The following is a 49,279-nucleotide window of genomic DNA, read 5'->3' as shown; positions in this document are numbered from 1 at the left end:
AATAGGTCGAGGGCTTGACCTATAATTAATTAAGTAAATATATACATTAGAGGAAACTCAAACTTATGTGCAATTTTGAAAGAACAATTCTTTCAATTAATCTGGTGATGATGGCGTAGAAGTAACACTCCTTTCCATTCCGAACAGGACAGTTAAGATCTACAGCGCTGAAGGTACTGCATGGGCAACTGTGTGGGAGACTAGGACATTGCCAGGTAAGTAAAGGATCTTTAGCTCAGTTGGTTAGAGCAACCGGCTCATAACCGGTAGGTCTGGGGTTCGAGTCCCTGAAGGTCCACCATTTTGGGGGTATAGCTCAGTTGGGAGAGCACCTGCCTTGCACGCAGGGGGTCAAGAGTTCGAATCTCTTTATCTCCACCATTAAAAAAGTTATGAATTAATTCATAACTTTTTTTGTTATAATTAAAAGTATATTTGTTATAATTAATACAGGAGAAAATAATAAGATGATATACAGAATGAAGCAATTTTATTGGGGATTCATATCATTATTAAAAAAGGATGATGATTGTCTATTAAATAAATATCTCAATGCGAATGAAAAAGGATTATTTATGAAATTGAACAAATCAGAAAGACAACATTCAGTTAGAGTATGTAAAGAATCTATTAATTATATTGACAAACATAATATGATTAATATTAAAAAAGATAGAATGGCTAAATGTGCATTACTACATGATATAGGCAAAATTAAATCTTCATTAAATGTAGTAGAAAAGGGTTTATTAGTTATTATCAATAAAGTTACTCTAGGAAGGTTTTTAAAGTATACTAAGTATAGTAAGATAATAGATTATTATAATCACCCTAAACTAGGTGTAGAGTCATTAAAACAAATAGGTATTTATGATAATGAAGTTTTATATTGTATAGAAAGACATCATAATGAAATAGATAATAAAGAGATAAAACATAACTTATATTTAAGTATACTAATAATATGTGATAATAATAATTAGGTAAAATTTTTGTGTTATGGAGGTTAATATTATGAATTCCATTGAAAGAAGAGCAGAGATACTTATGTATTTAACACAGAGAAAAGATCCATTAAAAGGTAGTGAAATAGCTAGAAAATATGGAGTAACAAGACAAATAATTGTAAAAGACATAGCTATACTTAGAGCAAAAGGTGAGAATATAATGGCTACTCCTGATGGCTATATAATTAATAAAGAAATGAATAAAATAAAAGCAATCATAGCAGTGAAGCATAAAGAAGAACAATTAATTGAAGAAATGGGTATAGTAATTAAATATGGGGGAACTATTGAAGATGTGATAGTTGAACATCCATTGTATGGAGAAATAAGAGGAATGCTAATGATTAAAAATTATAATGAGCTAAATAAATTTTCAGAAAAATATAAAAATCAAAAAGGTAGATTATTATCAGTACTAACTAATGGTGTCCATCTTCATACCATATCGGCAGATAATGATGAAAATATTAATTTAATTATAAATGAATTAAAAGAAAACGGATTTATAGTATTAGATTAGGAGGAATTATAGTTATGGATTATGATATATTAATTTTAGGTGGAGGTATAATCGGATGTGCTGTAGCTTATGAATTATCAAAATATAATATTAACATAGCATTAATTGAAAAAGATTATGATGTGGCAGATGATATTTCTTTTATAAATACAGCTATTATTTATGATGGATCTGAGACTTCAGATGTTATCATGGCTGGATTGGAAAATATAGGAATGAAATTAATAGAAAGAGCATGTAAAAAGTTTAGTGTTCCATATAATAAGACGGGTGCATTAAGGATGGCATCCAATAATAATAATAAAGGTAAATTAGATACTATGTATGAAAGAGCTAAGGAACGTGGAATAGAAGGCGTTTATATAATAGAAGATAATGATAAATTAATTTATGATATAGAACCTAATTTAAATATAAAAGTAGATAAGGCATTATATTCAGAAAATATTGCAGTAATTTCACCATATGATTTAGCTATATCTTATGCAGAAGTTGCGGCAGATAATGGTGTTAATTTTAAATTAGAGGAAATAGTAATGGATATTAAAAATATTTCAGGTGGATTCAAAGTAACTACTAATAAAAATAAATTTACATGTAAGGTTGTAGTTAACACAATACCTGATGAAATATATATAGATAATAATAAAGAAGATTTAGAAAAAAATAATGATTATAAAAACATGAATTACATATTGTTTGAAAATAAATTAGAAAAACACATAAATACTATACTTATAGATGAGATAGATAATGGAATATTTGTTATAAATAATCCAACAATATCAGAAGGAAATTTGATAGGTATAAAAAGTAATCATTTATTAACATTAGATGAAGGTATAGATATTTCTAAAAATATTTTTCCAGAAGGTAAAAAAGAATTTGTGAGTAATATATTTACAGAAGTATATAATAAAGATGTAATGGTTATTGATGACAGTAAATTAAATTCTGGATATATAAAGGTTACAGGAACTCATTATGGAAAGATTACTATTGCTCCAGCAATAGCTATGATGATAAAAGATACTTTAAAAAATAGCTTAAATATAACTAGAAAAAAGGATTATGTAGATAAGAGAAGAGAAGTATATAGATTTAAAGAAATGTCAAACGAAGAAAGAAATGAAATAATCTCGTTAGATAAGAAGTATGGAAATATAGTTTGTGTATGCAATAATATTTCTGAAGGAGAAGTAGTTGATTGTATTAGAAGACCATTAGGAGCGAGGACTGTAGAAGGAGTAAAGAGACGTACAGGTGTAGGATTAGGAAATTGTAATGGATCTCATTGTAACATAAAGATAATTAAAATATTAGCAAGAGAAATGAATAAAAATATTTTAGATATAGTAGAGGATTCAAAAGACTCAAACATATTATCTAGTAGAATCAAAGAGTTTAAAGAAATATAATATTATAAAGGAGAATTATAACTATGAGTAGCAAAGATATTTTTACTAGTTTAGTTAGAGTAAAAGGAGATGAAAATCATAAAGTAATTTCTGTAAAGAGCAATAATCCTATAGAAAAAGAATTATGGGCAGAATTTTCTAAAGTTCTTAGTAGGATTTATGTAAGTACACCTATTAATATAGGAGATATTATTTGCAAAAACATAATGAATACTGGAATTGATATTATATGTACAAAAAAAGTTAATGATAACTTTTAAAACAAATCTTTAACATATTGACAAATATAAGTATTTTGTAATATATTTAATACAAGTTAATATATAAACCTAAGATAAGGTTAGTAATAATATAGTGATTTTTAGAGAGTCAGTGTTAGGTGTAAACTGATATTCATGCATTATGAATCCACCTTTGAGGGACTGTGATGAGCAGTACGGTAATATCGTTAAAGTTTAGAGTGAATAACAATTATGTTATTAATTAGGGTGGTAACGCGGAGTCTTTCGTCCCTTTTATAGGTAGAAGGATTCTTTTTTTGTATAAAAAAATAGAATAATTTTAAGGAGGAAAAATTAATGTTAGATTTAAAAAGAATTAGAAATAATCCAGAAGAGATTAAAAATCTCTTATCAAATAGAGGGGAAGATTTTGATGTTTCAGTTATTGATGAAATAATAAAATTAGACGAGGAAAGAAGAAAAATATTAGTAGAAGTTGAAATGCTAAAAGGAAAGAGAAATCAAGTTTCAGCAGAAATTCCAAAGCTTAAAAAAGCAGGTCAAGATGTTACTGAAATAATGAAGGATATGAGAGAATTAGGAGATAAAATTAAGACATTTGATACAAGAGTAACAGAAATAGATGAAAGAATAAAATACATAATGTTAAGAATCCCTAATATTCCAAATCCACAAGTTCCAGATGGAGAAACTGATGAAGATAATATTGAAATTAAAAAATGGGGTGAACCTACTAAATTTACATTTGCACCTAAAGCTCACTGGGATTTAGGAACAGATCTTAATATATTAGATTTTGAAAGAGGTGGAAAGGTAGCTGGATCTAGATTTACTGTATATAAAGGATTAGGTGCTAGATTAGAAAGATCTATAATTAACTATTTCTTAGATAAGCACACAGTAGAGAATGGTTATACTGAAATATTACCACCATATATGGTTAATAGAGAAAGTATGGTTGGAACAGGACAATTACCTAAATTTGAAGAGGATGCATTTAAGGTAGAAAACAATGGATATTTTTTAATTCCAACTGCAGAAGTACCAGTTACCAATATGTATAGAGATGAAGTTTTAAGTGGTGCAGATCTACCAATAAAACATGCTGCATATTCAGCTTGTTTTAGAGCAGAAGCTGGATCAGCAGGAAGAGATACAAGAGGACTTGTCAGACAACACCAATTTAATAAAGTTGAATTAGTTAAGTTCTGTAAACCAGAAGATTCTTATAATGAATTAGATAAACTAGTAATAGATGCTGAATCAGTACTACAAGGATTAGGTTTACCTTATAGAATAGTTAGAATATGCAAGGGTGATTTAGGCTTTACAGCTGCTTTAAAATATGATATAGAGGTTTGGATGCCTAGTTATGATAGATATGTAGAGATTTCAAGTTGTTCTAATTTTGAAGATTTCCAAGCTAGAAGAGCAAATATTAAATATAGAGAAACACCAAAAGATAAACCTCAATTTGTTCATACTTTAAACGGATCAGGAGTAGCTATTGGAAGAACAGTTGCAGCTATATTAGAGAATTATCAAAAAGAAGATGGAACTGTAGAAATTCCAGAAGCAATAAAAAGGTTCATGGGTGTAGATAATATCAAGTAATTATTAGGTTTGGATGGAGTTTTCTTATGAGAAATACTTTCTCCATGAATATTAGAAGAACTTATCTAGGTGTGTAGCAGTGCTTAGTACTCACTTCAATAGAAGATGGGGATGTTAGTAATGGTACCAATCGGATAAAATAAAATTTTACAAAATACAACTGTATCAAAATACAAGTTAATGTTTGTTTTGATACAGTTTATTTGTGATATATATTAGAAATAGTAACTATTATACTATTTAAAAATACATTTTAAAATAAAAGTTGACAAACTTTATACAAATTGATATAATAACTACTGTAAGTTGTGGAAAGATGGTCGAGTTGGTTTAAGGCACCGGTCTTGAAAACCGGCGTGCGTGTGAGCGTACCCAGGGTTCGAATCCCTGTCTTTCCGCCATTTTTTTTATCTAAAAATATATATGAAGGCACATGGAGAATTACTCAAGTGGCTGAAGAGGCGCCCCTGCTAAGGGCGTAGGTCGGGCAACTGGCGCCCGGGTTCAAATCCCGGATTCTCCGCCAAAAACATCTAACATATTGTTAGATGTTTTTTATGTTTTAATATATAAGTTTTATAAAAGATTGTTCATCTAAATTAAAAAATATGTTATATCTTAAATAGCAACACATAAAAATATGAACTAAGTTAATTAGAATATATATAATCGTTTAAGTTAAGATTATATTTTTTTATTATAATTTTTAAGAGTATTAGAAGTTAGGCATATTCAAAAAATGATATTAGAGCATTATGTAGATTTATAAAAATTTTATTTAATATATTTTTAGTTGATTGAGTAGCCTTATATTAATTAAATTAGAAAAATATAAATTAAAAATGCAATTAATATAAAATTATGTTGACACTTTTAACATTGATTGATATAATAAATTCTGTAAGTTATGGAAAGATGGTCGAGTTGGTTTAAGGCACCGGTCTTGAAAACCGGCGTGCGTGTGAGCGTACCCAGGGTTCGAATCCCTGTCTTTCCGCCATAAATTTTTTATATGTAGGGCACATGGAGAATTACTCAAGTGGCTGAAGAGGCGCCCCTGCTAAGGGCGTAGGTCGGGCAACTGGCGCCCGGGTTCAAATCCCGGATTCTCCGCCAAAAACATCTAACAATATGTTAGGTGTTTTTTTTGTATAAATTAAGTGATTATTATAAGATATGGATGAAAAATATTATATAAGATAATAGTATATTAAGGCAATAGTATACTAAATAAATAGTATAATAATAATATGATTAATTTTTAGAGAGGGTATTTATGCTTAAAGGTAATAGAATTTACTTGAGGTTAATAGAAATTAAAGATATTAGAAGATTATATGATTTGTGCAATGATGAAGAAGTAAAAAAATATAATAACCAACTAACACATTCAGAAAAAAATAAAGCTTTACTTAAAAATATAAATAATATAGGCTTAGGTTTAAAAAAAGCATTAAGCATAATTAATGAAAAGAATGTTTTAGTTGGATTTATAACTTACAAACAAATCATGCACAGCAAAGATATTTATTCAATAGGAATCACTATTGGCAAGATGTATTGGAATAGGGGTTATGGTGAGGATTCAATAAACACATTAATTAAGTACTTATTTAATGATTTAAATGCATTAAGGATAGAGCTAGAAGTTGTATGCAGTAACTTAAGAGCTATAAGATGTTATAAGAAATGTGGTTTCGTAGAAGAGGGAAGAAAGAGGAATGGATATTATATAGATGGTGAAGAAATGGATATAATAATTATGGGTATCCTAAAAAAAGAGATGGTTTTATAATTTTTAGTTGATTTTTTATTATTAAACAACAAAAAAGTAGGAGTAATTATGAGTATAAGATTTATTTATGGAAGATCAGGAAGTGGAAAAAGTCAATTTTGTATAGAAGAAATAAAGAAAACAATAGAAAATAAAGAAGAATATAATATTATTTTATTAGTTCCTGAACAGTATACATTTAGTACTGAAAATAAAATTTTGCAACAGATAGGAGAATGCGCTCTTTTAAGAACAGAAGTTTTAAGCTTTAAGACAATGTGTCATAGAGTTTTTGAAGAGCGTGGAGGAAGAGTTAAACAAATAATAAAAGATACTGGTAAGCATATGTTAATACATAAAGTATTAAATGAAAAAATCGATGAATTAAATTATTTTAAAAAGATGTCAAGAGAACAAGGATTTAATAATGTAATATCTAAATCAATTACTGAATTTAAAAAGTATAATGTAGATATTAGTAATTTAAGAGAGTTAGAAGATAAAATAGATAATAATGAATTAATAGATAAGATAAGAGAACTATCTTTAATCTATGAAGCGTTTAATTTCAAAATGCATAGTTCATATATTGATACGGATGATGAATTAACTTTGTTAAGCAAAAAGTTATTAGAGAACAACATATATGAAAAAAGTGAAATATGGATAGATGAATTTACAACTTTTACACCTCAACAATTAGAAATTATAAGAATATTAGCAAAGGGCTCTAAAGTTAATATAACTCTTTGCATGGATAAGGTAACATCAAGTGAAAATAATGATATTACAAATGTATTTAGTTGTATAGAAGGTACTGAAAGTAAGATATTAAAACTAATGGAAGAAAATAATATAGGGTATATTAAGCCCATTAATTTAAATAATAAAAATTTATATAGATTTAAAGACAGCAAAGAATTAGGACATATAGAAAAGTATTGTATTACTTATCCGTTTAAAGAGTATATGGGAGAGAATAAGGATATAAGACTATACAAGGCAAATAATACTTATGATGAGATTGAGAGCGTCTCAAAGGATATAATTAAGCTTGTAAGAGACGAAGGATATAGATATAAAGATATATCTGTTGTGTGTAGAAATATAGATGATTATAACAAAATAATATCTGTTATATTTAATGATTACAATATCCCTTATTTCATGGATAAGAAAATTAAATTATTAAACAATCCACTAATAATTTTAATAACTTCTTCATTTGAAGTATTATTTAAAAACTGGTCTTATGAAAGTGTTTTTAAATATTTAAAGAGTGGATTAACTGGGATAGATAATAAATATATTGATAGATTAGAGAATTTTGTTTTAGAACATGGAATAAAGGGATATAAGTGGAGTATAGAAGAAATTAATAAACTTAAGATGTTAAGCCAGGAAAATGGAGTTTCTGATGAAGAATTGTTTATATTTGATGTAATGGAACAAATCAGGAATTCACTTCTATTATTTCATAATAAAATAGAAGGTAAACATACGGTTAGAGATATATGTAAAGCTATCTATGAGTTTTTAGTAGATATAAAAGCTTTTGAAAAAATAGATGCTTTAATAGAAGAATTTGAAGATTTAGGATTAGAAGATAAGGTTAAGGAATATAGCCAAGTTCAAACTATTGTCGTTGATATATTGGATCAAGCGGTAGATGTTATAGGGTTAGAAGAAATAGAATCATTTGAGTTTTTTAAAATATTAAATTCAGGATTTGAAAATGAAGAGATAGGTGTTATACCTGTGGCTTTAGATCAAGTTAATGTTGGAGATATAGCAAGAATAAAAGGAAGAGATGTAAAAGCATTATATATAGTAGGAATTAATGATGGTATATTGCCATCTAGTAATAAAGAAGAGGGAATTTTATCAGATAGAGATAGAATTGAGTTAAGAGAATTAGGAGTGTCATTAGCTTCTGATACTAGAAGTAAAGCATTTGAAGAACAATTTATAGTATATACTGCACTCACAATAGCTAGCGAATATTTAATGTTATCTTATCCTATGGCTGATTTTGAAGGAAAATCTTTAAGGCCATCAATAGTTATATCTAGAATGAAAAAGATATTTCCTAATTTGGTTGAAGAAAGTTCCATTTATGATTTAAATAAAAATACTGATTATTTAAATAAAATTATTGCACCAATTCCAACATTTAATGAATTAATATTTGCTTTAAGGAGAGATTTTGAAAATAAAGATATAGATGAGGAATATTGGGGAGAGGTTTATAATTGGTTTAAAGAAAATGAAAATTTTAGTTGGAAAATGGAAAATACACTTAATGGTTTAAATTATTCTAATACAGGAGAAAAAGTAGCAAGAAACAAGTTAAAATCTCTTTATACCAATAAAGATGGAAAATTAGCTTTCAGTGTTTCGAGGTTAGAGAAGTATGCAGAATGTCCATTTTCATATTTCATACAATATGGCCTTAAGGCCAAAAATCGTAAGGTATATGAATTTACACCCCCAGATTTAGGGTCATTTGTACATGAAGTTCTAGATTCTTTTACAGAAAAGGTTAAGGTAGATAAAATAGCATGGTCAGAGTTAGATAATCATAAATGTAGAAATATTGTATCAGATTTAATTGATAAAAAATTAAAAGAAGATAGTAATTCTATATTAAATAGTAGCAATAAATATAAATATTTTTCTCAAAGATTTAAAAGAGTTATTTCTAAATCAGTTTCTGTTATATCAGAGCAAATGAGAAGAGGACAATTTGAAGTATTTAATAATGAATTTTCTTTTGGAAATTATAAAGATGGAGAAGCAATAGTATTAAATCTTCCATCAAATAAAAAAGTATATTTAAATGGAAGAATAGATAGAATAGATACCCTAGATTTAGACGGTAACACTTATTTAAGAGTTGTAGATTACAAGACAGGAAATAAACATTTTGACTTAGTAGAACTTTATTATGGACTTCAAATACAACTTTTAGTTTATTTAGATGCACTACTTAGAAATTCGAAATATATATTGAAAAAACAAGCATTACCTGGTGCAATATTGTATTTTAGAGTAGATGATCCAATAATTAAAAGTAAAAAAGAAATGAGCGAAGAAGAAGTAGAAAAAGAAGTTTTAAATAACTTAAAAATGAACGGTTTGATATTAAAAGATGCAAAAGTAGTTAAGGCTATGGATAATGGGATGGAGACCGATGGATATTCATTAGTAATACCAGCTGCTTTAAAAAAAGATGGAGAGTTTAAATCAAATAGTGATGTAGTAACCGAAGAGGAATTTAATATTCTTAGGGAGTATGTAAATAAAAAGATGATTGATTTATGTGAGGATATGTTATGTGGAGATATTAAGATAGAGCCTACTAAACATTTAAATAATACACATTGTGATTATTGTGACTTTTCATCAATATGTCAATTTGATAGTAGCATTAAAGATAATAAATATAAAATTATAATGAAAAAATCTAAAGATGAGATTTGGGATAATATTAAAAAGGACTTAAATGAAAATAAAAAGTAAATTAGGTTTTTAAAGTTTTTAGTTAATATAATATGTTTTTTAATATTTGAATCTTAGAATTAATGATATTAGAGATTATAGAAATTTAATTGTTTAGATAGGAGTAAATTTATGGGTGAAACAAAATGGACGGATGAGCAGTTAAAGGCTATTACAACTAGAGAATGCAATTTATTAGTTGCTGCAGCTGCAGGATCTGGTAAGACTGCTGTTTTAGTAGAGAGAATCATACGAATAATTACTAATGAAGATAACGCTATAGATATTGATAAACTTTTAGTTGTTACATTTACAAATGCAGCAGCATCTGAAATGAGAGAGAGAATAGCTACTGCAATATCAAAACAATTAGATAGAAATCCAACATCTAAGAATCTTCAAAAGCAATTAACATTATTAAATAGAGCTAATATTACAACTATGCATTCTTTCTGTCTAGATGTAATTAAAAATAATTTTCATAAAATAGATTTAGATCCTTCTTTTAGAATATGTGATCAGACTGAAGGAACACTCCTTAAGATGGAGATTATAAATGAACTGTTTGATGATAAGTATGATGAGAATGAGAGTGAATTTATAAGATTTGTTGAAGCTTTTAGTAACTATAAAAGTGATGAAGGGTTAAAAGAGCTGGTTTTAAAACTATATAGTTTTACAATGTCAGGACCTTGGCCTCAGAAGTGGCTAAAAAATGCTGCAGAAGCTTTTAATATAAGCACCCTAGAAGAGTTAGATGAAACTAATTGGGCAAAAGTGTTAAAACAAAGCATTAAGGTTGAATTAGAAGGATATATAAAAATGATGGATAAAGCTGTTGAAATCATTAAAAATATTGAAGGATTAGAACCTTATTTAGATAGTTTTATTAGTGAATTAGAATTAATTATTTATGCTTATGATAATACAGATTTAAGTTTAGAGCATTTATATAATGCATTAAAAGGAATAAATTTCAATAGACTTAAGACAATAAAGAAAAACACTATAAGTGATGAAAATGCTCAAGATTTAGTTAAACAAATTAGAGATCAAGTTAAAAAGAAGATAGTTAGTTTAGTTGAGGGCACATTTTTAACATCACCTAATAATATGTTAGAGAATATTAAAAGTTCTTATCCATATGCAAGAGTGTTAACTGAACTTGTAGTGGAGTTTATAAATAGATTTAGTTGCAAGAAAAAAGAGAAAAATATACTAGATTTTAATGACTTAGAACATTTATGTTTAAATATATTAATCAATTATGATGATGAAGGTAACATAATTCCATCTAAAGTAGCAGAAAATTTTAAAGATTATTTTGATGAGGTACTTGTAGATGAGTATCAAGACTCTAATAATGTACAGGAAACTATAATTGAATTAATATCTAGAAAGAATTCAGATAACCCTAATGTATTTATGGTTGGGGATGTAAAGCAAAGTATATATAGATTTAGGCAGGCTAAACCAGAACTATTTATTGAGAAATATAATAGCTATTTTTTAGATAAAGGTAATAATAGAAAGATTCAACTTTATAAAAATTTTAGAAGTAGAGAAGAAATTATAAATGGAGTTAATTATATATTTAAAGAGGTAATGTCTAAGACTGTTGGAGAATTGGAATACACTGATGAGGAAGCTTTGAATTTAGGAGCTAATTATGCTTTAGAAAATGGTAAAGAAGATATAGTTGGTGGAGCTATAGAAGTTAATATTTTAGATAAAAGTTCCACTGAATCTACTCAAGAATTAAATGAAGAACCACTAATTGAAGATGAAGATATTGGAGATATTAATGTAGAAGCAAGAATTATTGCTAAAAGAATTAATGAGTTAATGTCTAAAAAAGATGATAAACAATTTAAGGTTTTAGATAATCAAACAGGTCAATATAGAAGTTTAAAGTATAAGGATATAGTAATTCTCTTAAGGGCAACTAAAAATTGGTCAGAAGTATTATTAGATGAATTAGGTTTAGCTGGTATTCCAGTGTATGCAGATACTGGATCAGGGTATTTTGAATCTATTGAAATTAGAACAATAATGTCTTTATTGAAAGTTATTGATAATCCAATGCAGGATGTTCCTATGATATCATTATTAATTTCACCAATTATAGGACTTACAGCTGAGGAATTAAGTGATATTAGGCTTATAAACAAGGATAAATATTTTTATGAAAATATAAATGAAATTGTTAAAGAAAAGCTAACATCAAAAGAGTTAAGAGACAAATGTATATATATAATTGAAAGCATTGATAAATGGAGAAAAAAATCAATGTATATGGCTATTGATGAATTTATTTGGTATTTGTATATGGATACTGCTTATTATGGATATGTTGGAGCTATGCCGAATGGAGTTCTAAGACAAGCAAATTTAAAAATACTATTTCAAAGAGCAAGACAATTTGGGGAGACTAGCTTTAAAGGATTATTTAATTTCATAAATTTTATAAACAAGCTAACTAAATCTTCAGGAGATATGGGAAGTGCTAAGATATTAGGTGAAAATGAAGATGTAGTAAGAATTATGAGTATTCATAAGAGTAAAGGATTAGAATTTCCAGTAGTATTTTTATGTGGTACGGGAAAGAATTTTAACTTGATGGATTTAAACAATAAAATTTTATATCATGATGAATTAGGATTAGGACCTGATTTTATAGATTTAGAGAAGAGGACTAGTATAACTACATTGCCTAAAGAAGCCATTAAAAAGAGTATGAGATTAGAAACACTATCAGAAGAGATGAGAATACTATATGTTGCATTTACTAGGGCTAAAGAAAAATTAATTATAACAGGTGCAGTAAGAAATGTTGAAAAGTCTATAGAGAGATGGATTAATTCAGCAGCATTAGATAAAAAGTTAATTTTACCTAGTGAAGTTTTAAAAGGAAAATCGTATATAGATTGGATTGGAATGGCTCTATGTCAACATAAAGATGCAACAATATTGAGAAAAGTTTTAGGCTATTCAGATGAAATATGTAAAGATGACTTATCTAAGTGGGAAATAAATATATGGAATAAAAATGATTTAACAAATGATGAAGGATTAGAAATTTTAAGCGAAGATAATGAAAATAAAGTATCAATATTAGATAAATGTATAGATATAAATATAAGAAATGAAATTAATAGAAGATTAGGATATCAATATAAATTTAAAGAATCAACTAAAATTAAAAGTAATATATCTGTATCTGATTTAAAGAAAAAAAATGATGAAGATGATTATGAATCACTTGAATTGTATAAGGAAGTTAGTAAAGTTATTACACCTAAATTTCTTCAAGAAGAAAAGGGATTATCACCAGCAGAGAGAGGGACAGCAGTTCATTTTGTAATGAAAAAGATAGATTTTAATAAGGTAAACTCATTAAAAGAAATTAAGGAACAACTAAATAAATTATTAGAAGAAGAATTTTTATTAGAAGAAGAATTTAAGGTTATTAATCCATACAAAATATTGAATTTTTTTAGAAGTAATTTAGGCAAAAGGGTTATTGAAGCATATAAAAGAAATGATAAAATTTATAGGGAAATACCATTTTATACTGAAATAAGTAGCTTAGAGATAGATAATTCATTACCGGAAAATTACAATAATGAAAAAGTCAGATTACAGGGTATAATAGATTGTTTCTTTGAAGAAAATGATGAATTAATACTTTTAGATTTTAAAACAGATTATGTAGAAGAAAACAGTGAACATGAATTAGACAATAAGTATAGAAAGCAATTGAAATATTATAGTGATGCAATATTTAAAATGACAGGAAAAAAAGTTAAACAAAGTTATTTATATTCTTTTTATTTAGATAAAGAAATAGAAATAATATTATAATTTATAATCAGCTTCTAACTATAAATATTATTATAAAGAATACTTATTTAAAATAATATTTATGAAGAACTATACCATATATAAGATAAAAAATTAATGTGATAAAAAAAGTACAGTAATAGATTTGCTTAGCGCTAAATCAATTACTGTACTTTTTTATTATAATATAAATATATATGTTTTAATTAACAATGTACAATTTAAGATACATCATTCTGTATTTTTTAACAATTCAGTAGTTTAAATATATAAACTTAATTAGAACATATATATTATTTAATTATAATTTTAGTATCTCTGGGAATGTTATCATAAATCCACTTAGCATCATTTAAGGAAAGTCGTATACAACCATGAGATGAACGTTTATTTAATGTAGTATCTAATATAGTAGTTTTATCCTTATCAAAAGGCATAGAATGAAATAAAATATCACCATCAATTTGAGTCCAATACTTCCCACCTTGATTATATTTTTCAGAAAAAAACCAAGCTCCTTTTTCCTTAATTGTAAATGAACCGCAAGGAGTATCTTCTCCATTAATGCCAGTAGAACATGAGAAGGTTTTATCTAAACTCCAATTATTAGAATTACCTTTATATATATAAGTCTTTTGATTTTTAATACTTATATTAATTAAGTAAGATGTATTACTTTTTAAATTTAATGTATTAATATTATAATTTGATAAATTATTTAGGCTAGTTTCAGACATTGCTTGAGAAGTATCAGAGTTTTTATCAAGATATTCTTGTTGTTTAACTTTAATTTCAGATATTTTTTTATTAATATCTTTATCTTCTCCAATTATGTCAGCACTGTCATATAAGCTGTTTAAGGCTTGTTTATAGTAATCACTATTAGCTAAATTATCACAATTAACGAATAAATCTTCTTTAATTTTATTTTTAGATTCACGTATACATATTAATGAGTCTATATAGTTTGGATCTAAAGGAGAAACATTATTAAAATAACTCATAGCTTCTAAATATTGATTTTTATTAAGGCAATCAATTCCATTAGTATAGTTATTAATTGAATCCTCAAGAAAAGGAATATTGTTTATAAGAGTAGACATTTCATTTGGGGTAAGACTATATCTATCTATTTCTTTAATCTTTGATAAAATTTCTTCTTGAGTTAGAGTTTTATCATCAATATTTTGCTTTAAATTATTTATATTATCGATAAAATAGTTTGATAGATCCTTTTTAAACATTATGTCTTTAAATGGATTAAAGTTTTCTTTGGTTAATAATAATTTATTTGCTTGTGAAAAGTTATTATTTTCAAAGTTTGTTTTAAATTCAGTAAAAAATTTATTATATTTATAAGCCTCAAAAAGTACACTTGATGTAAGTACTACTAATATTAATGAAATATATATAATTATTTTATGTGATTTTTTATTAAATTGAAAATGTTTATTAGTTTGCAAAATATACCTCCTATTTATTGCAGAACAAATATAATAAAAACTAAAAAGTCTTTTTACATTTGAATAATATAGAGCAATATTAGTTATAGTGTTATATTATAATATTAACAATAATTACTAATAATAAACCTTTATGTTTCATGTAATTAAATTATATGGTAAGATATTTATTAGAATTTACTTAATTTAAAGTTATATTGGAGGAAATAATGAAACAAAAAACTAATTTTTTTAAAAAGTTCATTAATTCTATTTATAATCTAAAAGAATTCTCTGAATATGCCAAAGAGGGATTTGGTAGAGCAATTTTATATGTATTTTTGATGGCTTTAATCGTTGGAGGTATAAAAGGAGCTGTAATAGGATATAAAGTTAATACAGAGATAGATAATATAAATAAAAGTTTACAAAGTGATGAGTATAAATTTTCTATAGAGAATGGTATATTAAACATGGAAAATTCACCTTTAGAATTTTCAAGTAACTCAAGTTTATTATATATTGATAAAGATAAAACATTAGATCAAGTTGATGAACTAAGGAGTTTAACTGTTCATAATGATTCTAATATATTATTTTTAAAGGATGGAATTTTATTAAACACGGAGATTAACACTCAAAAAATTTTTTATAAAGATATATTAGGTAATAATAATTTGAACAATACGAACTTATTAGTTCAAATGTCAATAATATCAAAAATTATTATTATGGCTATAGTTTTATATACAATATTTATGTGTTTTATAAATATCCTGATAAACTGCATATTTGTAACAGTATTTGCATCATTTTCACTAATATTTATGAAAATAGTAATGAAATATAGTGTATTATACTCAGTAAGTTTATATGCCGCAACATTACCATTTTTATTTCAAACTGTATTGGAGCTAATTTTCCCAAATATATATTTAGATACAATGTTTATAGTAGGAACATTAGTGTATGTGATCTTTATACTAAAGTATATTAAAAGTGAGATGTTAGATAAAATTAATTCATTAAAATAACTTGTAAATTTAGATAGAACTTAGGTATACCCTAATAAGTAATTATTTAAGTTACAATACTTAGAAATAAAAAGAAAAAAGTTCTCAGGTAGAATTTCTACGCTGGGAACTTTTTTATTACAGGTAATTCTAATAAAATCTAATTCTTTTTAAGCAGATAATGCATCACTATTATTAATTATAGTAGATATAGAATTCTTTTTTAACTTATTTTTCATAAAGTTATCAATAATTAAAGCTAAAGCTCCATCACCAGTTATATTAGTTGCTGTCCCAAAACTATCTTGTGCTGCATGAAGTGCAATCATTAATGGTTTTTCTATGTCACCAAATCCAAGCATTGTTTCAAGCAATCCAAGAGCAGCCATAACACCACCCCCAGGAACACCAGGCGCTGCTACCATAGTAACTCCAAGCATTAATATAAATGGTATCATTAGTCCCAAAGTTGGAATCTGTCCTTTCATAAGCATTACTCCAATTGAAGTTAACACAAGAGTTATAGTATCTCCAGCTAAATGAATTGTTGCACAAAGTGGAACAACTAAGTCAGCAACTTCTTCTGATACATTATTATCTCTAACACAGTTTAAAGTTACTGGAATAGTAGCTGCTGAGGATTGAGTTCCTACTGCAGTAAGGTAAGCTGGGATCATATTTTTTAGTAGTTTAAATGGATTTTCTTTTCTTAATATTCCTGCAACAGAATATTGCAATATTAAATAAGCAAATTGCAAAGAAAATAACAATAAATAAACTGTTGCAAAAGATTTAATAGTAGTAAAAATTTCTCCACTTAAGCTTAATTTAGCAAATATTGCTCCGATATAAATTGGAACAAGTGGAATAAGTATTTTTGAAACTATCATAGAAATGATAGAACTAAATTCTTCAAATCCCTTTAATAAAGAACTATTACTTATTTTTGAAAGTCCAATTCCAAAAATAAAAGCAAAAACTAATGCTGACATAATATTAAGTAGTGGTGGAATATCAATTGTAAAAAATGGATCTATCGTTAATCCTTGATTAGATGATAATGTAACATTGGTAATTAATTTTGGTAAAAATGTTATACCTAAGAAATACGCTAGAATTCCAGCAACAATAGTTGATATGTAAGCTAAAACAGTGGTAATAATTAATGCTTTACCAGAATTTTTACCTAAAGATGCTATACCAGGAACAATAAAACCAATAATTATTAATGGTATTACAAAAGATAAAAAACTTGCAAATAATGTGCTAAAAGTAGCTAATATTTTGATTGGAAATAGAACATTCATACTCTTGCAAGCTAATCCCAATAAAATTCCTAAAATGAGGAATAAAAAAATACGTTTAATTAATGAAAAATTATTCAACCTTAAGTCCTCCTTGTATATAATTACTGTGTATATGTACAAAAAACACATGTAATTCTATTGAATACAAATATACCACTAAACTATTTATTAGGTCAACACTTAGATATAATTTTTTTTAAAGTAAAATAAAAATTATTAATAAAATAGTTGTTTACATAAAAGTCATGTGATAATATAGAATTATAAAATAGAATAATTTGGAAATTTATATTGTTAGAATTTATTCATAAAAAGGGGAAATTTTAGATGGGTATGGTTGATAATTTAATAAACAATGTAACGCATGAAGATGAAGTACCAAGTAGAGCTGAGCTTACCAAATTATCAAAAGAAGAATTAATAAATAAGTGTATTGAGATAAGTCATTATAAAAGTTTGCAAGAAGATCTCCTTTTAAATATTTCGCATGATTTAAGGTCACCATTAAGTGTAATTTTAAGTGTATTGCAATGTTATGAAAGTGGATATTTAGATGAAAATAATAATTCTAAAATGGAGCAATACACCAGAAATATAAAAAGGAATAGTTTAAAAATGTTAAAGCTTATAGATAATCTTATAGATACTACTAGATTAGAGAGAGATTACTATAATATAGAAAGAAGAAATCTAGATGTAGTTAGCTTAATAGAAAATACTATATCTTCAATAGACAGATATGCAAAACAAAAAAATATATCACTAATTTTTGATACTAATATTGAACAGTGTGTTATAGCAGTTGATGCGGAAGCTTTAGATAGGATAATTGTGAATTTAATTTCTAATGCTATAAAGTTTTCGTTTGAAAATAGTAATATATACGTAAATTTATGGAAATCATCCAATGACTTGATAATATCTGTAAAGGATGAGGGCATTGGAATACCAATTCAGGATCAAAGTAAGATTTTTGATAGATTCATACAATGCACAAATAAAAAAAATAGTGAACATTGTGGAAGTGGAATAGGATTAGCTTTAGTAGAACATTTAACTAAAGCACATGGAGGATCTGTAGAATTAAATAGTATAGAAAATAAAGGTAGTGAATTTATTATTAAACTTCCAATAATTAAAATAAAAGAAAATGTAGAAGATAAAAAAAATCTTTTAAGTCAAAAAGATAATGTCCAAATGCTAGAAATAGAATTTTCAGATATTTATTTATAAAAATAATACTTTAAATTTAATTAAATACTTTAGGCATATTCAAAAAAATAACAAGCAAGTATGCTAGCTTATTTTGAGTCATAAGGAAGCTCGACTCGTATCACTCGCTGAGTAAGTGATTCACACAAAATCATAGATTGCACGGTGTGAAAGTTCGAAGAACGAAATATAAAATTTCGATTCTCACTTTTGGTTCTCTACTCATGTCGATAAGTTCAGACAATAGCGCGCTATGAGCTAAAATTACCTACTTGTCTGATACAAAATATGCTCAAAATATTTTACTTGTTATTTTATAAATTTCATATGTCTTATGTCTTATGTAATTTATAAAATAACATAAAGTATTTAATTCTATAAACTTGCGTATTATAATAGCTTGTGATAAGATATTTCTGGAAGTAAAATTAAAATAAATATGGAGCGTTAGTTAAACGGATATAACACACCGCTACGGACGGTGGATTGAGGGTTCGATTCCTTTACGCTCTACCATTATACTTAAATGAAAGTCTAACTATTTATAGTTAGACTTTTTTAGTATATTAAAAATAAGGAATAGTGTAATAATTATATATTAATAATAAATTATACAATTGGTTAAATTATATATTAGGCATATTAAAGAAAATAACAAGTAAAATATACTAGCTGACTTATTTGTTATTTATTTTAATATGCCTTAGTAAAATAAGTGAAGGTGCAATTATAATGAAAACTAATGTTTTAATTAATTTATTAGATAAGCATAACGAAGGAAATTTATTAGCTACGGATCAATTTAAACCTAATAAAGTACTTTATTTAAAAAGTAAAGAAAATGATAATTTATATAATCAAATAGAAAAATACCATAAAGAAAATTTTCCATTAGTTGATATTAAAAGCTATTGTATTAATGAAGGAGATATAGAAGGAATTAATAATATATTAAATGGTCTAATACCAGAAGAAACTATAGTTAATGTAACAGGAGGAAAAAGAATTAATTCTCTAATTTTATTAAATCAAGCATTAATTAAAGGATTTGATATTATATATGTAGATATTTTAAATAAAAAATTGTATAAATTAGGTGAAAATTCAAATGATATATTTCAACAATTTAAAGATATTTATTTAGATGACATTTTAAAAATAACAGGAGCAAATATATTATTGGATTCAACAACAATAAGTACATATCCAGATGTAATTAGTATAACAAAGAAAATTTATAAGAATTTAGAAATTTGGCATAAATATAAAAATAAGCTTTATGATGGTAATATATTTATACATGATTACGCTGAAAGTAATAAAATAATTGTTAATTTAGAGTACTTAAATGATGAAGAAACTAGAATACTAAAAATATGCTTAATATACTTACAAAATATTTGTGCAATACAATGTAAAAAAAACAAAGGTGAAATAAAAATATATTTTCAAAATGATTATTTAAAAGGATTTATATTTAAAAGTGGAACTTGGCTAGAGGTATTAACTAATATAGTAGTTAGAGAAATTAAGGAAATAGATGATGTTAAAAGTGGGGTAGTATTTGTATGGGATGAGGGAAAAACCAAAGTTAAGAATGAATTTGATGTATTAGCAGTTAAAGATGATATATTGATATGTATATCATGTAAAGATAGTTCTAAATATGATGAAAGTACATTAAATGAGTTGGATGTGTATAGCAAAAGATTAGGTGGAGATAATGCAAAGAAAATATTAGTAGCAACAAAAGAGCCTTCTAAAAAGTGTATTAATGAACGTGCAGATGCGATGGGAATAAATTTAGTAATATTAGATAAGGATATTAATAAATTTAAAAGTTCTTTAAAGAAAATAATTAATAATTAGAAAATAATACCCACACTTAAGGTATATAAAATAACAAGTCAAATATACTATAATACTGATTTGTTATTTTTTTAAAATACCTAAATATAAGTAGTGGGTATTATTTTTCACCAAATATGCGACGCATCTTTGGTCTATTATTTTCTTTCATGTGCCTTAGTACCAATTTTTTCGCCTAATAAAACTTTACACTCATAACCTTTTTTAGATTGAGCTAAAATATCATCATCTATTTTAATTTTATTTTTTTGGAAAAATAAGATTGTGGTTGAACCACCAAATTTAAAATATCCTTTTTCATCACCTTTGTTTACTTTTTTATCAGGTGAGTAAGTTTGAATTATAGAGCCAACGCAAGTTGCTCCAACTTCTATAGTTAGAATATCGCCAAAGTTATCTGATTTCAATATAGACCATTCTCTTTTGTTTTCACAAAAAAGTTTAGGTATCGAATTAAGAGCGATTGGATTAACTGAATAATAATGACCATTTATTTTAAAAGTTTCAGATGGAATTCCTGAATCTATAAAATGAAATCTGTGATAATCAGTAGGGCATAATCTTAGAATAACACATACTCCATTTTCGTAGTTTTTAGCAATTTTATCATCTTTAATTAATTCACTTAAACTATAAGTTAATCCTTTAATTTGAATAATATTATTAAGGTTAATATCATCATAAATAGTAATTCTTCCATCTCCCGGAGAAACTAATATATTTTCATCAGACACTATAGGTCTTGAACTAGGAATTAAAGTTCTAATAAAAAAATCGTTAAATGAAGTAAAATCAGAAATCTTTTTCTGAGCAATTGCCATATCAATATCAAAGTTTTCTACAAACTCAGGGATTTTTTTTGTACTTAACTTTGTATCACAAAATACACCATATAATTTTGAAAAAATTTTTCTTTTAGCAATTAATTCAGTAACGCCTTTACCTAGTGGAGATTCATAAGTCCATTCAATAAATTTTTTTCCAGCTATATTTTCTTCTTCATAAGTTTTAGTTTTTCTATCATATATTTTAATCATATATACCTCTTTCTTTTGAATGTGCCTAAATTAATATATAAGTCATCTTCCAATAAATAATTAGTCAGCATTCTTATCTTTTTTGTACTATACTGAATCAGCAAATACAACTAACAATAGCAGTATTAACTACACTCACGTCCTTGTCTAGTTCAAAAAATACTAAAAATCTTTGACTAGTTATTTATTTTACAATGCCTAAAGTAATTTTATCATACATATTAAAAATATCAAAAAATTAGAGTGTTTAAGAATATATAGTAAATGAATAGTGGTATAATGGTAATATTAATGAGATTAGAAAATGAGGAGATAAGTTGTGAATAAAACAAAGGTTTTAATTTTTAATTCTGCAATAGAAATATTTTCAAAATCAGGATATAAAGGATCCACTATGGATGACATAGCAGCAAATGCGGGACTTGCTAAGGGTACATTATATTATCATTTTACAAGTAAAGAAGAGATATTTAATTTTATAGTTGAAGAAGGACTAAAAATGCTTAATGATGAAGCTGTAAAAATAAAACAGCTAAATGAAAGTGCTATTGATAAATTAACAAAGATATGTAGAATACAATTAACATTCCTTTATGAACATAAGGACTTTTTTAAAGTAGTAATTAGTCAATTATGGGGAAATGAAAAAAGGCAAGATGAGTTAAGAAATAGAATTAGAAATTATATAAAGGAATTAGAGATTTACATTAAAGTAGCTATGGAAGAGGGTAAAATTAGACAAGGTGATAGTGAACTTATGTCTTATGAATTTTTTGGAACTTTATGTTCTGTTGCAATATATGAATCGATCAACATTGAAAAAATAGATTTAGAGGATATAATTGAAAAAACATCAAAGTTTATATTAAGAGGTCTCGGAAAAAATTAAATTATATGGCTAAATATAAAAAAATGGATAGTCTCTAAAGTGAGAATATCCATTTTATTTTGCTTTAATTATTTGTTTGATTCAGCAAATTCTAAGTATTCATCAAAACTCATAGTTCTATCAACTATAGATCCATCATCTTTAATGTCTATAATTCTATTAGCTATAGTTTGAATGAATTGATGGTCATGAGAAGCAAATAAAAGATTGCTACTATAATCCTTTAATCCATTATTTACAGCTGTAATTGATTCAAGATCTAAATGGTTAGTTGGTTGATCTAACATTAATACATTTGCATTTGAAAGCATCATTTTAGATAACATACATCTAACCTTTTCTCCTCCTGATAATACATTAGCTTGCTTTAAAGCTTCTTCACCAGAGAATAACATTCTACCTAAGAATCCTCTTATGTAACTTTCAGATTTTTCTTCAGAATATTGTCTAAGCCAATCTACTAAAGAAAGATCGCAGTCATTGAAATATGCAGAGTTGTCATTAGGGAAGTAAGCATTAGTTATAGTTATTCCCCATTTAAATTCTCCACTATCAGGTTCCATTTCTCCAGCTAATATCTTAAATAATGTAGTTACAGCTATTTCATTACCAACAAGGGCAATTTTTTCATCTTTGTTAACGATGAAGTTTATGTTATCTAAAACTTTAACTCCATCAATGGTTTTAGATAAATCTTTAACAGCTAATATATCATTTCCAACCTCTCTTTCAGGTTTAAATCCTACGAAAGGATATTTTCTACTTGAAGGTTGAATATCATCTAAAGTAATCTTATCTAATAACTTCTTACGAGAAGTAGCTTGCTTAGATTTAGAAGCATTAGCACTAAATCTTGCGATAAAGTCTTGTAAGTCTTTAATTTTTTCTTCTTTTTTCTTGTTTTGATCTTTTGATAATTGAAGAGCTAATTGGCTAGACTCATACCAGAAATCATAGTTACCAACATATATCTTAATTTTACCAAAGTCAACATCAGCCATTTGAGTACAAACTGTGTTTAAGAAATGTCTATCATGCGATACAACTATTACAGTTCCTTCAAAATTTGCTAAGAAGTTTTCTAACCAATTAACAGCCTTAAGGTCTAAGTGATTAGTAGGTTCGTCAAGAACTAATATTCCAGGATTACCAAATAAAGCTTGAGCTAAAAGAACTTTAATTTTTTCGGCACCTGTTAATTCTGACATTTTTTTAAAATGAATTTCTGTTCCTATTCCTAATCCTTGAAGTAAAGAAGAAGCTTCAGATTCTGCTTCCCAACCATTAAGTTCAGCAAATTCTCCTTCTAATTCAGATGCTTTAATACCATCTTCATCAGAAAATTCAGGTTTTGCATATATTTCATCTTTTTCTTTCATGATTTGGTACAATCTTTCATTACCCATAATTACTGTTTCTAAAACTTCAAATTCATCATATTTGTAATGATCTTGTTTTAAGACTGACATTCTGGTATTAGCTCTAATTATTACTTCACCTGTATTAGGTTCAATATCACCAGAAAGTATTTTTAAAAATGTACTCTTACCAGCACCATTAGCACCAATAACTCCATAACAGTTTCCTGGATTAAATTTAAGGTTGACATCTTCAAAAAGCTTACGTCCACCAAATCTTAAACTAACATTTGATACAGTTATCAATAAATTTCCCTCATTTCATAGCGTATTTATTCAGTTATTATACCATACAATAGTAGTTAAAGAGAACCATTGAGACAATCAAAACAAGCTTTATTATTGACATTTTTGTAAGTAAGGTGATAAAATTAAGGAAATTGTTAAACGGAGAGTAATAATTATGATATGCATTAATTTTAAAACTATTCAATTTAATAAAGCATATTACTTTAACTATTATAGGTAGAGCTTGTATTGATATTTATAGGTACAAGCCGAAAATGAACTTTGGTTTGTGTCTATGATGGTTAATGGTTTTTGTTATTCTCAAAATCGACCACATAGAAATTGCTATGTGGATTTAGGATTATTAGTATTGTAGGAGCCGAGCCACATAGTAAAAAACTATGTGGCTTTATTTTATGTAGGAGGTACAGTAGGAAATGGCTAAAAGAGAAAATTTCACAAGTAGAGCAGGTTTTATTTTATCGTGTATAGGAGCTGCAGTAGGATTAGGTAATATATGGATGTTTCCATATAGATTAGGTCAAAATGGAGGAGCAGCATTTCTAATTCCATATTTTATATTCGTGTTAATACTAGGATCAACAGGATTGATAACAGAGTTTGCTTTTGGAAGGAAATTTAAGGGTGGCTCAATGACAGGAATTAGAACTATATTTAATGAAAAAAATAAAAAAGGTGGTTTATTAGTAGGTTTAATACCAGTAGTAGGGCTTGCGGGAGTATTTATGTTCTATAATGTAGTTGTAGGATGGATAATGAAGTATTTTTCAATGAGTATTACAGGAGAATTATTTTCTATAGATGTTAATACATTTTTTCAAGGGTTTGCAGGAAGTAGTGAAACAATTATATGGGATTTTATCGCTATAGCATTAACACTAATTATAGTTTATGTTGGAGTAACAAAGGGAATAGAGCTGATAAATAAGATAATAATGCCAGCTTTATTTATTATATTTATTCTTCTAGCTATAAGATCACTTACATTACCAGGAGCTATGGAAGGAGTTAAATATCTTCTAACTCCTAAATGGGAGTTCTTATTTAAAGCTAATACTTGGGTTATGGCATTAGGACAAGCTTTTTTCACAGTATCATTAAATGGTTGTGGAATGGTTGTTTATGGTAGCTATATGAAGAAAGATTTTGATATACCAAGGTCAGCTTTAAGCACTGCTATTTTAGATACCTTAGCAGCACTTCTTGCATCATTTGTTATAATGCCAGCAGTATTTGCTTTTAAGTTAGATCCTATGGCAGGGCCACCATTACTATTTATAACAATGCCAACAATATTTAAGTCAATGCCAGGTGGTAGTATAATTGCAATAGTATTCTTTTTGAGTTTATTATTTGCAGCTATATCTTCTACCATTAATATGTTAGAAGGACCAGTTGAAGCATTAATGTCTCAAACAAAGTTTAGTAGAAAGAAGTCTGCTATGATTATTGCTGCTATAACATTTATATTATCAATACCATTAAATTTAAGTATGACTACTTTTGATAATTTTACTAATCTTATAACAATAATAATATCACCTTTAGCAGTACTTATAGTTTTCTTTGTATTTTACTATATGTATGATAATAAGAAAATCTTAGAGGAGATAAATTCAGGGGCAAGTAAAAATTTTGGAAATGGATTTTTAAAGTTTGCCAAATATGTTTTTGCAATTGTTACTATAATAGTTATAATTTTAGGTGTTATGTATGGAGGAATTGGTTAAGTTTATAAAATATTATATTTAAACAGTAAACTTAAATTATTAAATCATGATATAATTCCTAGAATATAAGAATATAAGAATATAAGAATATAAGAATATAAGAATATAAGAATATAAGAATATAAGAATATAAGAATATAAGAATATAAGAATATAAGAATATATAGCAATAATGAAGGATAAAAGGTATATACTTCAAAAATGAGCTGTCTTTTACGAGAAAATAATTCATCGTAAAAGACAGCTCATTCATTATATATTTTTAAATTATATAATGTAGAAAAATACACAAATAAAATGACAAAGTGTTCCTAATAATATAAAGACATGAAATATTTCATGAGAACCAAAGATTCCTATCTTTATTTTATCTTTTTTTAATGCATATATAACTCCACCGATTGTATACATAAGTCCACCTATAACAAAAAAAGTTAAACCACCAGTAGCTAGTACTTTAGATAATGGATATATTACAAAAATAGCAAACCACCCAATTGCAATGTACATAACACTACTTAGCCATCTAGGACAAGTAACCCAAGCAATTTTAAATAGTATTCCAAGTATTGCAGCGGTAGCAACAGTTATAAACAGTTTATTCCCTACAGGACTATTCAATGCTATTAAACAAAATGGTGCATAAGAACCTGCTATAAGTACAAAAATCATAGAATGATCTACTTTTTTTAATATTTTAATTACTTTTGAATTTGCGATAACAGAGTGATAAGTTGCTGATGCACTATAAAGTAAAATCATGCTAACTCCAAATAGTATAATTGAAAAATATTCTATTTTAGAGCCATTTGTTAATGTTAGTTTAGTTAACATTATAATTAATCCTATTAGTGATAAGACAGCACCAGTTAAATGTGTTAACCCATTTACAGGTTCTCTTAAATATTTATTCATAATCTATACCTCCTAAATTCATCATGTAGTTTCAAAAACTATATGATGCTATATTCATATTATTATATAAGAGTATATTAAAGTCAAATACTATAAGAAAGTATTTTTAGCTCTTTATATAATATTTTATCCTATTTTCTTGAATTATATCAATAATACTATTAAAATTAAATATGGACAGTTCAGTATATAGTTTTAAAAACTAGATTGGGAAGTGAAGGAATGAAAAAAGAAAATATATCAGATATTATAGAGAATTTAAATGCAGATCAAAAGATAAAATTAGAGGATATACCAGATTTAGATTTATATATGGACCAGGTGATTCAACTTTTTGAGAGCAAATTATCAAGTCTTAAACGTAAGGAAGAAGATAAGGTATTAACCAAAACTATGATAAATAATTATGCTAAAGCAAAGTTATTGATGAGCATAAAGAATAAAAAATATTCTAAAGAACATTTAATATTAATGAGTTTAATATATGATTTAAAGGGATCATTATCAATAAGTGATATAAAAGTTCTTTTAGATAATATTGTTCAAAAATATGAAAATCATGAAGATTATAATTTAAGAGAACTTTACAAAACATATTTAGAAACTAGTAATGAAGATAGTAAGGAATTTAAGACTTCCGTTAGAAATAAGGAAGAGAATTTAACAAACCTGCTAAGGGAACATAATATTCAAGGAGATTTTGAAGAAAATTTTTTACTTATATGTTCTATGATATCTATGAGTAATATGTATAGAAGAATGGGAGAAGCATTAATTGATAAATTTTTTATAAAGGGTGATAAGTAAAATGAAGAATTTAAATGATTTACATAAAGAATTAGTAAGCATTGATGGAAGAGGATATAAAGCATATAAACAATTAGAAGGTATGTATGAGTTTAATGATTATATATTATCAATAGACCATGTACAAGGAGACTCATTTGCATCGCCATCTAAAGTAAGAATAATAGTTGATCAAAATATAGCTAAGATTCCTGGTGGATTATTAGATAAAAAATATAAAAGTATAGCTGTTCAAGATTATATTACTAGATTGTTTTATAAGAATATTAATATTTTTAGTAAAAAGGTATTTGGATCAGGTAAGAGTGGATTAATTTCTATAAGTAAATGTCCACAAGAAATTTTAAATAGAACATCAATTATAATAGATGAAAAATCAATACAAGCGAGGATAGACGTTGGTTTTCCAGCAAGAGGAAGAAGCGTACTTGCAAAGGAACTTGAGAAGATTTTGTTTGAATTTTTACCTAAAATTATAGAAGCTTCATTAATCTATAATAATATTGATAAAAATAAACTTATAAATCAAATTAAGTTAGTAGAGGATCAAGAATTTATAAGAACAGAACTTAATAAGAAAAATTTAGTTGCATTTGTTGCAAATGGTTCTATTTTACCTAGAGAAAGCGGGATTTCCACTAAACCTTTAAAAGATGGAAGAGCATTTTATTCTCCTAAGACTTTAGAAGTTAAATTTGATTTACCTAATAGAGGAGAAATTAAGGGGATGGGAATCCCAAAGGGTATAACACTTATAGTCGGAGGAGGATACCATGGGAAGTCTACACTATTAAGAGGATTAGAACTTGGAGTGTATAACCATATTGAAGGTGATGGTAGGGAGTTTGTAATAACTGATGATACTGCACTAAAAGTAAGAGCAGAAGATGGCAGAGTTATTCACAATAATGATATATCTTTATTTATAAATAATCTTCCAAATAAAAAGGATACAAAAAAATTCTTTAGTGAAAATGCTAGTGGAAGTACATCACAAGCTTCTAATATTATTGAAGGTATGGAAAGTGGAACAAAGACATTTTTAATAGATGAAGATACATCAGCGACTAACTTTATGATAAGAGATGAAATAATGCAAAAACTAGTATCTAGAGAAAAAGAGCCTATTACTCCATTTATAGAGATAGTTAAATCCTTATATGAACAAAAAGGAATATCAACTATTATTGTTGTCGGAAGTTCTGGAGACTATTTTGATATTGCAGATAATGTTATACAAATGGATTCATATGAAGCTAAAGATGTAACAAATGAAGCTAAGGCACTTAGTAGTGGTAAGATACTTGAAAGAATTAAAGAAAAAAACATTAGTATAGATGTTAATTTAAATAGAATAGTGAAAAACGGAAGTATAGAAAATGGATATAAGGGAGTTAAGATAAAGACGTTAGGAATGGATGGATTATCTATAAATAAAGAAAATATAGATTTAAGAGCTGTGGAACAGATAGTGGATAGTGAACAAGTTAATGCAATTGGAGAAATTATGAAATGGGCAGAAGATAATATTATAGATGGAAAAAAGACATTAATAGAAATAACAGATAGTATTATGGAGTATATAAGTAAAGAAGGCCTTCTTAAGATTAATGAAATAAAAGGGGGGCATGGAAATTTAGCTATGCCAAGGCGTCAAGAAATTATGGGGGCTTTTAATAGATTTAGAAATTTAGTCATATCCAAATAAAGATGTAGATATATAACAATATAAAAGGATGCAGACTTTTAGAATGTATCCTTCTTCAAGGACATTATAAAAGAGATTATGTGGATGTAAAAGGGGCTGTCTCAGAATTACTAAGTGAAGTAATAACAAAGAAATAGAAATAATATTTATTAAAGAAGACTAGAAAAATTTCGCTAAGATTTTCTAACATTTAAAGTTGTACCCATAAAAGATTGCTCCTAATATGCATTAGGACAATCATTTATGGAACAACTTCAAATGAAGAAACTCTAAGCTTATTTTTCAATGCTTCTTCCACAAATGTTATTTCTATTTCTTTTTAGAATATACATCATATCAGTAAATGATTTGTATTATGAGACAGCCACTTTTTATATGTATAATCATCTAGTCCTTCCCTAAGTTAATCAATATAAGTTGAAAAAATAAAAAAGTTAAATGATGTATTTAAAATAATAATTTATAAATGCAATTTAAGCTTATTAATAATATGTAAAAATATGAAGTTTAATACACGCTTAAACATATAATATATAAAACAAGGTGATAATTTATAATATTTTTTACTATGTATTGAGGCAAAGACAAAGGGAGGATATGTTCATGCACAAAAAGATAAAAACAATGTTTAGAAACTTCTCGATTAGGAAAAAAATAACAGTAGGTTTTTCAATGATATTAATATTAACGTTTGTATTTATGAGTGTAGCACTAATTGGTTTTCGTAGTTTAGCTAATAAAACTAATGATTTATATACTGGACCATTTAAGGTCATTGACATAACATGGGATATGAAAATAGAATTTCTTAAAATGCAAACAAGCATGTATCAGGCTATGATTGAATCAAAAGATAGTAAGATACAAGAAAATATAAACAATGTAGATGCTGAAGTAAGAGATATTGAAGATAATATCAAAAATCTTAGAGAAGTGTTTTTAGGAGATCAAAAGTTAATAGATAATTTTGAATATTGTATGCGAGAAATAAAATTAGAGAGAGGAAGTATATGCGAATTGCTTCTACAAAATAAGGATACGGAAGCAAATGAATTAATTTTGGGATCATATACTAAAGGACTAGAAGATGCTAAAAATACTTTGGTGAATATTAGTGAAGATGCAAAAGAAAAAGCTGGAGTTTTTGTAAAAGATGCAAACACATCTAAGAATGAGGTATTTGTAGCATCTATATTAACGATAGTAATTATCTTAGCTATGGCTATATTAATGAGTAAAATCATACAAAAGAGTTTACTTGAAGGTGTTAATCATGTTATGAAAATGTCTAAGAATTTAGCAAAAGGGAATCTTAACACAGACTATAGCTATCAATCTAAGGATGAGATGGGAGAGATGGCTAAAAATTTAAATGGGACTGTAGAGACATTAAGTGCATATATAAGTGATTTATCATTAGTTATAGGAAATATAGCAGATGAAAATTTAGATATAGAAACTTCAATTGATTATAAGGGAGATTTTATGCCTATAAAAACTTCTTTAGAAAATATTATAAGTTCATTTAATAGTATATTTAAAAATATACACCAAGCATCTGATTTAGTAGCAAGTAGTTCAGAGGAAATATCATCAACTACTCAAAATCTTTCGGATGGTTCTACAGAGCAAGCAAGTGCAGTAGAAGAATTATTTTCAAGTTTTAATGAAATATTAATTCAAGTTAATAAAAATACAGAAAATACTAAGAAGGCTAATAAGTTTTTTGATAATACAAAAAAGGTTGTAGCAGATGGAAATAAAAAAATGCAAGAATTAATGGAATCTATGGAGAAAATGACTAAGTCATCAAAGGAAATTGCAGCAATTATAGGGACAATAGAAGAGATAGCATCACAAACAAATCTTCTGGCATTAAATGCTGCGATAGAGGCAGCAAGAGCTGGTGATGCTGGAAAGGGATTTGCAGTAGTAGCAGATGAGGTGAAATCACTAGCACAGGAATCTTCAAAAGCAGTTAAGAGTACTACCCAAATTATAGAAGATTCTATAAATGTAGTAGTTAATGGCGGTCAGTTAGCTAAAGAAACAGAAGAAGCACTAGAAGTTATAGTTAAAGATGTAGACGATATATCAGAATTAGTAAAAGAGATAGCGCTAGCATCAGAATATCAATCAAAAGCTATAGGGGAAATGACATTAGGCGTGGATAAAATATCAGAAGTTGTACAAACAAATTCAGCAACAGCAGAAGAAACAGCTGCAGCTACAGAGGAATTGGCATCTCAAGCTCAACTATTAGAGCAGGAAATATCAAGGTTTAAATTAAAAAGCAAGTAATTAACGGTAAAGACTATATCTTAAATTTAAAGTGAGATATAGCCTTTATTTAGGCACATGAAAGAAAATAATAGACCAAAGGATGCATCGTATATTTTGTGTCAGACAAGGATACAAGTTCAGTTAATAGCGAGCTATTAGCTGAATTTGCCGACGCAGTATGACGCAAAATAGACATGCATACTGATCTATTATTTTTTTGAATGTGCCTTATTAACAGAGTATTATAAATCGAAGCCATATGGAGTGTTAACTTGATAAGATAAATGAGGTATAGTAATATAAATATCAAGATGTAAATTTAACTTTAAGGGGATGTAGAAATGGGCTTTCGTAATAATTTAAAAGATGCAAATAGAATAGTTGTAAAGGTAGGAACATCAACATTAACTTATGATAATGGTAATATCAATTTAAGCAGAATTGAAAAGTTAACAAGGGTTTTATCTGATATAGTTAATTCAGGTAAAGAAGTTGTACTTGTGACATCAGGTGCAATTGGTGTTGGTGTAAGTAAATTAAAGTTAAAAGAAAAGCCCGAAAGCATAAGAGAAAAACAAGCAGTAGCATCAGTTGGACAATGTGAGCTAATGCACATATATAGTAAATTTTTTGGGGAATATAGTCATGTAGTAGGTCAGGTTTTACTTACTAGAGATGTAGTAGAAGACGATCATATTAGAGAAAATGTATGCAATACATTTGAGACTTTATTAGAACATAAGATAGTTCCAATAGTAAACGAAAATGATACAGTTTCTATAGATGAAATAGAGAATATAGTTAAATTTGGAGATAATGATAATTTATCAGCTATAGTTGCTTCATTAGTTAATGCAGATCTACTTATAATATTATCTGACATAGATGGTTTTTATGATTCAGATCCAAGAAGTAATGATAATGCAAAACTATTAAAGGAAGTTAAAGAGGTGACTCCTGAATTAGAAGAGTGTGCTGGAGGTGCAGGATCAAACCTAGGAACAGGTGGAATGATTACAAAAATTATAGCTGCTAAAAAAGCGGTAAAAGCTGGTGTAGATATGGTTTTAGCTAATGGAAGTGAACCAAGTATATTAATAGATATTTTAGAGGGTAAAGAAATAGGAACTTTATTTATAGCAAATAAGGCACATTAAAGAAAATAACAAGTCAAAGATGCAACGTATATTTTGTGCCAAACAAGGAGGTAATATCAGTTCATAGCAGGCTATGGACTAATATTACAGACGTGAGTAGAGGACCAAAATCTATGATTTTGTGTGAATCACTTACTCAGCGAGTGTATACGAGTCGAGCTTCAGTATGACACGAAACAGACTAGCATGCTGACTTGTTATTTATTTTAATGTGACTAAATAAATTGGGGGTATGAAAAGTGAGCGAATTAAGTTTAAAAGGTGAAAGATCTAAAGAAGCATCATATATACTTATGAATGCTACAACAACACAAAAGAATGATGCTTTAATAAAAATGGGAGAAAAGTTAATAGAACATAAAAATAATATTCTTAATGAAAACAAAAAGGATTTAGAAAATGCAATTTTAAAGGGAACATCTAAGGCAATGCTAGATAGACTTTCTTTAGATGAAAAAAGACTTGAAGATATGGCAGATGGTTTAAGACAAATAGTAAAACTTGCAGATCCAATAGGAGAAGTTACTTCTATGTGGAAGAGACCTAATGGTCTTCAAATAGGTAAACAAAAAGTTCCTATGGGAGTTATAGGAATAATTTATGAGGCTAGGCCTAATGTTACTTGTGATGCAGCAGGGCTTTGTTTAAAAGCTGGTAATACAGTAATTTTAAGAGGTGGTAGTGAAGCTATAAATTCCAACGTGGCTATAGTTAAGGCTTTATGTGAAGGAATAAAAGAATCAGGACTTCCAGAAGCATCACTTCAATTAGTAGAGGATACTAGTAGAGAAGTAGCTAATGAAATGATGAGATTAAATGAATATATAGATGTACTTATTCCAAGGGGCGGAGCAGGACTTATTCAGGCAGTAGTTAAAAATGCAACTGTTCCTGTAATAGAGACTGGAGTAGGAAATTGTCATGTTTATGTTGATGCTGGAGCAGATTTAGAAATGGCAAAAAATATAGTTATAAATGCAAAGACTAGTAGACCTGCTGTATGTAATGCAGAAGAGAAACTTTTAGTTAATAAAAATGTTGCAGAAGAATTTTTACCTACTATTATTTCAGCTTTAAGAGAAAAAGGAGTTGAAGTTAGAGGGGATGAAGAGGTACTTAATATAGTTAAGGATGTTAACGAAGCATCTGGAGAAGATTGGGGAAAAGAATATCTTGATTTTATAATTAGCATAAAAGTAGTTGCCAATGTAGATGAAGCTATTTCTCATATAAACAAGTATGGAACAGGACATTCAGAAGCAATTATAACAAAGAGCTACGATAATTCTCAAAAATTTTTACAAAGAGTAGATGCAGCAGCAGTCTATGTTAATGCATCAACAAGATTTACAGATGGATGTGAATTTGGATTTGGAGCCGAAATAGGAATTAGTACTCAAAAGCTTCATGCAAGAGGACCTATGGGATTAAATGAGCTTACAACTACTAAATATATTATATATGGAAATGGGCAGGTAAGATAGGAGATCGTTTATGGAATGGAAGATTAAAAAATTTAATGAACTTAGTATAGATGAGCTTTATGAAATTTGTAAAATTAGATATGAAGTTTTTGTATGCGAACAGAAAATTTACCAAGAAAATGATTTTGATGATATTGATAAAGAAGTTTTTCATTTATTTTTGCAAGATAATGAGAAGATAGTAGCTTATGAGAGACTTATTCCTAGTGGACTTACATATGAAGAGGCTTCAATTGGAAGAGTTTTGGTTTTAAATGAATATAGGAGAAAGGGGATAGCTAGTGAACTTGTAAAAAGGGGAGTAGAATTTTTAAAGAAAGAACTTAAAGAAGATACTATTGTTTTATCAGCTCAACTTTATGCTAAGAGTCTTTATGAGACACAAGGATTTAAGGTTATGTCAGATGTTTATGACGAGGTAGATATACCTCATGTTAAGATGAAATTAATTTAAGTAATATACATCTAATAATTATAATGTTTTAAAGTTATATTATAATATAACTAAATTACTTATAGAAAAATTAAATTATAAATATAGCAGTAAGGCGTTGTAAAATAAATAACTAATCAAAGATACAAGAAGATTGATTAGTTATTTATTTGTAGATGACTAAATTATGTTCAAATTGAATACTGCTATATTTTATTTTGGTATTTAGAATGTATTATAAAATTGGGTTTGGTAAATATGGGGGGTGCAAAATGAATAATAAATTACATAAGAATGCTGTGAAATCATGGGTTATAGCAAGGAGTATAGGAGCTATAATTTTCTTGATAATTTCTTTGTTTGCATTTTATATTACAAAATATAAGTTTCAAATACACTGGGTAATTAGTGGTGAAAAATATATATTAATATTAATAATGATTATAGAAGGACTAGCTATCATTGATGCAGTCATATATCCATTATTAGAGTATAAGCAATGGATATATGAAGTTACAAGCGATAAGATAGATTTTACAGAAGGTATTTTTACAATTAAGAGGACAATAATACCAATAATAAGAATTCAGCATATAAAAGTTAATCAAGGACCTATAAATTCTAAATTAGGATTGGCTGATATTGAAATATTTACAGCTGGAGGAGAACATAAAATTCCTAATATTGAGATTAAGGTTGCAGAAGATATAAGCGAATATCTAAATAAAAAAATAAAAGAAAAAGTGGAGGAATTTGATGAAGAAAACATCAATTTATAGAGGCCACTGGAGTGATATAATTAGAACTATATTTTCTCATGTATATGCTGTTTTTATTTTTATATTAATATTTGCTCGTAATAGTGGAATTTCAAAGGTTTTAATGTATATTTTAATTGCTATAATATTAATAAGTATATATTCAATATTAGTATGGAGGAGTAATTACTTTTATATAGAAGATAATATATTTATTTGTGTAAAAGGAATATTGTCTAAAAGTAAACAACAGATACCACTAAATAAAATAACTACTGTAGATATGGAATCAACTATGATGAACAGGATATTTGATGCAGCTACGTTAAAAATAAATAATGGAAATGCTACATCAAATGAGCCAGAGTTTAAAGTAACTATGAAAAAATCATATGCAATAGAGCTTAGAAATATGATTTTAAAAGTAAATGACTCAAACAATAAAGGTATAGAAGACAACTACTCAAATAACAAAGATATAGAAGACAATGATGCAAACGTCTTTCAAGCAAGCTCAAAAGATATAATATTATATGCATTAACTAAGGGGAAATTTGGTTGGATAGTTATGTTATATGTATTTATAGATAAATTTAAAGATGTTTTTGAAAAAAAAGTAATTAATAATGTAGATAGTTATACAGGTACATTAAAGAACTTTTTCTTAGATCATGGAACATATAACTTAGTGTTTAGGATATTTATAGTTTTAGTAGTTCTATATATAATTTCAACAATAATTTCTATAATAACTGAATTAATTAGATATAATAAATTTAAAATATTCAAAAAAGAGGAATCTCTTAATGTGCAATATGGGTTAATTAATTTGAAATCATATTCAATACCTATTGAAAAGATTCAGGGGTTAAAGTTTAAACAGAATATATTGCAACAATTATTAGGGTTATATAGAATAGAGGCAGTAGTAATAGGAAGTGATAAAAATAATTCATTACTTTTTCCAATTGCAAATAATAATTTAAAAGATCAATTTATAAAACAACTAATACCTGAATATACATTTAATTCAGCTATAAATAAATCACCTAAAAGAGCTGTTTCAAGATTTATAGTTAAAAGAACTATAATTGTTTTATTTATTTCGATAATATCAATTTTTACTTTTGATAAAATAGTTGATAAAATTAATATCACACTTTTTATTAAATGTGTGATAATAGCATTATTGGCATTTTCTCAAATTATATTAGGATATATTGATTATATTAATAATGGTATATCTGTAGAAAAAAAGTTATTATTATTGACAAAAGGAACAAGAAATAAAATAACTCATATTATTAAAAAAGAAAAAGTACAATCTCTAGAAATGAGACAAACTATATTTCAAAAAAGAAAGCTAGTTTGTACATATAAGATAGATATTGCAACAACTTCTTTTGGAGAGACTATAGATATAAAAAATCTTGAAATAAAGAAGTTTATGAATATAATATAAGGCATATTCAAAAAAACAAATTAGCATATTTGATTTGTTATTTTCTTTCATATGCCTAAATTTAAAAATATGAAAAAAGGGCCGTCGCAGAATTATAAAGTGAAGCAATAACAAAGAAATAGAAATAACATTTATTCAAGAAGACTAGAAAAATTTCACTAAGATTTTCTAACATTTAAAGTTGTACCCATAAAAGATTGCTCCTAATATGCATTAGGACAATCATTTATGGAACAACTTCAAATGAAGAAACTCTAAGCTTATTTTTCAATGCTTCTTCCACAAATGTTATTTCTATTTCTTTTTTGAATATAAATCATATCATTAAATGATTTGTATTATGAGACAGCTCTTTTTTTGTTGTAATAATAATCACAATAAAAAGAATTTAGTCATAGCTTATTAATAAGTACGAAATGATCAAAGGTAAAAAAACAAAAAGATAGTACCGTTGGAAAACGTTAAGAGGGGGAAGTAAAAGTGAAGCTTAAGGATGCTAAGCTATCATCAACTGTAAAAGTTATTAATATAGATGCCCAAGGAGATTTAAGAAGGAGATTTTTTGATTTAGGAATAATAGAGGGTACTAGTATAGAGGTTTTGTACTCAAGTCCTTTCGGAGATCCTACAGCATATCTAATTAGAGGTGCTGTTATAGCTATTAGGGAAGAAGATGGTGAAAAGATTCAGGTAGTAAGTTGTAGTTAGGAGGATGATATGGGGTTAACTAAAAGTTCAACAGGCATAAATATATTATCGGGAGAAAAAGATAATGGATGTGAAAAATCAAGATTCGAAATTGGATTAGCAGGGAATCCTAATGTAGGAAAAAGCACTGTTTTTAATGCACTTACTGGACTTAATCAACATACGGGAAATTGGCCAGGAAAAACCGTGGCAAATGCTGAAGGCTGTTATGAATATAATAACTCAATAAATAAAGTTATAGACCTTCCAGGAACTTATTCATTGTTGTCTAGTTCAGAAGAAGAGGAAATAGCTAGAGATTATATATGTTTTAGTAATTCAGATTTAATTGTTGTTGTTGCAGATGCAACTTCATTAGAAAGAAATTTAAACTTGTTTTTTCAAATATCAGAGATTACTGAGAAAGTAATACTTTGTGTTAATTTAATTGATGAAGCAAATAAAAAAGGAATTACTATAAATAAAAAGCTACTTAGTAATGAAATAGGCGCTTGTGTTGTATTAACAGCTGCAAGACAAAATGTAGGAATAGAACAACTGAAAAGTAAGATAAAAGAGGAAAGTGAAAATAAAAGGATAAAAACAAAAGAAATTATATATGATGAACATATAGAAGATGGTATAAATAGAATCAAAGAAATCTTAAAAGATAATAAATGTATACTTAGCGATGAAAGAAAACTTAGGTGGGCTGCATTAAGATTGTTAGAAGGTAATAATGGAATAACAAATTCTATAATAACAAATTTTAATATAAATAATGAAACAAGTTTAGAAATTGAAAATATTAGAAAAGATATAAAAGAAAAGTGCAAAGATAAATCAATAGAAGATTTAGTAGTAGAGAAATTAGTAAAAGAGTCAGAGTCTATAGCTAAAAAAGTTGTTCAAGTGGAAAATAAATATGATACTTTTCATAAAAAAGTAGATAAAATACTGGTATCTAAAGGAACAGGAATACCAATAATGATAATACTTTTAATGGTAATACTTTGGATAACAATTACTTTGGCTAACTATCCATCTCAATTATTATCTAACTTATTTGCAAATATAGAGGGATGGCTTAGAAATGTACTTGCACAAACTTCAATACCTATATGGTTAAGTGGAATGTTAATAGATGGCGTATATGTAACTTTAGCATGGGTAATATCTGTTATGCTACCACCAATGGCAATATTTTTTCCAATGTTTACACTGCTTGAAGATTTAGGATATTTACCAAGAATAGCATTTAATTTGGATAAATGTTTTAAGAAATGTTGTTCATGTGGAAAGCAAGCGTTAACAATGTGCATGGGACTTGGATGTAATGCAGCTGGAGTTATAGGATGTAGGATAATAAATTCTCCAAGAGAGAGGTTAATCGCTATATTAACAAATGTATTTATGCCTTGTAATGGAAGATTTCCAACATTAATAACAGTAGCAACAATATTTATTGGAGGGGGATTAGTTGGTGGAATTACAGGAAGTTTAGTATCTGCAATGTCTGTAACTGCAGTAGTGATACTTGGAGTGATTATGACTTTAATATCTTCTAGAATTTTATCAAAGACAATTTTAAAAGGTATACCTTCTAATTTTATATTAGAATTACCTCCATACAGGAAACCTCAAATAGGTCAAGTAATAATTAGGTCAATAGTAGACAGAACTTTATATGTATTAGGAAGGGCAATAGCTGTAGCAGCACCAGCGGGCATAGTTATATGGATTTTTGCTAATGTACCCGTTGGTGGAGGAAGTTTATTAAACTATTGTGCAAATTTCTTAAATCCATTTGCACATGCAATTGGTTTAGATGGATATATATTAATGGCATTAATATTAGGATTTCCAGCAAATGAAATAGTTATGCCTATAATTATAATGAGTTATTTAAGTGCAGGAACGATGCTAGAATTAGATAGCTTATTAGAATTAAAAGAATTATTAATTGCAAATGGATGGACTTTACTTACTGCAATTAATATGATGATCTTATGTTTAATGCATTATCCTTGTGGAACTACACTATGGACTATAAAAAAGGAAACAAAAAGTTTAAAATGGACTATTACTGCATTTCTATTACCAACTATAGCAGGGATAATAACATGCTTTATTGTAGCACAAGTATGGAGATTATTTGCTTAAGGTATATTCAAAAAAATAACAAATCAGTATGCCTAACTTGAAGTGCACCTTGTTAAGTAGAATAGTTAATAAAGCTATGTAAAATCTACTTAAGGCACATTCAAAAAAATAACAAGTCAATATGCTAGTCTATTTCGTGTCATGCTGCGTCAGTAGAATGCCCTAATAGCTTGCTATTAAACCATTCTACTTCCTTGACTGACGCAAAATATACATCGCATCTTGGACTTGTTATTTTCTTTCATGTGTCTAAAAGGGTGCACTTCACTTTGTTATTATACTGCTTATTTAAAAAAATATGGATATATAAATTCTTTATTCTGATATAATTGAGATAAATAACAAGAAGGAAAGAGTAGATATGAGTAATTTAAATAACTACACATTAATAACGGGAGCTAGCCAAGGAATAGGACTAGAATTTTCTAAACTATTTGCGAAAGATAAACATAATTTAATTATGGTAGCAAGGGATGAAAAGAAGTTAAATGAACTTAAAGTTAATTTTCAAAAGGAGTATGGAATTAAGGTGTATATTCTACCAATTGATTTATCGGTGGATAACTCTTGTGAAAAAGTCTTTAAATTTGTGGATGAAAAAAATATAACTGTGGATAATTTAATAAATAATGTTGGAATTGGTTGTTTTGGTTTCTTTCATGAAGGTCAAGATGGGTTTGAAGAAAGGCTAATAAATATAAATATTATTACATTAACTAAATTTACAAAACATTTTATTAGAGAAATGACTGAAAGAAAATCTGGGGGAATATTAAATGTAGCTTCAACTGCTGCATTTGTTGGAGGACCTAAGATGGCAATGTATTATTCTAGTAAAGCCTATGTTTTATCTTTAACAGAATCTTTGCATGATGAAGTTAAAGATTTAGGAGTAAGGGTAAGCTGTTTATGTCCTGGACCTGTAAAGACAGGATTTCAAGAAAAATCAGGAATAAAAAAATCAGAAAAGGCAAAAAAGTATTTAATGGATGCAGATAAGGTTGCTAAACAAGGATATATAGGATTTTTAAAAGGAAAAGCAATAATTATTCCAGGTTATAAAAATAAACTTTTAGTTTTTGGAAATAAGTTTATGCCAAGAGCATTGAGTAGAAAAATAATATTAATGAATAATAAATAGTGTACAATTGGTAAAATAGGGAGGGGATTATATGTTTAATAGCAAAAATAATACTATAAGTAAATTAGTAAATGATATATATCTTTTAAGGGAAACAAAGGATAATTTTAAAATAGATAATAGTACTTTGGAAAAAGTAAAGTCAATAAATATTAGGTTAAATAATGGGAAAAATAGTATTCAAAAGATAACTAAGTTAGTTTTAGATTCAGTTATACAAATGAGCAGTTTAGATTTAATATTAAAGGATAAAGAAGAAAAAATATCTAATGTAAGTCATGAAATGGCCCATTTAGTAAAGAATATATCTAATGCATCTGAAATATCTTCAAGTACATCTGAAGAAGTTACAGCAGCTCATACTGATATGACACAAGCTATAGGAAAATTATCTGAAAATTCATTAGTACTTCTTGAATCTACTAAAAAAAGTGAATTAGAATTAGTAGAAATAAAGGATTTTTCAGAAACTGCGATTAGTCATTCAAAAGGTATGAAGGAAGATATGAATAATCTTTTAGATGTTATAAGAAATATACAAGGTGTTATAAATGCTATTAATGAAATTTCAGAACAAACTAATTTATTAGCACTTAATGCATCAATAGAGGCTGCAAGAGCAGGAGAAAGTGGAAAAGGGTTTGCAGTAGTTGCAGAAGAAATAAGAAATTTAGCAGATGAAACAAAGACCTTAACGGCTAATATGTCATCTTTTGTATCCGCTATTGAAGTAGCATCTAATAAAAGTAATGATAGTGTAGATAATACAGTTGAATCTTTAGAAAATATAAATAATAATTTAGATTCAGTTGTTAAAACAAGTAAGGAAAATAGAGAAAATATTAATAATATTACTGATGCAATAAGTATGGTAGCAGCTAATAGTGAAGAAATAAATTCATCAATGGATGAAGTCTCAAGTAGCGTTAAAGAACTTGAACAAGATATTGATACATTAAATAATAATACAATCATGCTAGAAGGAATAAGTAAAGACTTACATAACATAATTTTACCTGTATCTAAAATGGAAGGAGATTTAGATAAAGCAATAAAAGTAATAGGAGAATTGTTAAGTGATAGATATTATATGATAAATAATGAATTATTTATAGATTCAGTTAATAAAGCTATTACAGCACATAAAAATTGGTTAGGGACTCTTAAAGATATTATAATAAGTGGAGAAGTAATTCCACTACAAGTAGATGATAATAAATGCGGATTTGGACATTTTTATTATTCAATGAAGCCTAAAAATAAAGAGGTTTTATCAGTTTGGATAAACTTAGAAAAAAAGCACAAAAAATTTCATGAATATGGACAAGAAGTTATAGATCAAATAGAAAATAATAATGCAACAGATACAATATATTCAAAAGTAGAAAAATTATCTATTGAATTAATTAGTGATTTTACAAATATAATAAAAATCGTGGAAAAATTAGAAAGTCAAAATAAAAATGTTTATGAAGAATAGAGTATTTATCTTGACAGAAAATATATGATAAACTACAATGATATACAAGGTAAAAGATAATAAGATAAAAGATACACTTTAACTTGGTCCTGTGAGGCCAGAAAGGAGTCTATGAGTATGTTATTTTGTAAATTAAAGAAAAATTTCATAGCTTTGTCTTTAGAGACATTTAATATAATTAAGTATAGATATGTTTGGATAGTGAGGAGACCAATTTTTTTGGAGTCTCTTTAGTATCCTTTTATTTTACATAAAAAATGTTTTTTAAGTGTATACTTTCAATCAGATATATAAAATAAGGAGGACTAAGCGTGAAAGCAAATCTTATATTAGAAAATGGTATGGTTTTTGAAGGTAAAGCCTTTGGATATTTAAAAGAAAGTGTTGGAGAAGTAGTATTTACAACAGGAATGACGGGATATCAAGAAGTACTTACTGACCCATCATATTATGGTCAAATAGTAACTATGACTTATCCTTTAATAGGTAACTACGGAATTAATCTTGAAGACATGGAATCTGATTCAATAAAAGTCAGTGGATTTATTGTAAGGGAAAAATGTGATTTACCAAGTAACTTTAGATGCGAATTAGAGCTAGAAGATTTCTTAAAGCAAGGAAAAGTTATTGGATTAGAAGGAATAGATACAAGAGCATTAACTAAGGTATTGAGAAATAGCGGTACAATGAGAGGCATTATTGCATTAGAAGATGTTGATGATGAACATGTTAAAGAAAAAATAGAGGGCTTTTCAACTAAGGAAGCTGTAAAAACTGTTAGCACAAAAACAGTTTATACAATTGAGGGAACAGGAAAACATGTAGCAATCATGGACTTTGGAATAAAAAATAATATAATAAGAAACTTTAAAAAGAGAAACTGTAAATTAACAGTGTTTCCAGCTACTGCAACAGCAGAAGAAATTTTAAGTGTTAATCCAGACTTAGTCTTTTTATCTAATGGTCCTGGAGATCCAGAAGATTTAGATTTTGCTATAGAAAATATAAAAAAATTAGTTGGTAAGAAGCCAATAGTAGGTATTTGCTTAGGCCATCAATTATTAGGATTAGCTTTAGGTGGAAAAACTGCTAAGTTAAAGTTCGGGCATAGAGGATGTAATCATCCAGTTAAGGATCTAGAGGCTAATATTGTGCACATAACTTCACAAAATCATGGTTATGTAGTAGAAACATTACCAGATGATATAGAAGTTACTCATGTAAATATAAATGATGGAACTGTAGAAGGAATGAAGCATAAGACTTTACCAATATACTCAGTTCAATTCCATCCTGAAGCATCAGCAGGTCCAAAGGATAGCGAATATGTATTTGATAAATTTTTAGAGTATGCACTATAGGAGGTTAGGATAAATGCCATTAAATAAAGATATAAAAAAAGTTTTAGTTATAGGATCAGGTCCAATAGTTATAGGTCAGGCAGCAGAGTTTGATTATTCAGGAACTCAAGCCTGTGAAGCATTAAAATCAGAGGGTATAGAGGTTGTATTAGTAAATTCAAATCCTGCAACAATTATGACAGATAAAGAAGTTGCAGATAAGGTTTATTTAGAACCATTAACATTAGAATTTGTTGAAAAAGTTATTGCAAAGGAAAGACCAGATAGCTTACTTGCAGGAATGGGTGGTCAAACAGGACTTAACCTTGCTGTAGAATTACATGATTCTGGAGTCTTAGAAAAATATGATGTAAAAGTAATTGGAACATCTATTGCATCTATCAAAGAAGGTGAAGATAGAGAGCTGTTCAGAGATATGATGAATAGAATTGGGGAGCCAGTTATAAAGAGTGAAATAATTACTGAACTAGAAGCAGGAGTAGATTTTGCTAGTAAAATAGGATATCCAGTTATAGTTAGACCGGCATATACTTTAGGAGGATCTGGTGGTGGTATCGCTGACGATGAAGAAGAATTAAGAACTATCTTAGAATCGGGGCTTCAATTAAGTACAATAGGTCAAGTTTTACTTGAAAAAAGCGTTAAGGGATGGAAAGAAGTAGAATATGAAGTAATGCGAGACTCTTATGGTAACTGTATTACTGTATGTAACATGGAAAACATAGATCCTGTTGGTATACATACAGGAGATAGTATAGTTGTAGCACCATCACAAACTCTTTCAGATAAAGAATATCAAATGCTAAGAACAGCATCAATTAACATAATAAATGCAGTAAAAATTGAAGGTGGATGTAATGTGCAATTTTCATTAAATCCAAATTCTTTTGAATATGCAGTTATAGAAATTAATCCAAGAGTTTCAAGAAGTTCAGCTTTAGCATCAAAAGCAACAGGATATCCTATTGCTAAATTGGCTGCTAAAATTGCACTTGGATATGGATTAGATGAAATTAAGAATGCTGTAACTCAAAAAACTTATGCATGTTTTGAGCCAACACTTGATTATGTAGTAGTTAAGATACCAAAATGGCCTTTCGATAAATTCTTTGGAGCTGATAGACAGCTTGGAACAAAGATGATGGCAACAGGAGAAATAATGGCTATCGGAGCTAACTTAGAGCAAGCATTTTTAAAGGGAATAAGAAGCTTAGAAATAGGAAAGTACTCTTTAGATCATAAGAAATTTAAAGAACATAGTATGTCAGAACTTAAACAATTAGTGATGAAACCTGATGATGAAAGAATATTTGCATTAGCAGAAATGTTAAGAAGAGATTATATGCTTGATAAAATAAATAAAATTACAGGTATAGATAAATTTTTCTTAGAAAAAATCAAATGGATAGTAGAAGAAGAACAAAGATTAAAATTAAGTAAAATTGAAGATTTAGATAAAGAATGGTTACATAACCTAAAGAAAAAAGGGTTCTCAGATAAGGCTATAGCAGACATGTTAAAGGTTAGTCCTGATGATGTATATAGATTAAGAGACATTTGGAATATAAAGCCTTCATATAAGATGGTTGATACTTGTGGAGGAGAATTTGAAGCATTGTCACCTTACTACTACTCAACTTATGAACAATATGATGAAGTTGAAGTATCAGATAGGAAGAAGGTTATAGTTTTAGGTTCAGGTCCAATAAGAATAGGTCAAGGAATTGAATTTGACTATGCTTCAGTACATTGTGTAAAAGCATTAAAGAAGCTTGGAATTGAAACTATAATAGTTAATAATAATCCAGAAACAGTAAGTACTGACTTTGATGTATCAGATAAGTTATACTTTGAGCCATTAACAGAAGAAGATGTTTTAAATATAATCGAAAAAGAAAGACCAGATGGTGTAATACTTCAATTCGGTGGTCAAACAGCTATTAAACTTGCCAATTTCTTAAAAGAACAAAATATTGTAACACTTGGAACTACAGCAGATCAAATAGATATGGCTGAAGATAGAGAAAAGTTTGATGCTTTATTAGAAAAACTAGGAATATCAAGACCAAAGGGTAAAGGAATATGGTCAGTAGAAGAAGGCTTAGAAGAAGCTAGAAGATTAAAATTCCCAGTACTAGTTAGACCTTCATATGTAATTGGTGGTCAAGGAATGGAGATAACTCATGATGAGGAAGAATTAACATTCTACTTAACTAATGCTTTTGCAAAAGATAAGAAAAATCCAATTCTTATAGATAAATATCTAATGGGTAGAGAAATAGAAGTAGATTCTATATCTGATGGAGAAAATATATTAATACCAGGAATTATGGAACATTTAGAAAGAGCAGGGGTTCATTCAGGGGATAGTGTAACTATGTATCCAAGTCAAAATATTTGTGATGAAATTAAGGCGAAGGTACTAGAATATACTAAGAAGTTGGCTTTAGCAATAGGAATAAAAGGAATGATAAATATTCAATTCATAGAATTTGAAGGAGAATTATATGTAATTGAAGTTAATCCAAGAGCATCAAGAACAGTTCCTTATATAAGTAAAGTAAGTGGAGTTCCGATAGTAGATTTAGCGACACAAGTTATGCTAGGAGCTAAATTAGCAGATTTGGGGTATGGAATAGATGTATATAAAGAACCAAAATTAATTTCAGTTAAGGTTCCTGTATTCTCAACACAAAAATTACCTAATGTTGAAGTGTGCTTAGGGCCTGAAATGAGATCTACAGGAGAAGTTTTAGGCGTAGGCAGAACTCTAAACGAAGCACTTTATAAGGGATTCGTTGGAGCTAATATGTATCCATCAAAAGAAAAAGGAAAGATACTAGCAACAATAAATAAACATGATAAGGCAGAATTCTTACCTATAGCAAAAGACCTTGCAGAAGTTGGATATAAGTTTGTAGCAACTGCAGGAACATGTGCTCTTTTAAGAGAAGCAGGTATAGATGCGGAAGAAATTCGCAAGATAGACGAAGAACAACCAAATATTTTGAATGTTGTTAAGAACAGAGAAGTAGATTTAGTTGTTAACACACCAACAAAGGGTAATGACTCTAAGAGAGATGGGTTCTTGATTAGAAGAGCTGCAGTCGAAAGAAATTTAGGTGTAATTACTGCACTAGATACATTAAGGGCAATTGCAGATGTAGAATTAGAAAAGCTTGATGAAAATAAAGACTTAGAAGTATTTAATATAGCAGAATAAAAATTTATTAAAAAGAGTGTATTTCAAATGAAATACACTCTTTTTAATATGTATTAAGTACTATATTCTATGTCGGATATTACAATTGAAAGTTCATCCAACAAATTAATATGAGAACCTATGTTATTTTTATCTATACTTTTGAGTACTTTAATAGATGGACGTAGTGGAAAATTGGGAAAATTTTCTTCGACTATACCTATTTCTCCATTACTAAGAGATACTATTGTGCCATTTGGAAAAGGAACAAGTACTCTTGAGAAAACTTTTACCAGTTCATAATCGAAAAATGTCCCAGTATTAGCCATTAAGTATTCCAATGCTTGACCAGGGCACATAGCTCTTTTATAAGGTCTGTCAGATGTTAATGCATCATAAACATCTGCTATACTTGAAATTTTAGCCATATAATTAATTTTATTATCTTTTATTCCATAAGGATAACCTAGTCCATCAATTCTTTCATGGTGCTGAAGAATTATTAATTTACTATTAGAATTGAAATCATATATAGAACTCAAGAAGTCATATCCCTTAATAGGATGTTGTTTTATTATTGAAAATTCATATTCAGTTAATCTACCAGGTTTCTGTAGAATACCACTGTCTATGAAGGTTTTACCAATATCGTGAAGCAAAGCACCAGTACATAATTCAATCAATTTATACTTTGGAAGCTTTAAACTTATTCCTAAAACTAATGAAAGAACAGCTACATTTACAGAATGTTGGTATGTATAACTATCCATATTTTTTATATCCACTAATGAAACAAGTAAGTGTTTGTTAGATAATATGTTATCTAACAATTCTTCAGAGATACTATTAATTGATGCAAAGTAATCTTGCTCCTTCTTTGAATAATCACTTATAGACCTTTTTTTGAAGTCATGAGCTAAAGATACTCGTTCTATATCAGTAAATGTTTGCCTAATTGTTTTAATTGCTTTTTGTCGCAATTCAGGTTTTATTATATCTTCTATTTCATAATCACTATAGTCATCAACTATGTATAAAGAAAATATATTCAATTCTTTAATTTTAGAAATTAAAGAAGTCGTTAACTTAACTCCAGGTTTAAGTAGAGTTCGTCCTTCAATATCATATATAGTTTTGCCTAATAATGAATCTTCTTTAACACATTCGATTGGAACTAAACGCATTATAAGCACCTCACAACTTTAGTTGAATAACCAAGGATAAATATGTCTTATTATATCATATAAAGTATTTTTATACAAAATAAATGAAAAATGGGATAATAAAAAATATTTTTATTATCCCATTTATAACATATCTATATTAAAATTATTTAAATATCTAAAAGATTCTTTTTATAAGAGGAATACAAGTGTCTAAGTACTTTCATTTTGTCTTCAAGTTCAAGATATAATCTTGAAGCATCTGAATAATCCTCATTACTAAATGCAGTTTTAATTCGAGTAAATAAGCTCTTGGTAGTATAAGTATCTTTCATAATGTAGATTCTTAAATCATTTATTTTCATCCAAGTAGAAATATCTAAATCTAAAGCTTTATCTAATGAATGAACAGGTAAGAATGATCTAATTTCACTAATGTAGTTATTAATGACTCTATGAGTAATTTCAGTAGACCATCTTTCCATAGCAGCTAATTTAAAGCTATTAATAAGTGAAGTTGTCATTACATCATTTCTCTTTAATACTTTAACCTTTATAGGACAACTATCAAGTTGAGCTAAGTTTTCATAAACAGTGGCAGGAGCTTTTCCAAAGTATTTATTTCTTTCTAATTCTGTGAAATGTTCAAAAACATCTTCTTCAGTTCTATAAGCTCTACTTTTTTCAAGATATTGTGCAGATTCACCTGGTTTTTTTGATAATTCTGCAAGAAGCTCATCTTCAGTTTTGTTATTATCTATTGCATAAGAAATACCATCAAGCATTGACATATAAGAAACTGCCATTGCAATATATGTGTTTGTATGAGGATTTGGAGATCTAAGTTCAAGTCTAGTAGCTAATGGAGAATTTAAATCTCTAATTAATCCAAGTAAGATAGATCTATTTCTTGATGGATTTTCTGGACTTTGACCAAGTGAAGTTACTATACAAATTGGAGCTTCAAATCCAGGTTTTAATCTCTTTAAT

At 27.5% G+C, this 49,279-nt stretch carries 34 protein-coding genes, 7 tRNA genes, 1 rRNA gene and 1 other annotated feature (1 of these 43 only partly in view); of the genes, 35 read left to right on the top strand and 7 right to left on the bottom strand.

Annotated features, from left to right (window positions below; genetic code table 11):
* Positions 1–100 precede the first annotated feature (100 nt).
* The 15 genes from rrf (at position 101) to addA (ending at position 13,940) form a co-directional block, all read left to right on the top strand.
* Positions 101–217, top strand: a 5S ribosomal RNA gene (gene rrf / locus BM027_RS07010).
* A gap of 7 nt (positions 218–224) precedes the next feature.
* A tRNA-Ile gene (locus BM027_RS07005) sits at positions 225–301 on the top strand.
* Positions 302–305: 4 nt separating this feature from the next.
* A tRNA-Ala gene (locus BM027_RS07000) sits at positions 306–381 on the top strand.
* 86 nt (positions 382–467) lie between these two features.
* On the top strand, positions 468–983 hold the full coding sequence (locus BM027_RS06995) for an HDIG domain-containing metalloprotein (RefSeq protein WP_090090061.1): 516 nt from the start codon (positions 468–470) through the stop codon (positions 981–983).
* A gap of 31 nt (positions 984–1,014) precedes the next feature.
* A complete protein-coding gene (locus BM027_RS06990; RefSeq protein ID WP_090090059.1) occupies positions 1,015–1,527 on the top strand; it encodes a transcription repressor NadR in 513 nt (170 codons plus the stop codon).
* A 14-nt stretch (positions 1,528–1,541) separates the two neighbouring features.
* On the top strand, positions 1,542–2,945 hold the full coding sequence (locus tag BM027_RS06985) for an FAD-dependent oxidoreductase (RefSeq protein WP_090090057.1): 1,404 nt from the start codon (positions 1,542–1,544) through the stop codon (positions 2,943–2,945).
* Positions 2,946–2,968: 23 nt separating this feature from the next.
* The gene (locus tag BM027_RS06980) at positions 2,969–3,205 is read left to right on the top strand and encodes a DUF1667 domain-containing protein (RefSeq protein WP_090090054.1); all 237 of its coding nucleotides are present in this window, start codon (positions 2,969–2,971) and stop codon (positions 3,203–3,205) included.
* A gap of 62 nt (positions 3,206–3,267) precedes the next feature.
* Positions 3,268–3,462: a binding site (T-box leader), on the top strand.
* Positions 3,463–3,523: 61 nt separating this feature from the next.
* The gene (serS, locus tag BM027_RS06975; protein ID WP_090090052.1) at positions 3,524–4,801 is read left to right on the top strand and encodes a serine--tRNA ligase; all 1,278 of its coding nucleotides are present in this window, start codon (positions 3,524–3,526) and stop codon (positions 4,799–4,801) included.
* A 310-nt stretch (positions 4,802–5,111) separates the two neighbouring features.
* Positions 5,112–5,202: transfer RNA gene (locus BM027_RS06970), tRNA-Ser, on the top strand.
* 34 nt (positions 5,203–5,236) lie between these two features.
* Positions 5,237–5,327: transfer RNA gene (locus tag BM027_RS06965), tRNA-Ser, on the top strand.
* A gap of 383 nt (positions 5,328–5,710) precedes the next feature.
* Positions 5,711–5,801 (top strand) — tRNA-Ser (locus BM027_RS06960).
* A 25-nt stretch (positions 5,802–5,826) separates the two neighbouring features.
* Positions 5,827–5,917 (top strand) — tRNA-Ser (locus BM027_RS06955).
* Between the two features lie 160 nt (positions 5,918–6,077).
* Positions 6,078–6,596, top strand: a complete 519-nt coding sequence (locus BM027_RS06950; protein ID WP_090090049.1) for a GNAT family N-acetyltransferase — start codon at positions 6,078–6,080, stop codon at positions 6,594–6,596.
* Between the two features lie 48 nt (positions 6,597–6,644).
* Positions 6,645–10,097: a helicase-exonuclease AddAB subunit AddB gene (addB, locus tag BM027_RS06945; protein WP_090090046.1), complete on the top strand. Its 3,453-nt coding sequence runs from the start codon at positions 6,645–6,647 to the stop codon at positions 10,095–10,097.
* Positions 10,098–10,208: 111 nt separating this feature from the next.
* The gene (gene addA, locus BM027_RS06940) at positions 10,209–13,940 is read left to right on the top strand and encodes a helicase-exonuclease AddAB subunit AddA (protein ID WP_090090043.1); all 3,732 of its coding nucleotides are present in this window, start codon (positions 10,209–10,211) and stop codon (positions 13,938–13,940) included.
* A 272-nt stretch (positions 13,941–14,212) separates the two neighbouring features.
* Here the strand turns inward: addA and BM027_RS06935 are convergent, their stop codons facing one another.
* Positions 14,213–15,382 (bottom strand): L,D-transpeptidase, encoded by a 1,170-nt coding sequence (locus BM027_RS06935; RefSeq protein WP_090090041.1) that lies wholly within the window; start codon positions 15,380–15,382, stop codon positions 14,213–14,215.
* A gap of 209 nt (positions 15,383–15,591) precedes the next feature.
* Here BM027_RS06935 and BM027_RS06930 point away from each other — a divergent pair, with 209 nt between their 5' ends.
* Complete coding sequence (locus tag BM027_RS06930; RefSeq protein WP_090090039.1) at positions 15,592–16,395, top strand: DUF1189 domain-containing protein; 804 nt, start codon at positions 15,592–15,594, stop codon at positions 16,393–16,395.
* Between the two features lie 149 nt (positions 16,396–16,544).
* Here the strand turns inward: BM027_RS06930 and BM027_RS06925 are convergent, their stop codons facing one another.
* The gene (locus BM027_RS06925) at positions 16,545–17,759 is read right to left on the bottom strand and encodes a dicarboxylate/amino acid:cation symporter (RefSeq protein WP_090090037.1); all 1,215 of its coding nucleotides are present in this window, start codon (positions 17,757–17,759) and stop codon (positions 16,545–16,547) included.
* Positions 17,760–18,008: 249 nt separating this feature from the next.
* Here BM027_RS06925 and BM027_RS06920 point away from each other — a divergent pair, with 249 nt between their 5' ends.
* From BM027_RS06920 to BM027_RS06910, 3 genes are all read left to right on the top strand, one after another.
* On the top strand, positions 18,009–18,914 hold the full coding sequence (locus BM027_RS06920) for a sensor histidine kinase (RefSeq protein WP_090090034.1): 906 nt from the start codon (positions 18,009–18,011) through the stop codon (positions 18,912–18,914).
* Between the two features lie 420 nt (positions 18,915–19,334).
* Positions 19,335–19,409: transfer RNA gene (locus tag BM027_RS06915), tRNA-Arg, on the top strand.
* 216 nt (positions 19,410–19,625) lie between these two features.
* Positions 19,626–20,762 (top strand): Card1-like endonuclease domain-containing protein, encoded by a 1,137-nt coding sequence (locus BM027_RS06910; RefSeq protein ID WP_090090031.1) that lies wholly within the window; start codon positions 19,626–19,628, stop codon positions 20,760–20,762.
* A 137-nt stretch (positions 20,763–20,899) separates the two neighbouring features.
* Here the strand turns inward: BM027_RS06910 and BM027_RS06905 are convergent, their stop codons facing one another.
* Positions 20,900–21,799: a phosphatidylserine decarboxylase gene (locus tag BM027_RS06905; RefSeq protein ID WP_090090028.1), complete on the bottom strand. Its 900-nt coding sequence runs from the start codon at positions 21,797–21,799 to the stop codon at positions 20,900–20,902.
* Positions 21,800–22,118: 319 nt separating this feature from the next.
* Between BM027_RS06905 and BM027_RS06900 the strand changes: the two genes are divergently transcribed.
* Complete coding sequence (locus BM027_RS06900) at positions 22,119–22,688, top strand: TetR/AcrR family transcriptional regulator (RefSeq protein ID WP_090090026.1); 570 nt, start codon at positions 22,119–22,121, stop codon at positions 22,686–22,688.
* Between the two features lie 68 nt (positions 22,689–22,756).
* Here the strand turns inward: BM027_RS06900 and BM027_RS06895 are convergent, their stop codons facing one another.
* A complete protein-coding gene (locus BM027_RS06895) occupies positions 22,757–24,352 on the bottom strand; it encodes an ABC-F family ATP-binding cassette domain-containing protein (protein WP_090090024.1) in 1,596 nt (531 codons plus the stop codon).
* Positions 24,353–24,771: 419 nt separating this feature from the next.
* On the opposite strand from BM027_RS06895, the gene BM027_RS06890 reads away from it, so the two are divergent.
* Positions 24,772–26,085: a sodium-dependent transporter gene (locus BM027_RS06890; protein ID WP_090090022.1), complete on the top strand. Its 1,314-nt coding sequence runs from the start codon at positions 24,772–24,774 to the stop codon at positions 26,083–26,085.
* A gap of 267 nt (positions 26,086–26,352) precedes the next feature.
* On the opposite strand, the gene trhA is transcribed toward BM027_RS06890, so the two are convergent.
* Positions 26,353–27,000: a PAQR family membrane homeostasis protein TrhA gene (gene trhA / locus BM027_RS06885; RefSeq protein WP_090090020.1), complete on the bottom strand. Its 648-nt coding sequence runs from the start codon at positions 26,998–27,000 to the stop codon at positions 26,353–26,355.
* A gap of 222 nt (positions 27,001–27,222) precedes the next feature.
* Between trhA and BM027_RS06880 the strand changes: the two genes are divergently transcribed.
* The 14 genes from BM027_RS06880 to carB all read left to right on the top strand — a co-directional run bounded on the left by BM027_RS06880 (position 27,223) and on the right by carB (position 47,147).
* On the top strand, positions 27,223–27,807 hold the full coding sequence (locus BM027_RS06880) for a DUF1836 domain-containing protein (RefSeq protein ID WP_090090018.1): 585 nt from the start codon (positions 27,223–27,225) through the stop codon (positions 27,805–27,807).
* Between the two features lies 1 nt (position 27,808).
* Positions 27,809–29,515, top strand: a complete 1,707-nt coding sequence (locus BM027_RS06875) for an ABC-ATPase domain-containing protein (protein ID WP_090090016.1) — start codon at positions 27,809–27,811, stop codon at positions 29,513–29,515.
* 603 nt (positions 29,516–30,118) lie between these two features.
* The gene (locus BM027_RS06870) at positions 30,119–31,816 is read left to right on the top strand and encodes a methyl-accepting chemotaxis protein (protein ID WP_090090014.1); all 1,698 of its coding nucleotides are present in this window, start codon (positions 30,119–30,121) and stop codon (positions 31,814–31,816) included.
* Between the two features lie 323 nt (positions 31,817–32,139).
* Positions 32,140–32,955, top strand: a complete 816-nt coding sequence (gene proB / locus BM027_RS06865; protein WP_090090012.1) for a glutamate 5-kinase — start codon at positions 32,140–32,142, stop codon at positions 32,953–32,955.
* A 239-nt stretch (positions 32,956–33,194) separates the two neighbouring features.
* Positions 33,195–34,439, top strand: coding sequence for a glutamate-5-semialdehyde dehydrogenase (locus BM027_RS06860; RefSeq protein WP_090090010.1), 1,245 nt, complete (start codon positions 33,195–33,197; stop codon positions 34,437–34,439).
* A 10-nt stretch (positions 34,440–34,449) separates the two neighbouring features.
* Positions 34,450–34,893, top strand: coding sequence for a GNAT family N-acetyltransferase (locus BM027_RS06855; protein ID WP_090090008.1), 444 nt, complete (start codon positions 34,450–34,452; stop codon positions 34,891–34,893).
* A gap of 251 nt (positions 34,894–35,144) precedes the next feature.
* A complete protein-coding gene (locus BM027_RS06850; RefSeq protein ID WP_090090006.1) occupies positions 35,145–35,651 on the top strand; it encodes a PH domain-containing protein in 507 nt (168 codons plus the stop codon).
* Positions 35,629–37,092 (top strand): PH domain-containing protein, encoded by a 1,464-nt coding sequence (locus BM027_RS06845; protein ID WP_090090003.1) that lies wholly within the window; start codon positions 35,629–35,631, stop codon positions 37,090–37,092. The genes BM027_RS06850 and BM027_RS06845 overlap by 23 nt, the downstream gene beginning before the upstream one ends.
* Positions 37,093–37,572: 480 nt before the next feature.
* Entirely contained in the window at positions 37,573–37,800 is a 228-nt protein-coding gene (locus BM027_RS06840) for a FeoA family protein (protein ID WP_090090000.1), read from the top strand.
* A 9-nt stretch (positions 37,801–37,809) separates the two neighbouring features.
* Positions 37,810–39,942: a ferrous iron transport protein B gene (gene feoB / locus BM027_RS06835; protein WP_090089998.1), complete on the top strand. Its 2,133-nt coding sequence runs from the start codon at positions 37,810–37,812 to the stop codon at positions 39,940–39,942.
* A 361-nt stretch (positions 39,943–40,303) separates the two neighbouring features.
* Positions 40,304–41,083, top strand: coding sequence for an SDR family NAD(P)-dependent oxidoreductase (locus BM027_RS06830; protein WP_090089995.1), 780 nt, complete (start codon positions 40,304–40,306; stop codon positions 41,081–41,083).
* A 31-nt stretch (positions 41,084–41,114) separates the two neighbouring features.
* The gene (locus BM027_RS06825; protein ID WP_090089994.1) at positions 41,115–42,563 is read left to right on the top strand and encodes a methyl-accepting chemotaxis protein; all 1,449 of its coding nucleotides are present in this window, start codon (positions 41,115–41,117) and stop codon (positions 42,561–42,563) included.
* Positions 42,564–42,874: 311 nt separating this feature from the next.
* A complete protein-coding gene (carA, locus tag BM027_RS06820; RefSeq protein ID WP_090089992.1) occupies positions 42,875–43,924 on the top strand; it encodes a glutamine-hydrolyzing carbamoyl-phosphate synthase small subunit in 1,050 nt (349 codons plus the stop codon).
* Between the two features lie 13 nt (positions 43,925–43,937).
* On the top strand, positions 43,938–47,147 hold the full coding sequence (gene carB, locus BM027_RS06815; protein WP_090089989.1) for a carbamoyl-phosphate synthase large subunit: 3,210 nt from the start codon (positions 43,938–43,940) through the stop codon (positions 47,145–47,147).
* A 53-nt stretch (positions 47,148–47,200) separates the two neighbouring features.
* Here the strand turns inward: carB and BM027_RS06810 are convergent, their stop codons facing one another.
* Entirely contained in the window at positions 47,201–48,310 is a 1,110-nt protein-coding gene (locus BM027_RS06810) for an HD-GYP domain-containing protein (RefSeq protein ID WP_090089986.1), read from the bottom strand.
* A 149-nt stretch (positions 48,311–48,459) separates the two neighbouring features.
* Positions 48,460–49,279: the end of a type I glutamate--ammonia ligase gene (locus tag BM027_RS06805; RefSeq protein ID WP_090089985.1), read on the bottom strand. It continues 1,079 nt past the right edge of the window; the window shows 820 of its 1,899 coding nt (coding positions 1,080–1,899); its start codon lies beyond the right edge, outside the window — the gene reads right to left on this strand; the stop codon is at positions 48,460–48,462.

The organism is Clostridium uliginosum (assembly GCF_900112485.1).
In the GTDB taxonomy this organism is placed as follows: domain Bacteria; phylum Bacillota; class Clostridia; order Clostridiales; family Clostridiaceae; genus Clostridium; species Clostridium uliginosum.
This window is presented reverse-complemented; position numbering and strand designations above follow the sequence as displayed.

Bases quoted from the DNA above. Each gene is read 5' to 3' on its own strand.
- BM027_RS06825 (WP_090089994.1), top strand. From the start codon at position 41,115: ATGTTTAATAGCAAAAATAATACTATAAGTAAATTAGTAAATGATATA.
- BM027_RS06985 (WP_090090057.1), top strand. From the start codon at position 1,542: ATGGATTATGATATATTAATTTTAGGTGGAGGTATAATCGGATGTGCT.
- BM027_RS06870 (WP_090090014.1), top strand. From the start codon at position 30,119: ATGCACAAAAAGATAAAAACAATGTTTAGAAACTTCTCGATTAGGAAA.
- BM027_RS06995 (WP_090090061.1), top strand. From the start codon at position 468: ATGATATACAGAATGAAGCAATTTTATTGGGGATTCATATCATTATTA.
- BM027_RS06830 (WP_090089995.1), top strand. From the start codon at position 40,304: ATGAGTAATTTAAATAACTACACATTAATAACGGGAGCTAGCCAAGGA.
- BM027_RS06850 (WP_090090006.1), top strand. From the start codon at position 35,145: ATGAATAATAAATTACATAAGAATGCTGTGAAATCATGGGTTATAGCA.
- BM027_RS06855 (WP_090090008.1), top strand. From the start codon at position 34,450: ATGGAATGGAAGATTAAAAAATTTAATGAACTTAGTATAGATGAGCTT.
- BM027_RS06930 (WP_090090039.1), top strand. From the start codon at position 15,592: ATGAAACAAAAAACTAATTTTTTTAAAAAGTTCATTAATTCTATTTAT.
- BM027_RS06905 (WP_090090028.1), bottom strand. From the start codon at position 21,799: ATGATTAAAATATATGATAGAAAAACTAAAACTTATGAAGAAGAAAAT.
- BM027_RS06920 (WP_090090034.1), top strand. From the start codon at position 18,009: ATGGGTATGGTTGATAATTTAATAAACAATGTAACGCATGAAGATGAA.
- BM027_RS06810 (WP_090089986.1), bottom strand. From the start codon at position 48,310: ATGCGTTTAGTTCCAATCGAATGTGTTAAAGAAGATTCATTATTAGGC.
- BM027_RS06845 (WP_090090003.1), top strand. From the start codon at position 35,629: ATGAAGAAAACATCAATTTATAGAGGCCACTGGAGTGATATAATTAGA.
- carB (WP_090089989.1), top strand. From the start codon at position 43,938: ATGCCATTAAATAAAGATATAAAAAAAGTTTTAGTTATAGGATCAGGT.
- proB (WP_090090012.1), top strand. From the start codon at position 32,140: ATGGGCTTTCGTAATAATTTAAAAGATGCAAATAGAATAGTTGTAAAG.
- BM027_RS06980 (WP_090090054.1), top strand. From the start codon at position 2,969: ATGAGTAGCAAAGATATTTTTACTAGTTTAGTTAGAGTAAAAGGAGAT.
- BM027_RS06950 (WP_090090049.1), top strand. From the start codon at position 6,078: ATGCTTAAAGGTAATAGAATTTACTTGAGGTTAATAGAAATTAAAGAT.
- feoB (WP_090089998.1), top strand. From the start codon at position 37,810: ATGGGGTTAACTAAAAGTTCAACAGGCATAAATATATTATCGGGAGAA.
- BM027_RS06890 (WP_090090022.1), top strand. From the start codon at position 24,772: ATGGCTAAAAGAGAAAATTTCACAAGTAGAGCAGGTTTTATTTTATCG.
- serS (WP_090090052.1), top strand. From the start codon at position 3,524: ATGTTAGATTTAAAAAGAATTAGAAATAATCCAGAAGAGATTAAAAAT.
- addA (WP_090090043.1), top strand. From the start codon at position 10,209: ATGGGTGAAACAAAATGGACGGATGAGCAGTTAAAGGCTATTACAACT.
- BM027_RS06875 (WP_090090016.1), top strand. From the start codon at position 27,809: ATGAAGAATTTAAATGATTTACATAAAGAATTAGTAAGCATTGATGGA.
- trhA (WP_090090020.1), bottom strand. From the start codon at position 27,000: ATGAATAAATATTTAAGAGAACCTGTAAATGGGTTAACACATTTAACT.
- BM027_RS06990 (WP_090090059.1), top strand. From the start codon at position 1,015: ATGAATTCCATTGAAAGAAGAGCAGAGATACTTATGTATTTAACACAG.
- addB (WP_090090046.1), top strand. From the start codon at position 6,645: ATGAGTATAAGATTTATTTATGGAAGATCAGGAAGTGGAAAAAGTCAA.
- BM027_RS06910 (WP_090090031.1), top strand. From the start codon at position 19,626: ATGAAAACTAATGTTTTAATTAATTTATTAGATAAGCATAACGAAGGA.
- BM027_RS06880 (WP_090090018.1), top strand. From the start codon at position 27,223: ATGAAAAAAGAAAATATATCAGATATTATAGAGAATTTAAATGCAGAT.